The sequence below is a fragment of the Candidatus Nitrosocosmicus agrestis genome (assembly GCF_008389435.1).
Lineage (GTDB): Archaea > Thermoproteota > Nitrososphaeria > Nitrososphaerales > Nitrososphaeraceae > Nitrosocosmicus > Nitrosocosmicus agrestis.
In genome coordinates this window covers 1-57,671 of record NZ_VUYS01000002.1, presented here as the reverse complement: position 1 = coordinate 57,671, position 57,671 = coordinate 1, and the positions used below count along the sequence as shown (strand labels likewise).

General features: G+C 33.8%; 59 protein-coding genes and 1 pseudogene (1 of these 60 running past the window's edge). 31 read left to right on the top strand and 29 right to left on the bottom strand.

The genetic code is table 11. The features are described 5' to 3' along the window. On the top strand, positions 1-824 hold the 3' portion of the coding sequence (locus tag F1Z66_RS15145; RefSeq protein ID WP_195907443.1) for a procyclic acidic repetitive family protein. The gene continues 721 nt to the left of window position 1, outside the view; only the last 824 of its 1,545 coding nucleotides appear in the window; its start codon lies off the left edge, out of view; it ends in the stop codon at positions 822-824. A 674-nt stretch (positions 825-1,498) separates the two neighbouring features. Here the strand turns inward: F1Z66_RS15145 and F1Z66_RS01210 are convergent. Next, on the bottom strand, positions 1,499-2,386 hold the full coding sequence (locus F1Z66_RS01210) for a hypothetical protein (protein ID WP_149861785.1): 888 nt from the start codon (positions 2,384-2,386) through the stop codon (positions 1,499-1,501). Between the two features lie 197 nt (positions 2,387-2,583). Between F1Z66_RS01210 and F1Z66_RS01205 the strand changes: the two genes are divergently transcribed. After that, positions 2,584-3,552 (top strand): hypothetical protein, encoded by a 969-nt coding sequence (locus F1Z66_RS01205; protein WP_149861784.1) that lies wholly within the window; start codon positions 2,584-2,586, stop codon positions 3,550-3,552. A gap of 298 nt (positions 3,553-3,850) precedes the next feature. Here the strand turns inward: F1Z66_RS01205 and F1Z66_RS01200 are convergent, their stop codons facing one another. Beyond that, a complete protein-coding gene (locus F1Z66_RS01200) occupies positions 3,851-4,741 on the bottom strand; it encodes an SDR family oxidoreductase (protein WP_159357384.1) in 891 nt (296 codons plus the stop codon). 176 nt (positions 4,742-4,917) lie between these two features. On the opposite strand from F1Z66_RS01200, the gene F1Z66_RS01195 reads away from it, so the two are divergent. From F1Z66_RS01195 to F1Z66_RS01175, 6 genes and pseudogenes are all read left to right on the top strand, one after another. Next, complete coding sequence (locus F1Z66_RS01195) at positions 4,918-5,376, top strand: Lrp/AsnC family transcriptional regulator (protein WP_149861782.1); 459 nt, start codon at positions 4,918-4,920, stop codon at positions 5,374-5,376. A 19-nt stretch (positions 5,377-5,395) separates the two neighbouring features. Beyond that, a pseudogene (locus F1Z66_RS16355) lies at positions 5,396-5,560 on the top strand (winged helix-turn-helix domain-containing protein); the annotation flags it as partial. Between the two features lie 3 nt (positions 5,561-5,563). Further along, on the top strand, positions 5,564-5,968 hold the full coding sequence (locus F1Z66_RS01190; protein ID WP_230207397.1) for a hypothetical protein: 405 nt from the start codon (positions 5,564-5,566) through the stop codon (positions 5,966-5,968). A 475-nt stretch (positions 5,969-6,443) separates the two neighbouring features. Further along, positions 6,444-6,626 (top strand): hypothetical protein, encoded by a 183-nt coding sequence (locus tag F1Z66_RS01185; protein WP_149861780.1) that lies wholly within the window; start codon positions 6,444-6,446, stop codon positions 6,624-6,626. Between the two features lie 336 nt (positions 6,627-6,962). Next, positions 6,963-8,366: a multicopper oxidase family protein gene (locus F1Z66_RS01180; protein ID WP_195907442.1), complete on the top strand. Its 1,404-nt coding sequence runs from the start codon at positions 6,963-6,965 to the stop codon at positions 8,364-8,366. A 398-nt stretch (positions 8,367-8,764) separates the two neighbouring features. Continuing rightward, entirely contained in the window at positions 8,765-9,988 is a 1,224-nt protein-coding gene (locus tag F1Z66_RS01175; protein ID WP_159357382.1) for a PQQ-dependent sugar dehydrogenase, read from the top strand. 507 nt (positions 9,989-10,495) lie between these two features. On the opposite strand, the gene F1Z66_RS01170 is transcribed toward F1Z66_RS01175, so the two are convergent. From F1Z66_RS01170 to F1Z66_RS15960, 3 genes are all read right to left on the bottom strand, one after another. Continuing rightward, complete coding sequence (locus tag F1Z66_RS01170) at positions 10,496-10,789, bottom strand: nickel-binding protein (RefSeq protein ID WP_201448540.1); 294 nt, start codon at positions 10,787-10,789, stop codon at positions 10,496-10,498. A gap of 478 nt (positions 10,790-11,267) precedes the next feature. Further along, positions 11,268-11,489: a hypothetical protein gene (locus F1Z66_RS15965; protein WP_230207396.1), complete on the bottom strand. Its 222-nt coding sequence runs from the start codon at positions 11,487-11,489 to the stop codon at positions 11,268-11,270. Positions 11,490-11,501: 12 nt separating this feature from the next. Continuing rightward, complete coding sequence (locus F1Z66_RS15960; RefSeq protein WP_230207395.1) at positions 11,502-11,651, bottom strand: hypothetical protein; 150 nt, start codon at positions 11,649-11,651, stop codon at positions 11,502-11,504. Here F1Z66_RS15960 and F1Z66_RS15950 point away from each other — a divergent pair. The 5 genes from F1Z66_RS15950 to F1Z66_RS01145 all read left to right on the top strand — a co-directional run bounded on the left by F1Z66_RS15950 (position 11,638) and on the right by F1Z66_RS01145 (position 14,981). Then, positions 11,638-12,222 (top strand): thrombospondin type 3 repeat-containing protein, encoded by a 585-nt coding sequence (locus F1Z66_RS15950; RefSeq protein ID WP_438502935.1) that lies wholly within the window; start codon positions 11,638-11,640, stop codon positions 12,220-12,222. The two genes, F1Z66_RS15960 and F1Z66_RS15950, sit on opposite strands and share 14 nt — an antisense overlap. A gap of 746 nt (positions 12,223-12,968) precedes the next feature. Then, positions 12,969-13,418 (top strand): hypothetical protein, encoded by a 450-nt coding sequence (locus F1Z66_RS01160; protein WP_149861776.1) that lies wholly within the window; start codon positions 12,969-12,971, stop codon positions 13,416-13,418. 139 nt (positions 13,419-13,557) lie between these two features. Further along, a complete protein-coding gene (locus F1Z66_RS01155) occupies positions 13,558-13,803 on the top strand; it encodes a hypothetical protein (protein ID WP_149861775.1) in 246 nt (81 codons plus the stop codon). Positions 13,804-13,807: 4 nt separating this feature from the next. Beyond that, positions 13,808-14,188, top strand: a complete 381-nt coding sequence (locus tag F1Z66_RS01150; protein WP_149861774.1) for a hypothetical protein — start codon at positions 13,808-13,810, stop codon at positions 14,186-14,188. A 535-nt stretch (positions 14,189-14,723) separates the two neighbouring features. Further along, a complete protein-coding gene (locus tag F1Z66_RS01145) occupies positions 14,724-14,981 on the top strand; it encodes a hypothetical protein (protein WP_149861773.1) in 258 nt (85 codons plus the stop codon). Positions 14,982-15,248: 267 nt separating this feature from the next. On the opposite strand, the gene F1Z66_RS15745 is transcribed toward F1Z66_RS01145, so the two are convergent. Further along, a complete protein-coding gene (locus F1Z66_RS15745) occupies positions 15,249-15,461 on the bottom strand; it encodes a hypothetical protein (protein ID WP_159357381.1) in 213 nt (70 codons plus the stop codon). Between the two features lie 260 nt (positions 15,462-15,721). On the opposite strand from F1Z66_RS15745, the gene F1Z66_RS15140 reads away from it, so the two are divergent. After that, positions 15,722-15,868, top strand: a complete 147-nt coding sequence (locus F1Z66_RS15140; RefSeq protein ID WP_154670461.1) for a hypothetical protein — start codon at positions 15,722-15,724, stop codon at positions 15,866-15,868. 159 nt (positions 15,869-16,027) lie between these two features. Next, positions 16,028-16,291, top strand: coding sequence for a CBS domain-containing protein (locus F1Z66_RS01140; protein WP_149861772.1), 264 nt, complete (start codon positions 16,028-16,030; stop codon positions 16,289-16,291). Between the two features lie 43 nt (positions 16,292-16,334). Here the strand turns inward: F1Z66_RS01140 and F1Z66_RS01135 are convergent, their stop codons facing one another. Beyond that, positions 16,335-16,544 carry a hypothetical protein gene (locus F1Z66_RS01135; RefSeq protein ID WP_149861771.1) on the bottom strand — a complete coding sequence of 70 codons (210 nt, stop codon included), beginning with the start codon at positions 16,542-16,544 and terminating at the stop codon, positions 16,335-16,337. Positions 16,545-16,865: 321 nt separating this feature from the next. Continuing rightward, positions 16,866-17,210, bottom strand: a complete 345-nt coding sequence (locus F1Z66_RS01130; protein ID WP_149861770.1) for a hypothetical protein — start codon at positions 17,208-17,210, stop codon at positions 16,866-16,868. An 840-nt stretch (positions 17,211-18,050) separates the two neighbouring features. Between F1Z66_RS01130 and F1Z66_RS01125 the strand changes: the two genes are divergently transcribed. Next, complete coding sequence (locus F1Z66_RS01125; RefSeq protein WP_201448538.1) at positions 18,051-19,016, top strand: radical SAM protein; 966 nt, start codon at positions 18,051-18,053, stop codon at positions 19,014-19,016. A 99-nt stretch (positions 19,017-19,115) separates the two neighbouring features. Here F1Z66_RS01125 and F1Z66_RS01120 read toward each other — a convergent pair whose 3' ends face one another. Together F1Z66_RS01120 and F1Z66_RS01115 are read right to left on the bottom strand one after the other, a co-directional pair. Next, positions 19,116-19,355 (bottom strand): hypothetical protein, encoded by a 240-nt coding sequence (locus tag F1Z66_RS01120; protein ID WP_149861769.1) that lies wholly within the window; start codon positions 19,353-19,355, stop codon positions 19,116-19,118. A gap of 1,198 nt (positions 19,356-20,553) precedes the next feature. Continuing rightward, positions 20,554-20,766, bottom strand: a complete 213-nt coding sequence (locus F1Z66_RS01115) for a hypothetical protein (protein ID WP_149861768.1) — start codon at positions 20,764-20,766, stop codon at positions 20,554-20,556. A 1,054-nt stretch (positions 20,767-21,820) separates the two neighbouring features. Here F1Z66_RS01115 and F1Z66_RS01110 point away from each other — a divergent pair. Both F1Z66_RS01110 and F1Z66_RS15135 read left to right on the top strand, forming a co-directional pair. Beyond that, on the top strand, positions 21,821-22,021 hold the full coding sequence (locus F1Z66_RS01110; RefSeq protein WP_149861767.1) for a TMEM175 family protein: 201 nt from the start codon (positions 21,821-21,823) through the stop codon (positions 22,019-22,021). Between the two features lie 110 nt (positions 22,022-22,131). Then, complete coding sequence (locus F1Z66_RS15135) at positions 22,132-22,293, top strand: hypothetical protein (protein ID WP_154670460.1); 162 nt, start codon at positions 22,132-22,134, stop codon at positions 22,291-22,293. 117 nt (positions 22,294-22,410) lie between these two features. On the opposite strand, the gene F1Z66_RS01105 is transcribed toward F1Z66_RS15135, so the two are convergent. Further along, the gene (locus F1Z66_RS01105; protein ID WP_149861766.1) at positions 22,411-22,875 is read right to left on the bottom strand and encodes a hypothetical protein; all 465 of its coding nucleotides are present in this window, start codon (positions 22,873-22,875) and stop codon (positions 22,411-22,413) included. 725 nt (positions 22,876-23,600) lie between these two features. Next, entirely contained in the window at positions 23,601-23,951 is a 351-nt protein-coding gene (locus F1Z66_RS01100; RefSeq protein ID WP_149861765.1) for a winged helix-turn-helix transcriptional regulator, read from the bottom strand. Between the two features lie 806 nt (positions 23,952-24,757). Between F1Z66_RS01100 and F1Z66_RS01095 the strand changes: the two genes are divergently transcribed. The 3 genes from F1Z66_RS01095 to F1Z66_RS01085 all read left to right on the top strand — a co-directional run bounded on the left by F1Z66_RS01095 (position 24,758) and on the right by F1Z66_RS01085 (position 28,654). Next, positions 24,758-25,390, top strand: coding sequence for a hypothetical protein (locus F1Z66_RS01095; RefSeq protein ID WP_149861764.1), 633 nt, complete (start codon positions 24,758-24,760; stop codon positions 25,388-25,390). 501 nt (positions 25,391-25,891) lie between these two features. Further along, entirely contained in the window at positions 25,892-26,932 is a 1,041-nt protein-coding gene (locus F1Z66_RS01090) for an MBL fold metallo-hydrolase (RefSeq protein ID WP_149861763.1), read from the top strand. A gap of 1,038 nt (positions 26,933-27,970) precedes the next feature. Then, on the top strand, positions 27,971-28,654 hold the full coding sequence (locus tag F1Z66_RS01085) for an adenylate/guanylate cyclase domain-containing protein (protein ID WP_149861762.1): 684 nt from the start codon (positions 27,971-27,973) through the stop codon (positions 28,652-28,654). 1,117 nt (positions 28,655-29,771) lie between these two features. Here F1Z66_RS01085 and F1Z66_RS01080 read toward each other — a convergent pair. Both F1Z66_RS01080 and F1Z66_RS01075 read right to left on the bottom strand, forming a co-directional pair. Next, on the bottom strand, positions 29,772-30,743 hold the full coding sequence (locus F1Z66_RS01080) for a universal stress protein (protein ID WP_149861761.1): 972 nt from the start codon (positions 30,741-30,743) through the stop codon (positions 29,772-29,774). 357 nt (positions 30,744-31,100) lie between these two features. Beyond that, entirely contained in the window at positions 31,101-31,310 is a 210-nt protein-coding gene (locus tag F1Z66_RS01075) for a hypothetical protein (RefSeq protein WP_149861760.1), read from the bottom strand. 591 nt (positions 31,311-31,901) lie between these two features. On the opposite strand from F1Z66_RS01075, the gene F1Z66_RS01070 reads away from it, so the two are divergent. Continuing rightward, positions 31,902-32,342 carry a universal stress protein gene (locus tag F1Z66_RS01070; protein ID WP_149861759.1) on the top strand — a complete coding sequence of 147 codons (441 nt, stop codon included), beginning with the start codon at positions 31,902-31,904 and terminating at the stop codon, positions 32,340-32,342. 138 nt (positions 32,343-32,480) lie between these two features. On the opposite strand, the gene F1Z66_RS01065 is transcribed toward F1Z66_RS01070, so the two are convergent. The 8 genes from F1Z66_RS01065 to F1Z66_RS01035 all read right to left on the bottom strand — a co-directional run bounded on the left by F1Z66_RS01065 (position 32,481) and on the right by F1Z66_RS01035 (position 38,392). Further along, entirely contained in the window at positions 32,481-32,804 is a 324-nt protein-coding gene (locus tag F1Z66_RS01065) for an anion permease (protein ID WP_255437876.1), read from the bottom strand. A 48-nt stretch (positions 32,805-32,852) separates the two neighbouring features. Next, the gene (locus F1Z66_RS01060) at positions 32,853-33,044 is read right to left on the bottom strand and encodes a hypothetical protein (protein WP_159357379.1); all 192 of its coding nucleotides are present in this window, start codon (positions 33,042-33,044) and stop codon (positions 32,853-32,855) included. 54 nt (positions 33,045-33,098) lie between these two features. After that, complete coding sequence (locus tag F1Z66_RS01055) at positions 33,099-33,272, bottom strand: anion permease (RefSeq protein ID WP_195907441.1); 174 nt, start codon at positions 33,270-33,272, stop codon at positions 33,099-33,101. 770 nt (positions 33,273-34,042) lie between these two features. Beyond that, positions 34,043-34,192, bottom strand: coding sequence for a hypothetical protein (locus tag F1Z66_RS15130; protein WP_154670459.1), 150 nt, complete (start codon positions 34,190-34,192; stop codon positions 34,043-34,045). A 111-nt stretch (positions 34,193-34,303) separates the two neighbouring features. Then, entirely contained in the window at positions 34,304-35,632 is a 1,329-nt protein-coding gene (locus tag F1Z66_RS01050; RefSeq protein ID WP_149861755.1) for a serine hydrolase domain-containing protein, read from the bottom strand. A 443-nt stretch (positions 35,633-36,075) separates the two neighbouring features. Further along, positions 36,076-37,191, bottom strand: coding sequence for a serine hydrolase domain-containing protein (locus F1Z66_RS01045; RefSeq protein WP_159357378.1), 1,116 nt, complete (start codon positions 37,189-37,191; stop codon positions 36,076-36,078). Between the two features lie 114 nt (positions 37,192-37,305). Further along, positions 37,306-37,611 carry a hypothetical protein gene (locus F1Z66_RS01040; RefSeq protein WP_149861753.1) on the bottom strand — a complete coding sequence of 102 codons (306 nt, stop codon included), beginning with the start codon at positions 37,609-37,611 and terminating at the stop codon, positions 37,306-37,308. Positions 37,612-38,155: 544 nt separating this feature from the next. Continuing rightward, positions 38,156-38,392, bottom strand: coding sequence for a nickel-binding protein (locus F1Z66_RS01035; protein ID WP_148685362.1), 237 nt, complete (start codon positions 38,390-38,392; stop codon positions 38,156-38,158). A gap of 1,115 nt (positions 38,393-39,507) precedes the next feature. Here F1Z66_RS01035 and F1Z66_RS01030 point away from each other — a divergent pair. Continuing rightward, positions 39,508-40,104, top strand: a complete 597-nt coding sequence (locus F1Z66_RS01030) for a hypothetical protein (RefSeq protein ID WP_149861752.1) — start codon at positions 39,508-39,510, stop codon at positions 40,102-40,104. A gap of 571 nt (positions 40,105-40,675) precedes the next feature. Here F1Z66_RS01030 and F1Z66_RS01025 read toward each other — a convergent pair. The 5 genes from F1Z66_RS01025 to F1Z66_RS16350 all read right to left on the bottom strand — a co-directional run bounded on the left by F1Z66_RS01025 (position 40,676) and on the right by F1Z66_RS16350 (position 45,289). Next, on the bottom strand, positions 40,676-41,314 hold the full coding sequence (locus F1Z66_RS01025) for a DUF1326 domain-containing protein (RefSeq protein ID WP_149861751.1): 639 nt from the start codon (positions 41,312-41,314) through the stop codon (positions 40,676-40,678). A 90-nt stretch (positions 41,315-41,404) separates the two neighbouring features. After that, complete coding sequence (locus tag F1Z66_RS01020; protein WP_149861750.1) at positions 41,405-42,475, bottom strand: DUF2182 domain-containing protein; 1,071 nt, start codon at positions 42,473-42,475, stop codon at positions 41,405-41,407. A gap of 56 nt (positions 42,476-42,531) precedes the next feature. Then, positions 42,532-43,167, bottom strand: a complete 636-nt coding sequence (locus F1Z66_RS01015; RefSeq protein WP_159357376.1) for a DUF1326 domain-containing protein — start codon at positions 43,165-43,167, stop codon at positions 42,532-42,534. 537 nt (positions 43,168-43,704) lie between these two features. After that, positions 43,705-44,556: a methyltransferase domain-containing protein gene (locus F1Z66_RS01010; protein ID WP_159357375.1), complete on the bottom strand. Its 852-nt coding sequence runs from the start codon at positions 44,554-44,556 to the stop codon at positions 43,705-43,707. Positions 44,557-44,749: 193 nt separating this feature from the next. Next, the gene (locus F1Z66_RS16350; RefSeq protein WP_438502934.1) at positions 44,750-45,289 is read right to left on the bottom strand and encodes a PsbP-related protein; all 540 of its coding nucleotides are present in this window, start codon (positions 45,287-45,289) and stop codon (positions 44,750-44,752) included. 435 nt (positions 45,290-45,724) lie between these two features. Between F1Z66_RS16350 and F1Z66_RS15125 the strand changes: the two genes are divergently transcribed. The 6 genes from F1Z66_RS15125 to F1Z66_RS00980 all read left to right on the top strand — a co-directional run bounded on the left by F1Z66_RS15125 (position 45,725) and on the right by F1Z66_RS00980 (position 52,661). Continuing rightward, entirely contained in the window at positions 45,725-45,883 is a 159-nt protein-coding gene (locus tag F1Z66_RS15125; RefSeq protein ID WP_154670458.1) for a hypothetical protein, read from the top strand. 73 nt (positions 45,884-45,956) lie between these two features. Then, positions 45,957-46,253, top strand: a complete 297-nt coding sequence (locus F1Z66_RS01005) for a hypothetical protein (RefSeq protein WP_149861747.1) — start codon at positions 45,957-45,959, stop codon at positions 46,251-46,253. A 530-nt stretch (positions 46,254-46,783) separates the two neighbouring features. Continuing rightward, the gene (locus tag F1Z66_RS01000) at positions 46,784-47,803 is read left to right on the top strand and encodes a polysaccharide deacetylase family protein (RefSeq protein WP_149861746.1); all 1,020 of its coding nucleotides are present in this window, start codon (positions 46,784-46,786) and stop codon (positions 47,801-47,803) included. Positions 47,804-47,892: 89 nt separating this feature from the next. Then, positions 47,893-48,159, top strand: coding sequence for a hypothetical protein (locus tag F1Z66_RS00995; protein WP_149861745.1), 267 nt, complete (start codon positions 47,893-47,895; stop codon positions 48,157-48,159). Positions 48,160-50,614: 2,455 nt separating this feature from the next. Next, a complete protein-coding gene (locus F1Z66_RS00985; RefSeq protein WP_149861744.1) occupies positions 50,615-52,144 on the top strand; it encodes a multicopper oxidase family protein in 1,530 nt (509 codons plus the stop codon). A gap of 10 nt (positions 52,145-52,154) precedes the next feature. Then, positions 52,155-52,661: a hypothetical protein gene (locus tag F1Z66_RS00980; RefSeq protein ID WP_149861743.1), complete on the top strand. Its 507-nt coding sequence runs from the start codon at positions 52,155-52,157 to the stop codon at positions 52,659-52,661. Between the two features lie 664 nt (positions 52,662-53,325). On the opposite strand, the gene F1Z66_RS00975 is transcribed toward F1Z66_RS00980, so the two are convergent. Together F1Z66_RS00975 and F1Z66_RS00970 are read right to left on the bottom strand one after the other, a co-directional pair. After that, positions 53,326-53,589 carry a hypothetical protein gene (locus tag F1Z66_RS00975; RefSeq protein WP_149861742.1) on the bottom strand — a complete coding sequence of 88 codons (264 nt, stop codon included), beginning with the start codon at positions 53,587-53,589 and terminating at the stop codon, positions 53,326-53,328. 282 nt (positions 53,590-53,871) lie between these two features. Beyond that, a complete protein-coding gene (locus F1Z66_RS00970) occupies positions 53,872-54,714 on the bottom strand; it encodes a hypothetical protein (protein ID WP_230207392.1) in 843 nt (280 codons plus the stop codon). 587 nt (positions 54,715-55,301) lie between these two features. Between F1Z66_RS00970 and F1Z66_RS00965 the strand changes: the two genes are divergently transcribed. Both F1Z66_RS00965 and F1Z66_RS00960 read left to right on the top strand, forming a co-directional pair. After that, the gene (locus tag F1Z66_RS00965) at positions 55,302-55,712 is read left to right on the top strand and encodes a hypothetical protein (protein ID WP_149861741.1); all 411 of its coding nucleotides are present in this window, start codon (positions 55,302-55,304) and stop codon (positions 55,710-55,712) included. A gap of 92 nt (positions 55,713-55,804) precedes the next feature. After that, positions 55,805-57,022, top strand: coding sequence for a cation:proton antiporter (locus tag F1Z66_RS00960; protein ID WP_149861740.1), 1,218 nt, complete (start codon positions 55,805-55,807; stop codon positions 57,020-57,022). Positions 57,023-57,671 lie beyond the last annotated feature (649 nt).

Below are 57,671 nucleotides of genomic sequence, written 5' to 3'. Positions count from 1 at the left end.
TCGTAGATCAACCTTTTGGTTCTGGTGCTCCGGTAGGATTGGTTCAGAAAGGAATTCCAGGAGGATCTGTTAAACACGATGGTGGTGAATGGATGTTTAACATAGGTGGTGATTTTCGTTCGGGTTATGCTACTGGTATTCAGATTCCTTTGTATGTGATCATATTTGGCATGATCGGTGGATATCTAAGATTTTTGTATGAAACATCAAATAGGATCAAAAAGATAAGAGATGAATTTGAAAATGGAAAAACTGAAACTATTAAAACCCGACTAAACAAAATCACCTTCCACAAGAAATCTCACGTCCAGTCCTTTTATCAGTCGTTAGAAGATTTATCATTGCTGTTTTTGGCCCCTGTCTTAGCAGTCGCGATGTATTTTCTGGTTACTATAATCGGACTTGGTAACTATAATGCCGTGTATACTATATCGGTAATCAGTTTAGCGGTTGGATTAATAACGGATGAGGTAATACGTGCATTGATTAAATTTGCAAATTCTAGGTTAGGTATAAAACCAGAGCCTGATGGGGAAGTAAAACCAGAGCCTGATGGGGAAGTAAAACCAGAGCCTGATGGGGAAGTAAAACCAGAGCCTGATGGGGAAGTAAAACCAGAGCCTGATGGGGAAGTAAAACCAGAGCCTGATGGGGAAGTAAAACCAGAGCCTGATGGGGAAGTAAAACCAGAGCCTGATGGGGAAGTAAAACCAGAGCCTGATGGGGAAGTAAAACCAGAGCCTGATGGGGAAGTAAAACCAGAGCCTGATGGGGAAGTAAAACCAGAGCCTGATGGAAGAAAAAAATCAAAAAAAAGTCCTTAAAGGCCAAGGGGGGTGAATTAATGAGTCGTTTTTATTTACAAGTAGGGAAACAGGGCGATAATTATGGATACTCCATTTCCTAAATTCCAATAATTGGAACATAATTTATTCATTGATTTAAATTTTTGACTTTGTCACTATATAATATTGGTTTGTATATTTCATCATAACCTCTGACTTATATTTTATCCTACTGAAAATCTCTTAGATTGGGGTAGCTTACACTATAGTTTTATTTCTTCATTATCATCACATATCTTAAGTTCAAGGGAGATAAAATAATGCAATTTAATCAGTTAGGCTTGCAAATTATCTAACATATATTTTAAAATGGGTTTCAGAATTACAAATTCAATAAATTCTATTTGAACAAGGATAATCGTTTTATGTTGAAAATGTTCCAAATGATATATATTAACAAGGTTTAATCAATTGTGGAAATGACATCATATTCGAATCCTTATACCGTGCGAAACTTTGTTTCACAGAATACCGTCTATACAATGTATTTACATAAAAGATAGTTGAACGTTCTGCCAGATTGCAAAAAGACTCATTCATTTAACCTGTAAACTAGATTCAAACTTTCCTATTTTATAGTAATTAAATAGGTTGCTTGTCTAATTTCAAACATCTTGCATATTAAGCATATTGTAATCATAAAAATTTTGAGATTAGGTCTCCTGTTTATCATAGTTGTAAATAAACTTAGTTTTTGTGGTTCCATTGAGGTTAACAATAGATTCACATTGGATTTTTTTATAAAGATCTTCAATTACTTCGATTGATGGCCCACTAAATGGATTTTCTGTATTATTATTGTTTATATCAGAGTTTTTCAAAGAGACTTCTATATCAAATTCCTCTATTATTGGTTTCATTTCTGCAATTTTTTTTAGATCACTTTCTAAATACCATATACTGAGTTCCATCTTAGCTTGTATGTTGTCTTCAAATAATATTTCCCCTAATTCATATGTAATTTCTTGTACTTTTAATCCATTTACATTAGTGAGAGTTTTATCTCCTAAAACATCCAGTTTTATGCTAGGAAATATGGATAGTACATCCTCACAGATTGCATCTTTGAATCTGGCCAGATATTTATCTTCCTTAAATTCTAGTTCAGTAGAAAGAGAAAACTGACTTCCATATTCAGAAATAATATCCTCTTCAAATATATTTTTCTCTTCTATTTTGAACTCCTCCTGAGGTGAGTTGGGTTGCAGATTATAACTTAATGTTTTGTCTTTATCTAATGTCCTTATCTTAAATGTTACATCATGCTCAAATTTTCCGTTATCTTTTTTCTTTTTCTTGACTCTTACTGTGAAACTATTGTTCTTGTAAAAGTCATGTTCTACTGTATCTAAGTACCACACAGTCCTTTCCTTTGGTTTTCCATAACTTGGTATAAATTTAAGCTTCAAATCATTGGTAGCTTTTTCTATAACCTTCGCTATAACCTCATTATGCGATTCACTTACAGGGAACCTGGTGGAATCTAGTATCAATTTATATTCCTTGGAGTCTAATTGTTTGATATTGGCATTTATTTGCATATTATAACAATACAATATATTTATTTAAATGTTTTGATATGGATAATAAAACCGATTTTGTTAGTTTCAGATCGATGAAATTCAAATATGGAGACTGTGGCCATTTGCCTTTTTAACATGCAATTTACATCTTACAAATACAAGGTATTGGGTTTTATTAACAATATATATAAATAACAGACTATTACAATAGATGTATGGAAATACTAACAGAACCAGTAAAACCCGCAAGTGGTCGCGATCAAAGAGATAAGGATCCTCGAATGGAACCTGATGCTTGGGTTATCATGCGAATGAATAATCCCTCTGACAAGTGGAAAATTACCGACGGAGAAACAAATATTGCTGATATGTTTGATTCAAAAGAAGATGCCTTACAATACAAGACTTGGCTTGAATGGGATTTAACAGTCCATCCTCCGGATGTCTCACGTTCATCAATTGCGCTAAAATATACTAAAAAACAAGGAGGTCAGGAGGCAACAAAATTTTCAGGTCCAAAATATTCAGAACATGGTGACGATAATAAGCCGAGAAATTCATTATACTCAAAACCTAAGGATGCCTTTAGTGCTACAAACGGACAGATAGCTGGATATGTACGCATGAAATTAAGGCGAAAAGATCAAATCTTGTACAAAGTCATGTCTGGGGGGCATGGTGATGATCACAGTATGGGAGGAAGATGTTATGGATGCGGGTTTGAAATAGATGGTGACGAGACAAAAATTCATGCAGTTAAAGAGATCAATCATCCAACTACACCAAGAATTACAAATAAGGTGGAAAAATTATTTACTGGTAATCTGCCACCGCTCAATAATAAAACAGTGGGTTATAGGATAAATCACTGGGTAAACAGTGAAGGTCATACCGTTGTAGAATTTGATGCAGACTTTTCAATATTGGATATCCCACCAAAAGACATTACTGTAGCTCCAAACAAATGGCAGCCTATATTTAGATTCATTGATAAAGGTAATTGGGATCTGTCCCGTGCAAATAATAGTAATCAAAAGAAGAACGAAAATGCAAATATCAAAGAGAACTCTGGTATAACCTACGGCGGTGGTGAACTTGGATACTATTTTAGGGCTGATGAAGTAAAAGAAGGAGACGGATCCGCAAGTCAAGAACAAGCTGTCGAAATAGTAGCTCCAAACTGAGCTCCTTTTTTTATACTTTAAATATTTGGAAGTCTATACTCTGAAAATAAAGTTTATTGTTAACTTGAATCTTCTAACGTATCTGTAATCTACCGAACCCTTATACCATACGGAACTTAATCCCACCGAATCAGCTACTTATATATGGTAACAATTTTATCTGGGTTGCAGAAAGAGGAGAACAATATATGTGTCAGATTGAATACAATGAATCAGTTTTATTGCTATGAAAATAATTGATAGGTTACAGACCAGCTGCATTATAACCACCAGTTTTTGTTACGCTTCTTTGGAATACTTAACTAAAAAATTTCGAATAATACTTGGCGAATTGACCAAATGAAATGGGCTTCCTTCCTATAATCTGTTCTACGGTTGCTGTAATCTGTGATCCATAGCCTCCTCTAATTTTTCTGAATAGTTCTAATACAATATTAACAAACCAGTCGTCTATCTTCATTAGTCTCATCCCTTTTCTTGCATCTTCTTCCGATACATTTTTGTAGGATATCCTTTTCCCTGCCTCCATAGAAAGTATTTCTGCCGCTTGACTATATGATAACATGTCGCCACCGGTTATCTCGTATGCTTTATTTACGTGCTGCGATCCTATTGTCCCACTGTAACTCATAAGGGTCTTTACTGCGATGGTCGCGACATCTCGAGCGTCTACAAAACCTAACTTTGAATCGGCTGCAGGAGCATAGAATGAGCCTTGAGTTCTTATTGTATGACCAAACTGGGTTATGAAATTCTGCATGAATGCATTAGGACGCAAAAAAGTATAGGGGATTCCTGATTCTTCAATTATTTTTTCCTCTTCTTTATGTAATCGTAAGATCGTAGATTCGGGATCAGATTCAGCACCCATGGTCGATAATTTTACTATATGTTTTATGTCATTTCTCTTTGCTTCTTTTATTAAATCAGAGGTCAGGTCAGTCATGTTAGGAATAAGTAACGTTTGCAAGAACAATTTGTCTACCTTATCTAATGCATTTGATATAGTTTCCTTCTTAGTATAATCCATATTAGTTATCTCGACCATCCCATTTCTAAATTCAATATTACCAGATTTATTTCTTGAATGAACAGCTGCCCTGATGTGGTGATTTGAATATTCCAGTGATTCTCTTGAAATAAACTGCTTTACCACTTCGCTGCCAACAGTTCCAGTTGCACCAGTCACTAAAATAATTGTCCTTTTTTTTTGTATTGTTATTATTGCTCATGTATGTGTTATACAATGAAGTTAATTAGACTTGGTGGGAGAGCCACTGCCATATTCGGACACTGACTTGAGTATGTAATATGTAATGTAGTGTTATTGCTAAAAGAATTAACCATGAGTATAGATTAGATAAAATGGATTTAAAAATAATAGGCTTATTGGCAACAGATTGCCGTTTATCTTATGAAAGAATTGGTTCTACTGTTAACTTAACGAGAAATAGTGTAAAAACACGAATCAAAAAAATGGTATCTGAGGGTGTAATCCAGGAGTTTATAGCCGACATCAATTTTACAATGATAGGTTATAGAATTTGTTATATAATAACGAAGCAAAGTCGAGAAGATGAATATCCAAATCACAATAACAGTATTAAAAGCAACAATGACCGTAGTACCAGAAAAATAGTCATTGATAAGATTGTTCAGATTGGTGATATTCTCGCTGAAATTGAGATATTAGGAGGGGTTTCTATATTTTGTGTATCTATTAGAGAAGTAAACGGGGCCAAAGAAAATGTGCTGGATGACCAGATTGTGAATTCATTATTTACCATAGACTTTATAGAAAAGGTAATTCGGATAAAAAAATAACAAAAGTGTTGAATCAAAAATATATGATCTAAAGGATCCACAGAAGCCTTACCTAACATCAACAGATTTAAAAGTATTAAGATACCTAATTTCAAATCTACAGCTTAGACTTGCAGATATAAGTAATATCATATCTGTTTCCACAAAGACTGTTAACAGAACTCTCAGTAAATTAAAAGATGATGGAATGATAAGATTTTCTGTAATCTGTGATCCTAAATCTATGAAGGGATTTGTTGCATTTGGGTTGTTAATTTATCTTGGCCAAGAGGATGATGAAATAGGGATAGGAGAACAAAAAAAGAATACGAAACCTACTTCTACTAAAATTCTAGAATTGCTTTATAGCGAGTTTTCTGACTATTCATTTTTGCGATCTCCTATTATTAGTCATGATGATATTATCCTTCTATCTGTATATGGCAATGATGTATTTGCAATTGATTTAATGCATAAGAGAGTTATATCATTCAAAAACGTTACGAGGGCAGAGATATACATGTTTACTGCTATCAAATATTATAAAGAATGGATAATGGGGGATATTGATTACAAACTAAAATTGAATTCCAATTCCAAATTTCTGTCATGATTATACCATATCCTTCGCAAACAGCTTATGTTATGTGAATTATCTTTTGCAAAATTCCTTTGGTCTATGCATAATGTGGAAATATATATGTGAAAGTTTAAGTATCGATATGGTTTATGTAAAATGTTTCAGAAAATGACTCAAATCTAAATGCAATTACATCTTGCTTTAAATTTGAAAATAGGTTATTATTTTATTTTATGCACTCGTGTAACTTTTCACATGATTTCCACCGAACACGCTACTAACATTTGGTAATTATAATATATAATTGTAAGAAATAACTTTCATGAAATTAAAGTTTTAATTTATATATTCGTCTGACATGGGCCTACCCAGTTAAAGGATATATGCTTACTAGATCTGTCCTCTCTAGTCCACTTAAAACTCATTGTATTTGCTTTATCTTTTACAGATGTTCCTCATGCCACAACACCACCATCTAAACCAACTATCTATCCTATGGATTATTTGTTTGGAAATTGTACTCTATTCAGGTTATTATACCTATGAGGACGGTGGTCAGAAATCTCCAAGGAAAGAAACATTTTTAATGCTGAGTGGATTCCGTTATGCGTTGTTAGAGACTATGAGAAGCATGTTGTATCCACCGATGGCGGTGGTGCATAGTATCAATCACAAGACTGCGAATTTCTAAAAATGGAACATTGCAATCAATCCCTTTTTTTGGCAAACAATAAAAAAGATTGATTGTAAAAAAAGATACAATATATCAAAGGTAGAACGGAAGATATCGATGCCTACCCTTCCATGTAAAATAAAGAACTGCAAACTAATGCACATAAAGAATTGGGTGAATCTATTATGTATCAACATAACAGGGATATAATTAACGCTTAAGTTAACAGCACCATCAAATCTTCCGAATGTTCAAATATGTCTAAATTCAACAATAGCTAAACTTATGAAATTTGGTGGCAATCTAATACACTATCACTCCATGTATCTTTTTGTTGTTATGTTTGTGTTTTTGTTGACATTTACAATTATTGCTAGTCAAGTTGCTCATGGTAAGCAAGAGTCTTCATTTAATGGGATAAATTTCTCAAAGCCTGTCGATGTATATAGTAATAAGGAAGGGATATTGGATACTTCCCTAATTGTTGAAGCGAAGCAAGGTACGATTGGAAACCAACCAATCACAGCGTTGGTGTATAACGGATCACTCATGGCACCAACGTTACACATTAAACCCGGAGAACGACTGGTGGTAAATCTTGTTAACAAGATAGATGAAACTAACATACATTATCACGGTTTCCATGTGTCGCCGATGGGTAGCTCCGACAACGTCTTTCGTGTAGTTGAAACTGGACAAACCGGGAGGTACGTGCTAGATATACCTATCGATCATCCATCAGGAACTTTCTGGTACCATCCACACATCCATGGTCTCGCTACAACTCAAGTAGGCAGCGGGATGTCAGGTCTGATCGAAATCGAAGGTTTGAAAGACTTGTTACCTACTTCCTTACACAATATAACTGAGCAAACTGTGGCTTTGAAGGCTTTTCCATGGAATCTGAACGGAACTTCAATGAATCCAATATATAAGTGGGCAGATTACCTTACTGTTAATGGTCAGATTAATCCTATTATAGATATTTCATCAGGGGAGACTCAACTTTGGAAACTTGCAAATATTGATCCTGCTACGTATTACAATATAACACTACCCGGTCACATCTTCGAGGTGATAGCAGAAGATGGTAACCCGGTCTGGGAAGTTTGGAAAGCAAAAAGCCTCTTACTTCCTGCTGGCAAGAGATTTGATGTGTTGGTTACTGGAGGAGAGAATGGAACTTATCCTCTACTGTCACTCCCATATAACCGCTCTGGATTTTCTCCGACCTCAGAGGTAAATCTGGCTACGGTAAATGTGCATGACAAAGAAGGGTCAGAGACGCCCGAAGTCGCTCCTTCGAGTTTAGCACTAAGACACGATCTTGAAGGCGCACAGATCACGGCTAATCGTACACTAGTCTTTGATGGCTCACCAAACAACAATACTGCTAACCGATTTGGTGACGTGGGAACTAACCAGATAAATGGTAAAGTCTTTGATCATAATCGAGTCGACTACACCGTCAAGCTAGGTGATGTAGAGGAGTGGACCCTCAAAAATACCGATGACGAAGATCATACATTTCACATCCATATCAATGACTTTCAGGTAATGTCAGTAAACGGTCAACCTTATAATGCACATAGTTTGCAGGACATGGTAGTCATTCCACAAGGTGGTGAAGTTGTGATTCGTATTCCATTTACAGATTTTGTTGGAAAATTTTTCTTTCACTGCCACATTCTCCCACATGAAGACACTGGTATGATGGGTGTAATTGAGGTGGTCGACCCATTCACACCACAGGATTAATTGAGCAGTTCGAAATTGTGTTAATGGTATTTAACAAGAATCATTATTTTTGACTATTACTTTTTTTCCTTTATCGCCGAAGAAATATTATCTGAACTAACATGAATAATCTCTGTGATCTGATAACAACTTTTTGTTAAATGATCTTTGATATTTTAGTTTACTGCTTTCTGATTCTCTTATACCGAGTTTGACTCACAAAATAAGCAAAATATGTGTTGTTACTCCATACTAATTAACCAAGGATCTGATGAGTTGAATATGAATTTCATTTAAATGAGCATACCACATAGAATGTCTAAACAATTCTTATTATGATATTTGTGAATAATCTTTTGATGCTGTTGATATTGCATGAAATTCGATTCATCATAATTGCTTTGCTTTGTGGTGGATTCTTGACCTCTTTTATTCCGTTTATTTTTGCTGAACCTTCCATTGTAGATCATTCATTAAAGATCGAACTGATTGCAGAGGGACTCTCATCACCAACTAGTATGGCTTTTGTTGATTCTCAAAATATACTAGTGTTGGAAAAAAATAGTGGAGATGTAAGATTGGTCTCTAGTGGTTACTTAAAAGAACAACCTGTTTTAGAACTAGATGTTGATTCTACAACCTTGACCTGCTGTAGAGGATTGCTCGGCATTGCAGTTAATAACCTAGGTTATACCGGCGGTAATAAACAAGTCTTTCTCTACTTTACTGCAGCAGCAGCCGGTAAAAATGATAACCCGATCTTGAACAAAGTTAACAAGTATGATTGGGATGGCAAAAACCTTCTAAATCCACTTAACATTTTGAATTTACCTGCAACACCCGGACCAAATCATCCCGGAGGTAAACTAACACTGGATAAAAAAGAAGGTAAGCTATATGCAGTGATCGGAGACCTTAACAACGTAGGTTTACTCCAAAATACAAAAAATAATAATAACAACAATAAGGATCTTACAGACAGCTCTGTTATCATAAGAATCAATTCAACGGATGGTTCGGCCCCACCCGATAACCCTTTTGCAAGCATCAAAGATGCTTTTCCTGCAAGTCAGGTTGAGAAATACTATGGATATGGGATAAGAAACAGCTTTGGATTAGCAATAGACCCAGTGACCAATAACTTGTGGGATACAGAAAACGGGGATAAGGATTTTGATGAAATAAACCTAGTGCAACCTGGGTTCAATAGCGGCTGGAAAAAATTAATGGGGCCAATCTCACAAAGCGATATCGCAGATGGTGATTTGGTCAAACTTGCCGGTTCGAAATATGCAGACCCGGTTTTCAGTTGGAAACCTTCTCTGGGTGTTACAGATATAGAATTTTTTGATTCTAAAAACTTTGGAGATACATATGAAAATAATGTATTTGTAGGTGACATAAACAATGGCAATGTATATTATTTTAAAGTAAATGGTAGTAGAACTGGTTTAGAGTTCAATAACTCAGATATCAAAACCGATCTAGTGGCAAACAATAAAGAAAAAGATGAACTGGTGTGGGGTAGTGGATTTAAAGGTATTACTGATTTAGAGACAGGACCAGACGGTAACCTATATGTTCTAACGTTTGATGAATCCAGGAATGGAGAAGGAAAAATTTATCGAATTTCAATGAACTGAGCCTGGGTCATTGATCATTTTGACACTGTGTTCATCAAACTTTTTTCAAAAATGCGTCAACAGTTTCTATCATATGTTTAATTGATTTTATGGGTTCTTCCTTTCGCGTCTTGCAGTTATGATGAATAAGCATCTCGTAAAGCATTATAGTAGATCTATTGAGTAATTAGCATCGATTGGAATTTACATGACACATTGATAGTTATTGACTTGAAATTAACTTTTAGCATTACAAATATTACAAATAAAAATGGATATTTTATGAAATTTCGATATTAGTTAATTCCGTAAGAGATCTAATATTATCTGATGTATTTTTTTGAATATGGTTATCTCCAATAGTATACTCAATATGTCAAAATAATGATGATAATTTGAAAATAATAGACATCTTGAGTAATTGAACGGATATCAAAATATCATAAAAAAAGACAACAAATTATTTGATTTTGAAATTGGTTTTAGTTTTTAATCATACATTCTTACAAGGACTCCTCATATCTCTGACTATTTCTTATTGACCAATCTGTTGGGCTTTGCGGCAGGAGGAAAACAAGACAAGAAATCACAGCCATATGATTGAGGATTTATTTTCTCTTTTGTAGTTCCTACTTCCATAATCCAATCGCAACTTATTCCAAGTTTATGATGATGCTTCTCTACGGCTTCTTTATCTGGTACATCAAGTAAACAGAATAATTTGTCTTCTTTATTGTAGATAAGATTCTCATGGGTTACCCCAAATTCATCTCTAGGTGAGTTTTGAACATGTTTAAGCTTCTCCCCATCTAATGATCCCATTATATGTGTATCTATAAATTTTGGGATATGATGAAGTAAAAATTCTGGTATTGATATCTATTTAGCAATTACAATAAGTTATTCAAACCTGTTAAAACCTAAAGAAGAATAACGGACTTTTTGCATAATTGATGAAAATAGTTTTATTTACTTTTATCATATGTGTAGATATCCTTTACTTTTGATATCCTAGGACAGCTTATCCAGAAAGCCAATATCTAAATATTTCACAAATACAGGTAAGGCTGTTTGTCTCCATCTGGTCATAGCTAACGTTGATCTGAATCCTAGACCCTGTGAAAATCCACTCGATTTCCACCGAACTAGATACTAATTATAGTAACAGTATAATTAACTTAGGAACGCAAATTTTAATCAAAATTCATTCAGAAAATTGACTCTCTGAGATTCATTAGTTATGTTAATTTTGATCATTCTAGATGGTTGCAGATATTTTACATTTTGGTAAGACATTCTACTAATTACCTCTGCCGATGTTGTTGTAATGATAAAAGGCGACTTTAACCGGACTTGAGGTTACTTTTCCCTCAGGTTGAAATGGCTTTGAGAATATTGACAGTGACAATGTAAAAACAGTATCGGTATCAATACCGCCCCAATCGTCGACTTCATCTTCTTCATCCTCGCCTTCAGTTTCAGTCACGGTAAACAATCCGAATAATTCTCCTTCTAAATCCAATAATCCGCCAACTCAAAACCCTGCCGGCAATGGACCCGCTGGAGGAGGAACAGGAAATAACCCTGCCGGCAATGGACCCGCTGGAGGAAATAACCACAACCCCAACCCTAATGCTAAACTTCTCAAACCAGACAACGACAAAGATGGTATTGCCGATGACATTGATAATTGTCCAAAAACATCAAATCCGAATCAACAAGATACCAACAAGGATGGTATAGGAGATGCTTGTCAGTCAGTAGACGTAGATGGCGATGGAATAAGTAATAATGTCGACAACTGCAAATTTGTTTCTAATGGAGACCAAAAAGACTCTGACGGCGATGGCATAGGCGACGCTTGCGAGAAGGACAATACTGACTTTGATAAAGACGGTATAGTAGATTCGAAGGACAATTGCGAATTTCAACCTAACCCCGACCAAAAAGATTCTGATAATGATAAGAGAGGCGATGCATGCGATACGGTGGTTGGTAGCCAGTTTGCTGGACCAGGATTAACTGATTCCGATAAAGACGGAAAACTTGACAATGAGGACAACTTTCCTTCCACTGTGAACCCCGACCAAAAAGATTCTGATGGCGATGGCATAGGCGACGCATGTGAAATTGTTGATTCTACTTCTGATAGTACCACACCACCACCACCATCATCATTCATCATCGACAACAGGATCAACAACTTCAACAACTTCAACAGAAACCGTAGACAAAGACGCCGATGGTGTAGATGACTCTAAAGACAACTGCTTCCAACCTAACCCCGACCAAAAAGATAGTGATTCTGATGGCATAGGCGACGAATGTGACCTTACACCAAATGGTCCTGTAGCTGGAGGAACAACTTCTTCTTCTACTACTACACCCCCGACCACAGAGACTACACCGCCAACATCGACAGATAACACCAATGTTCTCTGGGGTGACTATTTCTATGTTAATCCTTGCAAAACAAATCCTAATGATCCAGCATGTACAGCACTACCACCATCATCTCCAAGTACTACAACAGAAATACCCTCAGCAACTCTTCTAACTCCACAAGAACAATCTGCAGATTCAGACTCTGATGGGGTCATAGATAGTGAGGATAACTGTCCGTCATTATCCAATTCAGATCAATCAGATTCTGATGGCGACGGTCTTGGCGACGTCTGCGATATTGAAGATAATACTATTTCAGATACTGGACAAGCAATATCAGAGGGAGATGGTCAAACTGAAAACGCTGATACAAGTGAGCAAACAAACAATGATGGGGCAGATAGTGATAGTGACAGTGGTAACAATGATAATAGTCAAAATGGCAATGGAGAAGACAACGATGGTGGTGGTGCTGGAGATGAAGATAATGGCGGAGATGATGGTGGTGGCGGTGGTGAAAACAGCGATAACAGTGATGGAGAAGGTGACAATAATGAAGGCTAATAGATGAATCTTTATTTGGTTAAAAAGAATGATGAGATTTAAAGTATCGTAAGTGAGTAAATCGAGTCAAATTTGTTTCACATATCGCCGAACCCGCAATGATATATACACTAACATATCAAATTTGGACTACAAATGTCGAAAGGCAATTGTTAGTTTCCGACTTATCTCCAATCATTTTCCGGAGAAACGAGATGTATTTCATATTACAGATGAACAATTTGATGAGAATTCTGGATTATACAATAAGATGGAGTCTAATCTTTGTATACCTAGTTATCAGGGCAGAGAACTTGATGTCAATATAACTCGAACTATTGGATTACCCCATAATTATACAGTCAGAGAAGAGTTTATCCGATGCGGTAAATGTCCGCCTGGAAAATGTAAATCGTGTTCCCATAGGCCCCACTATTACTCATATTGGAGGGAAAATCAACAAGATGAGAGAAAACCTAAAGTTAGAAAGAATTTTTTAGGGACTTTTGATCCGAGACTATAGAAAGTTTATTTCAATCAGATTGAATTATGTTATAACTATTATGGTCATTTTAAACTAAAATTAATCATTCTTTGAGAAGATATTTATCAAAGATTCAAAAAGATACTCTATTTTTATTGGGTGTTAAATAAATAGAGATATGGCTCATAGCCAGAACATACATTGGGAAAATGTAGTTAAGAATGAGACAAAGAGGTTTAACGACACTGATATAGATGATGTCCAAGAAATAAAGGAAGACAATGTAATTACAAAAGCGCGTATGGTTGTCAAAGATGTTTTTTCTATACCCGGGTATTTCTTGGAGGAAAATAATGACAGTCACAAATTATTGATCAAGGTAACAAAGGACGAAACTGAAACACTCAACAACATAAAGGCGTAATTCCGTGAATAATCCAGAGGAAAACAAAATCGATGAATCAATAGAACTAAACAAAATAGACAAAAAATCAAAAACCCCTCCTACCGAATCCTCATCGATTAAATATGATGAATGGCTCAAGTTGGGTGAATCCATAGGAGACGTAATTACATCGAAATGGAATTCACAGAAAAAACCTGGTAAGGTATATGTAAAAAATAGGCGTTTTCATCACGGAGAAGTTGGAACAGCAATGGGAATAGCTGACGCTTTTAAAGATTCCAATCCAGGGATTACTGGTTTAAAATCCGGTATAGGAAAAAGTCTCGTTAAAGACGATATAGCAGATAAGGATAAGTGGTTTACGTTTAGAAAAAAAGAAGAGGATAAGGATGAGGAAAAATAAGGTAACCTGAATTAACTAAGATTATGTTAGATATTCTATGTGATTTAGATAATGCTAATTTTTATATTCTGTTTTAGATGTATTACTTTTATTCACATTATTGATTATGAGATAAGTGTCGATGTTAAATGTCCTGAATGTCATTGAGATGATTGTTTAGTTCCTGATGCTGACAATCTTGATAGAACATACCGTAGATAGATGAGTATCCATTAATCGTTACCAACCACTCCATTAGTTATACTCAATTTGTTACCTTAGTATACTATTATTACCTTAGTACAATGAAGCAGAATAGAAAATAAAAGGAAATAAAACCTTACAGGCAAACTTGGCCTCGCGCGTTCTGAAGTCTTCACTCTCTTCACCGTCTTCATTCTTGCTAACCAATAGTTGATTAGAATTTAGAAAACTAAAAAACTATTGACTCGCTGTTGGGTGATAGAAAAGAAATATCTTTTTTAGTATTAAGATTATATAATACTTTTAGCGTCGCTTAATAAGTTTGAATCGCTAATCTATATTGATACTCTTAATGTCCCTATCACACCCGCGTAATGCGAGCCCAATTCGTATTACCAAGTCTATTGAATATAATGTGGATGAAGATGAGTATCTTGTAACTTCATTTAAAACTGGAGAAAAGTATCAGGTTTTTAGACTAAATAAGATATGGGTTTGCAGTTGCAAATCATTTTTATATAATAAAGAAAGGATGGCAGAAGGATGTAAACATACTCGAAGAATTCAAATAGTTGATTTTGCTCGAAAAATTGGATATGATTTAAAATAAAACCTTTGACGAAAAAGATAGGGATGTCACACAATTTCAAGTATTTTCAAAATATTCTGATATGATTCACACAAGTTGTAATCCATATCAGCGACGTTAGAGGATTATTTTGATAACAAAATAGAGATATAACCATAGGGTAATAATTCTTAATTCTCATCTTTTAAAAAAATCTATTTCGTTTTCATCCTCACAATCGAGACTGCAGAAATAATCACCATTGTCTATTTTGAAAGTAACAGTCAGATAAAGATCTTTAGAAATCTATTATGAGAAATTATTTTTTGAACATGAATCACAGTATTTTTCTATAATGGTAGCTCCATCTACAGTGAAAACCGCTTCTTGAGTAGCCTTGTTACCGCAAATTACACAGGGTTTTATATTTCCGTTTTCTTCCACGAATGGCCTCATTGACGAGAATTTTTTATAAGAATATAAAGACCTAGTTTTAGGTTGAGTATTTTCTTCGCTTATCACATTATATGTATATATTTTGTCTCTATTAAGTAAGTCATGACGCATATCGATGATAAATGACTTTAATCGTTACTATGAACAATAATATAGAGCTTTCAGCTAGTTATAGTTGATAATACACAGATAGATAGGGATTTTGAATTTGACTATTACCACATAGTAGAAATGAATTTTCTAGTGTGGTATAGACCTAACACAGGGTCTGTTTGGATTATGTATGAACTTTATAGTAATTAGAATTCGAAGATGATTCAAGTTAATTGATAAATATTGACCCATGTGGATATCCTCATGATTTTTATGAACCCACATACCATACGGAACTTAATCCTGACAAAGACGCTACTAATTTTAGTGACGACATGCGATATGTTTATCATGTCAAATTAATGCAAAGTGAATGGTAGTTAAAAAAAATATTATACTACCTATAATTGAGTGGATAAATTAAGAATTTAAACCGCCTAGTTGATATATCATAAAATATCATTGTTTCTTAATAGCAGGCTGAACTAAAAGGTGCCCTTTTTTCATTATCGGATCTGAAAGTTCTTGTGAGAAAACTAATGAGCTATCCACTGACAACCTTATCACATGATGCATCCGTTTTAGACGCCATCAAACTCATGCATGAAAGCAAGATTAGAAGAGTAATTATCTTGGATGGAATTACACTTGCAGGTATCGTAACTGAACTTGACATGTTCAAACTACTCGTGAATAATAAAGAACTGATTACTACTATTATATCTGGTGATTTTCTAATACCTCATAAAGATTTATACCAAGATTTTTCACGCTTTTGGTTTAGCAATTCTTTTTACAAATAAAAGTAAAGAAGGAGGACAGATCATGTGAAATTCTTATAGTGCCCTACATAACTGTATGTTGTTGGCTGTTGATAGGTTCAAAGTTATTCATTATAAATTCCCATGCAAGTGAGAGAACTATCGGGCATTCAATAAAGTAATTTTCGGTCAAATTTTCCAACTGCAAGTATTTACCAACGGAAATATTGTTAAAATATTTTCCATTAAATTCTGCTGTAACTTTGAAATCCTTCTTTTTATAATTATCACTCAAGGATTCCCTAAATTGTTGCTTCATTAATTACTTTTTTTACTTGATGCTTCATTATCTATATTGTCAAGCCTCCAATGCCACCCAGTTTGCCAACAGTTTTGAATATTAGCGTTCTTCAAATAATCTTAAGATATTGAGATCGTTTTGTCATCATTAAAGAATATCCAAAGTTTATAATACCGATCCGGATGAAGTTTATCTTCTTCTCTATAAGACAAATCATGGGCTTCATCAAGCCATACCTTTATTTTATATATCGTAAATCGATAGTTAGAATCATCAAATGATACCTTTATCTGTGATTTTATTTAATTCCAACCTTTAGACGTCATTTACCCTATATGTGGCAAATTCATTCCACTCCATGTCTAATGAAATGCTGTTATCATCTTCATCTGCTTTTGATTTTGGAATATCATATCGTTGTTCGTAATCCCCAAAAACTATTATCTTTTTATCAGTCGTTTCCATCGCAAATCCCACAAAACTCTCGTCAGATAGCCTGACTTTTTTATTAAACAAGGAATTAGGAAATATATCTAAAGCGGTTTGATGAGTTCTGCCCCCAGATAAATCTATTTCAAAACCTGGATTGGAGGATATTAAAATATCATTTCTGTTTAGATAATACTTTATTAATTTACCATTGTCAAATAATGAAATCATAAATCATTACCTAAATTACTTCACAATAACATCAGAAGGTTTATTATCACAAAAAACAATTTTAGATTCGCCTTCTATTTTATGAGACGCAATAACTTTGTAAAGTAAAGGTATTGACATCATTAAACCATAAGCGTATTTTTTGTTTTGCACATATAATATATACATTTTGTACCTAATAAGGAAATCATTGCGTATCTCGCTTAAAGTCCGTGTTGTTCTTCAATTCAACACTAATTACAACCGGATTCCTTTGATTGTCTGCACATAGACAATATGTCATTTCACTATGGAGTAATATTTCAATAATGGATATCATCGATATAATTGATTAAACTACTTCGGTTTTGATTGATGTAATATATTCACAAAATATTGAATAGTTTTTGTCTATATTTTTGTAAAGTTAATAGCAACTTTGACGTAATAAGTATATGGAAGTAATGAAATAGTATGCCTATGCTCATGTTAAAATGTAAAACTTGCGGTATTATTTTTAGTGCTGTATACGTAGCGGACGTTGATAAATTTAAGGCCCAATCCGCCGATGAGCCAAATTTAATGCATGTTTGCTCCAGAGGTCACTCAAATCAGTATTTGCAAGAGAATTACATAGACTTGTCTTGAATATCCATATTCATATAATATTGCCTAGTTTGTTACGTAATTTAACATCTAATTCAGAATATATTACAATTATTCTGCAATAATAATTATAGACAATGTCCCTAAAGTAGATAATTTATAAAAGAAACATGTTATTTATTTGATTTTAAAGTAGTTCTCTAAATAATGGACTATCCTTAATATAATATAGAATCTAATGATATTTGATAGTTATTGGTAGATCTCATCTATGGAATGGGTATAACTGATATAATTAGAGATTTTCCGGCTCATTTTAATATGCTCTCTAAATACATGGCAATAAAACTTTTAAAATCAAAGCCTTTCATTTACGGTTCTGCAGATATTATTAATGTATGTAACCTTCATTGCTCTCATTGTTATTGGTGGAAAACACGAAGAAATGAAAAAAACGAACTAAGCGTGGAAGATTGGAGGAAGTTAATTAATGAAACATTCAAGAAGCATAATGTCTATGTGGTAACTTTAGTAGGAGGAGAACCATTAATGAGACAAGATGTTATCAAAACATTCTGTGATGAAATGCCTAGACGTGTTTGTGTAGTCACAAATGGTACTTATCCGCTCCCACGTTTTGATAAACTCTATTTTTACTGGGTCTCTTTAGACGGTACTGAACAAATACACGATAGCATAAGGGGAAAAGGATCCTATGAAAAAACAAAGAAGAATATCCTTGACTATATAAAAGGACCGTCAAGAAATGGCAAACCTGCGTGGAAAGATATATGGATCACAATGACTATTAATTCCCTAAACTACAAAACTATAGAGGATTTGATAGCAGAATGGAAAGGGACTATAAATAAGATTGGATTCCAGTTCCATACTCCATTTGCTGATAATGATCCTCTATGGCTTCCCTTTGGTGAGATTAGGAATAAAGTAATTGATACAATAATCCAATTACACAAAAAATATCCTGAATTCATAATGAATACCGAAAAACAACTTCAACTAATGAAAGGAACATGGGGCGGTGTCAGCACTACTCCAGTTGACTGCCCGTCTTGGGCCATTCTCTCTGTAGATCATAAAGGAAAGACAAAACATCCTTGTTGCATAGGGAGTTCTGATTCTAAGGCACTAAAGCCAATATGTGAAAAATGTGGTGTAGGATGCTATTCCATACTAGTAGCACAAGGACTAAAGAACTAATAACAAAAAGATTATTATTGTTAATGAGTATAATGTGCTTTTCCGCATCTACAAAGCTTTAATAATTAGAATTTTAAGTATTGTAAATGTGATTTTTGGCTAATTTCTTGGTTCAGATTCCATGTGTCTGCCATCACATTTAGAAAAATCTATCCCTTCCTTATCCTCAAATTGGATCTCCAATAACTCTTTACTTGACAACAATTCCTGCAAAAATAATTTGGAATTCTTGTAATACCTAGCATTGGAATCAGATCCAAATTCTGTTTCTTTTGTCGCTATTATTATCCTCGATTGTCCCAAAATTCTCAAATTGTATTTACATATTTTTCTTTCCACAATCCCATCTGAGTACTTTTAAGATAAAATGTAGGAAATCTATCCTCTAATATTCTGACAATCTCTAAGGATTTATCTGGATCTATCTGCAATAATGTTGACACCCCATTCCTTATGCCACCTAAAAAAATAATTACATAGATTACATTGGTTCCGTGTCACGATATAGAGTTGACACTCAAGATGGAAAGGTTGCTGAAAATCTGACAAGCTGAATATTTGTTGTAAAAAAAACATAATATTCCATAGCATAACAAAGGACACTATGCTTAATTCTTGCCATATAAGAAAATAAATGGCTAATCTCCAACTATGATATGAATAATATTTTCGATCGAATTAACCGTTCTCTCTATAAGCGAAAGATGCATTGATTTGATGAATAAACACATTAGTCACTGAGATTTGTTGATCTCAATATAAAGAATAGAATAACAAATGCGTGATAAAACTCATTTAATACCTTTTTATTGCTAATTCTCTATATCTTTTTTTCATTTACCAACCACGGAATGATCTTGTCCTTAATTTGAATTTACAATATGGGCAGTACACTTTTTCGTTCCGCCTGATGAAAATGTCAAAGTTGTACATCTCTTCTGCCCTTCCATATACCTAGAGCGAATATTGTGATCCCTTTTTGCTTTATATCTTCCACAAATACCATTACAGCTCATTTCTATTAGAACTTACTTTCATTGTAGTTTCAGAAGCGATAAAAACGTTGCAATAGACAAGCCACTTCGTTAATTTCTCGACATCTAACTAATGGGATATTCATAAATTACTATTCTCCAGATTTGAATCAATTTGCTACTCCTATATAAACAATAAAGAATAATAGAGACGATTAACGGAAATTGAGAAGTAAGGGAAATTGATTAAATAACAGTCTTAGAACCTTTCAATCAATTGCTATAGTAAGTCCCTTACTTCTTCTTGAAGAGAGGACCGTGCTGGGAATTCCTCGTCTATGAATTCTTATTTTTATTACAAGAATATCATAGGTATTTACATTCAGTGGTAATATTATAAAAGAACAGCTGGTAACAAAGCATGTCAAAATAGGAGGAAAAGGATAGATTAGACAATAGTAATGATATATTAAATATAATAGGTAAAGATCATTTTACATTGATTAAACCATTTGTCTCTATATTTTTGGTGTACTGCATTTTTGAGTGATGATTTAATAAGATTATTTCTTTCTTTTTTCAAAATCAAATTCATAGCCGGGCATAGGATGTTCGTACATACCTACAATAGGTTTGTCGCAATGAGGACAAGTTTGATAGTAAATTTCATAAGCTGATTTAATACCTTTAGTAAAGCCTGTTATACGTTGAAAGGTGAGCTCAAATTCACTATTACAATGTGGACAATTCATATGTATTAGTAGTAATATATCCATTCTTGGTAATAAACAATTATAAAATTTTCTTAAATATGAGTTGTTTTATCACTTGATCTTTTTTTCTTTATCTGATCTTCAGAAATTTATGATCTTCCTTATCTATCAATATAGCACAGAAGGTTAGATGTTTTCATGCTTAATGAATTCTTATCTTCATTTCAAAGATATAGCAAGATAGTCAAATCATCTAACTTGAATTTGTTTTCCGTAGGAGAGACAATTCGTTATATTTTTGTAGTCTATATACATGCTTTATAGGTTCTAGGATTTGGGCCACTAGTCCTGTTATGTTGAAATTTTCAACCATAACCTGTATTTTTCGATCTCTCAATATCTTCTACTACCATTCGGTTCATGTCATCACAACAACGCTCATTATAAGATATATCAAAAGTACGCCATTTTGCCATAATGGATTTTTGAAATCTATGGTGGTATCAATTACATCTATCTAATTGTTCGTTGTTATAATGGTATACAAACTGATTTGGCTTTTTAAACGTGTTTCAGGGAAAGGCCGTCTAAGCAGGTTCCAATTTTAGAATTACCGATCCGAAATGTGACATACTTATCGACTATGTATTCATTTAGGTAAATTGTCGACATTTACAAACAAGACACCGATGATCATAAAATTTTGGACCATGTGGTTCATTTCTGTGCTCAGTCTTGGTATGAATGCAATTCTTGCATACAATTATTTGAAGGCTATTTAATTCACTCACACTATCGATGTACATGATACATTATTAATGATTAGGTAAATCTAATACTGTCATAAGTCGATAATTATATTAGGTACCATAATCCAAAAGCATTTTAACTTTATTTAATATTATCGAATACCACCGCGGAGGTAGGATTTCACTGTTGTCAATTCTTTTCTAACTATTGGACTAGAAATGAAGTAAAATATTTTCAATTTGATTGTTACTGCTATGTTGGATACCATATTACTTGTTATGCTCACTTTTTCTTCATTGCAAATTGCTCAAAATCTTTTCGATTGCAGTTCACCTTCATATACTAATTATATGTTTAGAAATGGTAGTTGTCAGAATCTGGAGTACGGTTTAGCAAAGCTCGTTTGAAAAGATTCCCGGATAGAGTATTTGCTATAGTAATGACCAAATTGGTATTTGAGATTACTATTCCCCGTATTTCTCCAGCTGATGTATCATCTGAGTTGCCAAAAGAGTGGATGAGTCTGCTGCCTGCACTTTTAAGTTACGAAATTATTTTATCATTTTAGGTTTCTTCAGGATAAGCCGTGATGATAAGTTCCATTATATTGGGCGTTTTGAAGGGAATGTTAAAATCAAAAATGATAGGTTTATCAACATTTGTGTCTAATCAAAATATATGAGTAATGAAAATATTTCTGAAAGTGGTTCAACACAAAATGACAAATTAAAGAAAGAGATGTTAAAACCGGTAACTGAATCAGATTCCGAGGTAGAGGATGAATTGAAAGAGTTGGAAGTGGAGAATTCTGGAGGTGGCAAGGATGGTGGAGGCGGATGAAGTAGTCAGTAAAATTTGTTTCCCTTTCCACCCAATATGATACTAGTTGTAGTAATGAGATAGTTGAAAATAAAGGTATGGGAAAATTAAATTAATATTTTTGAAAAGATAATAGTTCTACTTACTTCCATGATTAATTAGATCCACCTTGAATTCGTTAATCAGTTTTTCTATTCTGTTAAATCTCCTTTCATACAGGTTATCAAAGTAGATCCGTCTCTGATCCTCAGACTGTCCACTAGTTGTTAGAAAATTAAGTTTCAATGCATCTTTTACCTGTTTTAGCTCGATTGAATCCTTTCCATATGTTTTTTCGATATCTCTTACAATCCTTCCCTGCCATCCATCATATTGTTCGGAAATGTTAGATTTTCGAATCTTATGGATATAATTCAATAAATTATCTAATACCTTAGAACGGTCATTCCCACTAATTTTCTCACCTCGCAACGTCGTAATTTTATTATCATTTGACCCTGTTTGATTCTTAACATCCGACGTTTCTATATTATTTATTATTGGAAAACTAAAATTTGTTGATAAATTGGAAGAAGGGGCTTTATTGTTTTTTACGATTGACATATTTATATAAATACTTTATTCCTATTAACTATGTTATAACGAATACCGTTTTCTAATCGAACTAAACATTGTAGAAACCATAATTGTGAGTGATTCCTTCATCAAGTAAAATTAATTTTCTCATGGGAATTAAAATAGGTAGTAGGCTATTATGGTGGGTTAGAGACACTCCTAATTGTACCCTTAACATAATTATAAATTGATTTGCCACGAATTGTGATATTTCAATCAAATATCATATCGAATACGAAAATGATCCCTCAATGTAGTCAAAATTGTATTAATTCTTCTCTGTATAAACAAATTGCCATGTTTTATAGTAATTAACAGTAGCGTGAACGGAATGGCGATATTATCCTTTTTGCGGTTTGTTTAAAACCGATAGGAGGTTTAGATTATAATACTATGGTAAATTAAATGGAGTTAGCTCATCTTAGGAAACGGAAGAAATTCTGTAGTCAAATGGTCCTGACTCGAGAAAACAGATTTTCTGCTAACCCTTCTCTATCTGTTGTTACTTCTTTAAGTATTTCAGACTATTGTATAGATTCCAGGTGTTCAATTGTATTGAATATGCGCATAATTTCATATATTTTGTCATTGTCCTTGTATGCAAGTCTAATCACCAAATTAATATCTGGCTGGCCCAAACGCACTGTAATTTCAAGAATACTTTTGGAATGTTGCTTGACTATTTCGCTTACAATGGTCTCGATATCTCCTTTTTAAATCTTTATCAAGAGATCTGCAACCCGCAATCCTACTCGATGAAAATCAATTACAAAACTTTTTTTCAATATGACTGAAGCCTCTATCTTACTTCTCCTTCTCCTTCTTCTTTGAATAGTGGATAGTGGAATACCTATTTTTTTTGATATTTCTAATGATTTAACCTCAGGATTCCTTATAATGTTTTTCAAGATTTCAATATTTATTTTATCCAAAAAAATAACTGGTTCTTCTGATTTATCAAATTCTAGTTTTTTCTCTCTTACTCTCTCGCTTTTGCTGACTTTGTTGCGAGGAGAATTTTGAGTAGTATTGTTGGTGGCGATTTTATGTGATCTTTTCGGCATATGTTGATGACTATTTTGATCTAATCATTTGATTTAAAAATCCTGAGGTGAATTATTAAAGTACAATGCATTTCTGCATAGTCAACAAAATTTCATCTTGAGATTTGGTAGATGGACTAGTGATAAATTTGGATCCATGAAAAATAAACTACTATAAATTTTATTTTATCACATAAGGCAGGAATGAAATCAAATGAATGTACCGGTATCTTACTATATTTCAATAATTTTAAGTAAATCAATCTATTATGCAGTGTAAATTATTGAATAAATTTATGTATGTTTATGCGCACTATCATTTTAAGTATTACTTTATCTTGAATCAGATAGAATATCCTGTATTCTAGCACTGCAAATAATTACTACTGACCACGATTCTGACTTTTACTAAACTTTCGTTCAACTAACTTTGCAAATAGCTCAGTTATCGTGTTAAAATCATTTTAGCGGTAACAATTTCATAAATCGGGAAATTGACAGGCAATTATATTACTATTAATCTATAATGGAATTTAGTATTGCAACTCGATTTAAATTTTTATGATTCAAACAATGTAAAAATAATAAAGTAATTTGAATTCCTCTGATCTGTGACTCTTTCTACCGAACCTGCATAGTATACTGAACTTACTCATACTGCATTTGATCCTACTCGAATAAAAAATCAAATAACCTTTGATAATAATTAGTTTCATCAACTTTTACCAAGAATCGTGCTATCATACCAAATGTAAATTATTGTCATTGTTTGGTATTAAAAACCGTTTGATACCCACACTTATATAGTATGTAAACTAACAGATGTTGTGTCAAAAAACAAACAAACAAACTCTAATTATTCAACTAATACCCATGAACAAAAAGACAGTATTAGCTTAAATCATAATAGTGATTATAAAGAATCAATTAACAAATCATTTGACGAAACCAAAGATAATATCAATAGATCAATAGATGAATCAAGAAATCAAATTCCACGAATCAATAGTGTAGTAAATAGTTATCAAGAACAATCACTGCAAACCGCAAGGGAGATTTCAGGTCAATATCTGGAATCTCAAAAACAAGTTATTAATTCACTCCAATCAGCATGGAGGCCATACAACGAGGCCTTTAATGGATATGCCATTAGCTTCTTTAGTCCTGATGCTGCAGTCAAAGCATATACAACATTTGTAAGTACAATTGCAGATAACACTGTATCGGCTATGAGACTTTCAAACAACGTTATCTTTTCAACCCTTGACGCCTGGAAGCCAGCACTACAACAAGCACAAGATCTTTCAGGATACATATCAAACACAGGTGTAAACGCAGCAAGAGTATTTGAACAAAACTTAAGACAAGTAGAGACAAACGTTAATGGTGTAGCAGCCAATTCAAACCTGAATTCATCTGCTAGTTCCACTTCAACAAGTAAGGATTCGACCACTTATTAGCAAAGATAAAGTAAAATCAAAAAACAAATAGATTCGTCTATTGGTTTTTCCCTTTGGATGGTAAACTCAAAGAATTATTAGTTTATTCACACAAGATTAAAATTAAATATATTTCTCTAACTTATTTTGTCAAGATTAGCAATTTATAGAAGTAATCCATTTCGTAGTTTGACTCGTGAAAATCCACACGATTTCCACCTTTTGGTATATTTGGTATGAAAGAATGGAATCACAAGAATGATTCAAATTTGTTTCACATATCACCGTACCAGATACCAATATATAGTAACTGAAGGATATACGATGGAAGACGAAATTGATGAAGTCGTCTTATCAATATTGTCCAAATATTTTTCCTATTATTTGAAATTCTACCCAATATTTCCTAATTTAATCACTTCAATACCCTAATCATTAATCTAACCATTGGTCAGAACAAGATTCTAATTATTCATCTGATGTAAAGAAAAGACTTTTTTTTATCCTGCTGGATCTAAATATATGGTATTACCTGAAATAGATAGTTTATCAATTACTTTATTAACAGATAATTATACTGACCGATTGTTACCTTCTGTATGCCCTTCTGCTCGCCCAGCCTTGGTAAAAAACGAGCAATTTCTTCCTCCACCACCACCTATTGCAGAACATGGATTTTCTGCATTTATAAGAGCCGTGTGTCATGATAAGGATAATGCCATTGATAATGAAAATATAGTTCTTTTTGATTGCGGGACCAGTGAAAATGGCGTCATCCATAATTCGGATATTTTGGGTATAGATTTTAACTCTATACATTCAATAGTGCTTAGTCATGGACATTTTGATCACTTTACTGGACTCTCACACATACTTGGAAGAATAGATAAACCCATGAGAATGATTTGTCATCCTGATGCTTTTCTAAAAAGATGGATAGTATTTCCTAATGGAAAGGATAAGGCAAGATTACCCTTCCTAAATATTGATGAACTAGAGCGACAAAAATTAAATATAATCTGCAAGAAAGGTCCTAGTCTTTTGTCTAAGGATGATATAGAGGATTACAAAGACACATTAAATCGCGAGACTGAAAATTCAATACCAACTTTAGTCATTACTGGTCAGATTCCACGACATACTACCTACGAAAAGGGATTTCCATTGCAATATAAAGAAGACCCTGCGAATGGTTGTCTCGTTCATGATCCATTAGTAAATGATGATCAAGCCATTATTGCTAATATCAAAGATAAAGGTTTGATAATTATAAGTGGTTGTGCACATGCTGGTATCATTAACACAATTAACTATGCGAAATCACTTACGGGTATTAACAGGGTTTTTGCAGTTGTAGGCGGTTTTCACCTAACAGGTGGAGGAATTTACGAAGATGCGATAGAGCCTACCATAAGAGAGTTAAAAACCATGAATGCAAATTATTTGGTTCCTTGTCATTGTACTGGTTGGAAGGCAACAAACAGAATTATTCAAGAATTCCCAGATAGATTCCTACAACCTTCTACTTGTACAACCTTTACATTCGATTCAACCACTAAATAATTAATATTTTTTTTAAAGTTTAGGAAACTCGATATTCTAATTTTCCGTGTTTAGTTGTCATGGATTAGAACAATTAATTTAGATCCTCATATAGTTTGGCAAAATGGCATAATACATTACTAATGGATCATATAGAAAATTTCTAATTAGTGTCGATATGACTTTATATAATGTAATTTATGATGTCAGATGTTTTGGTTTTAGATATGGATGGTTTTACTCATTTTATAAATATGAATCCTGATAAACTGATTATTATTATTTGAAGGATTTTTGAGATCAATCTAATATCTCGTATATAATTCGCTCATCTTATTGACATACCTGAAGTTCTAACGAGTAAACCTGATATGCCGGAACCATGTGTGATTACATTATTTCAGAACAGTATTCAACAATTATCATGTAATCAAGTAAAGAGACAAAAAATACATTGTATTTTGATTTAAAGTTTTTAATATCATTGTCAATATGCCAAGATGGAAAATCAAGTCAAATTTGTTTCACATACCACCGAACCCGCGTCAATTTAGTTCTTTTAGGGAATCTAAAAAAAAGAAAAATTTGTAAAATTTTAGAATTAGATCCCAAAGAAATGTAATAAAAACTATTATTGGTAGTAATTTAATTATAAACATGATATATTAAGAATGTTTGAATACTCCAAAATGTCCCCTCAAACTAGCGATAGTTATTTTTGTTGGTGGAGAATCTTCTTTGTCTTTTCAAATAACCCAATTTATGATTTATCTTGTTTCATTTGATTTTTCCCCTTTTTTACATCAAAATTATACAAAACAATATTTTATCAAATTATTTTGATTCGAATCAAACAAAGATATTGCTGCTAGTTGCAAGGTTACCTTTCTTAATGGATATAAATTATATCGTATACTTGAAATATCGATTTCATAATTTTTTGAAATACTAATACGAGTTTTGGAATAAGACGATAATGGGAATTTCGCTAAATTATAAGAAATGCCCTGGAATAATGCACAAACATTTAGATTCTCGTGAGAGAATATTTAGGAAGAAATGGGCAAAGATATTGAGATAGACAAATACGACCTAACGAAACATTTTGATTCAAAAATTCTCAATATCTTGATGGACCCACAGCAGCGAAAATTAAAAAATAAATATCTTGCAATTGCATTCTGGGATTTAAGTGGATTTACTGACTTGTGTAACAACCTAATTGATGAACCATTTGCAATAACTGAACTTTTAGAATTATATTTTCAAGAAGCAAATGATATTATTCATAAATATGAAGGAATAATTGACAAATTCATAGGAGACGGTGTTATGGCATATTTTGGTTATTCATCTAATGAAAAGGAGGAAATTGCCTCACAAGCGATTAACGCCGCACTTGATTTGAGAGAAAAATTTAAAGAAATTAAAGAAAGTTGGTCGGATAAACTTGTTACCAAATCCATAAATCTAGATGATGTTACCCTGATCTGTGGAATTCATATTGGAAATGTTTTGTTTGGCCTACTAGAGACAAAAAGTAGGAACCAGATAACTCTTGTTGGGTCTAACGTTAATTTTGCAAATAGACTCGAAGGAATAGCAGAAACAAATCAAATAATTGTTTCAAAGGAAATTATCGATCTTGTAGGAAATAAATATAATTTTGATGCGATTACACATGATATTTACTCTTATGGAAAAATAGAGGTATTTAATATTAAAGAAAAGAAATCAAATTAAACTAAGCGAATAGAATTCAATTACTAAAACCACCATTATGAACCGAATCAAGAAGAATTAAGGCTAGATGTGGTAAAGACCTAGTTTCTGCTTTCTTTTAAGAACGTCTCAGAGTATAGCACAATCTATAGAATAATCGACCGCCTCAGGGCACAAAGGTGGAATTGCTTTCCCATTCTTATCTTCCGTTTTTTCTATTGTTAAACTACCTATATTACAATTTGATATGACAAATTAAAAAGTGCTTTAAATCTTAAAGCGTTCCTTGTTGTTTTGACACATTTAAATGATAAGGGCTAGAAGGTAAACATAAAATATGATCCTAACCATCATTTTCTATAATATAAATAACTTTTCAATAAATCAATAGTATCGTTCTTCAACTTTTCAATTTCATATTCTTCATCAATAACTCTATAGAAGAATTATTCTTAAATTACATAAGCCATTTCTATATGTAAGATTTCATGCTACCCGATACATGTTATTTTTAATAATATTTTAAAGCTCATTAAAATTGGGCTTTACTCATATTCTCTATAATACTTGAAATTAACCGGATTGTTAGAGCGTATTCTGCTAAATTGTATATTTTTAATTTCCTTAGCCTGCATTAAACAATTTCTGTGTTTTCATTATCGCCCAACATCCAAAAAGATGTTCCCATATTCTATAGTATTACTCCGAGTGAACATTTGTTACCTAATTGCAAAGCAAAGTCTAAACTCACTGGAATATACTATTACTTTATCATTCTACTTATAAAAATTTCAAACAATCAGGTTCAAGCTTTTGCAAAAATAAAAAATAACTTTAGAAATAGAATTCGAGATATAATATGGTGTCTAGAACATTCTGCTCAATTAGAACCAGATAAAAATTTCGTAATTCGATTCATGTCGCATTGGGACCAGATAATTTATAGGCGTTAGTTATATGCAATTTGACATTCACTCCATATACTAAGTATTTCAAAACCTCGGAATTTTTATCTAGGATACAATAAAGGAGATAAGGATTATACAAAATGCAAAATAATTTGAACAAAATTCTGTATTCATAAAATTGATTATTCATTTAAATAAATATGCATACGAATGGAATTATATACACGATGTTAATGTACTAATAATATATTACATGCGCAATTTTCAGAAACCTTTCTAGCTACACTACCAATAACATGTAGTTTGGAAAGACCTCTCAATCCTACTGTACCCATTACCACTAGTGCAAACTTGTCATCCTCTATTTTCCTAATGATACTTCCAGGAGGATATCCTATAACTACTTCCACATTTATAGCTATATTTGGTTTATCCTTGTATTTTGCCTTTATTGTCTCCAAAGTTAATCGCATTTCGTTTTTGAGCATCTGATGTAGTTCCTTTAGATATACGTCCCGTGAAACCTCTTCGCCTGTAATCTCAGATCTGAATTTTAAGGTCTGCATCGTAGGAGGAAGCAATATTTCTTCTATTATATTAAAGAGCCAAATAGTTGAACCAGATGTTTCTGCTATTCTAACAGCATATTCTAGTGCTCTATCGGAGTATTCAGAACCATCATACGGAACTAATATGTTAGAATATGGCGGATTGTTTTCCTTAATTGTGTCCTGATGCACCAACATTACAGGCACTTGTGACAACTCCGAAACTTTTCTAGCTACACTACCTATAGCTTTTAGAGAACCAAATCCAGAGATTTGTTTTCTTCCCATGATAATTGCGTCTATATTCGTCTTTTTTGCAAATTCAAGTATTTCCTTACTTGGAGAACCTATACCAATTTGTACATCAAAAGAGATATTTTCTGAAACCAATTTTTCTGATCTATCCTTTAGGAGGGCTTCAGCTCCAGTTTTAAGAAGACTAATGATATTTTTCTTTGACTGTTCTACGTCAGAACCGCTCTTTATGAACGAAAGAAGTAAACTGGGTGGAACAATTTGCTCTTCTACCACAAACAACAAAGTTAATTTAGAATCAAACATCTTTGCAAATCTAATAGCCTCATCTAATGCAATATCAGATATTTCTGTTCCATCGTGTGGGACCAAAAGGTGAGAAAAATGTGATTTACTCAATTATAGTCTAAAATCATGTGTTAATAATATTTAAATTTACATTCACCGAATTTATGGGATAGTAATAATTTATAATTCATTATTTGACTAATAAAAAACAACGAATGATTCTGCCAGTAAAGGCAGAGAAAATTGGTGCGCTTCCATGGGCTTTTTTTTTGCAGCTATGATTTCTTTGTCAACTGCACTAGGTATTCCACAATCTGTCATATAATCATCAAAGTCTTGTTTTTGAAAATTTCTAACTGTGCTGAATTCTGGAAGCAGGCAGGTCTAATATATAATTTCTATTGACAAAAGCATTGATAATCAAAAGTGGTGTAGGATCAGATCTAACAGTATGTTTGTCATGTGTAGTTAGATTCGGATCTGATTTTTTTGCTTATCCATCTCTTCCTCATATCTTCCTAGACCATCATAATCGACATTGGGAGGCAAATCATAATGAAACAAAGGATATTTATTTTTAGAATGGATTTTGTGATGAGTCATGTATACTGTATCTCTTATAGGCTCGATAAACATATTATCCCAATAAACATTTACACTAGATATTTGTTGATACAATAGTCCTGTACCTATGACCTTTACAAGGTTAGAATATACTTCAATAAATTCTGAGAGAGAAATTACAAAAGTTTTTTCCCTAAAGATAGTATCAAATTTCTCATGTATTTTAGAAAGTATTATTTTTTCAGTCTTGTAAAAATCTTGTTGTTTTTAATAGTTAAGGAACAACAAGTTTCTGTCATTATCCATAACCTGCTTTTTGATTTCCTTTATCTCCTTTCTGGCATCCGTAGATGGTACGGATAGAGCGTCTATAAATGCACTATTTAATCTTGAAAAAACTCGATTGAAGAAACAAAAGTATCAACATAGGCTTCCAATAGTCCAAATTTATTATGATAATTATCAGTATTAGTAGAGATATCAGTTTTTATGGTTGCAACGTCAGTACTCTTGTTTGATTTAGTATTAGTGTTTATATTCGTATTCTATTTTGAAGAGTATGTTAAGAGAGTCGTAAAGTATATGTGTAATTGATTCATGCCGCAACATAGGTAATCTCAACTGTAAGGATTATTTTTGGGCAAGATACATTGTATCATAATGCAATTAGATGAATTTATTACTGTATGATTGCGATCTTATCTTGTGGCTGAAGAACTCTCTAAAATAATGGTTTGTATAGATGGATCTGAGGCTTCAATTAAGGCCGCTAGAAGGGTTTTAGAGATGGCAAAAAAATATGAAGCAAAGGTTGTGGCAATTTATATTTCATTTATTCCAAATTATTTGAGACGCCTACCTCAATATGCATGGGAAGAACTGCAAGTTTATGATGTTGAGCAGATGCAAGAGTGGTTAAAGGATATTGTTATACAGGCTAATGAACAAAATATTCAATTTAAGACTTTGGTAAGAGAGACTACATCATCAGTTGTTAAAGAAATAATCGATGTTGCCGACGAAGAAAGGGTCGACTTGATTGTTGTAGGTAGCACAGGAAAGTCAAGGCTCGATAGAATGTTGGTTGGAAGTGTGGCTCAGGGTGTGATGATAAATGCAAAATGTTCTGTTCTATTAGTAAGGTAAATGCGAATATACTAAAATTAGGTTGAATGTGAATAATACTATTATCTCATATTATCTCGATATTGGACCTAATGTACTAATACAATTAACGAAGACTTTTTTTATTCTTTGACTTTGCCTATACCTATACCAAAAGCCCTAATTGATTCCACATACGATGGGAACAAGAATGATAGATAATATTGTTATCATGACCATAGAAATAATATCTAAAGATATTCCAGCTTTTGCCATTTCTCTTGAAGTTACGTGTCTACTTGAATAGACAATTGCATTTGGAGGATTGCCTGCAGGCATGATAAACCCATAGCTTGAAGCTGCAGCAACAAGAGCTATAAACAAGATAAGACTTAGCCCAATGGAGATATTGAAAGAAGTAGAAGTAGATAACAACAATGCTGCTGAGGCCGTATTGTTTATCATTTCTGTTGGTAAAATTGCCCATATCACAAAAGCAAAGATGATAATTGTATAAGACGTATTCTTAAGAAGCTTGAGTTGAGAAACGATTCAATCATCAAGCCTCGTAGATGTAAATCCATATGCAAGAGCTAACCTTCCCCCTATCAATATCAAAACACCCCAAGGTATTGTCACTGCTGTATTCCAGTCTAGTAATGTCGTGACAGTTGAACTCCTGTTTTGAGTTCTTATTATGTTGTATATTGTCTTGACCTTTATCAATAAGTTTAGCAATGTCAAGACCTCTTTGAACGTTATTTTTTTCTACTCGATGACCTTTTTGTTACGATGGAATCATAAAAAGTAAATTTCTGAGGCTATTGCTATCGTAGAGTCATCTACTTTAGGGACGATATCCTTACAAAATACCCTATCTGTTATCCATGGGGTAGAGGTCATAAAGAACACCAGAGCTACTATCTTTTCATCCCGGTTCATTGGTCCAAGTTCCCTTATTTTTTTTTGCAATGGCGTCTTTTTTTAAGATATCTGATTTCATGCTACAAATTTTGGAACCATATCTAATCCTTATTTGGATGTAAGATCAAAGTTGCAAAGAGTGAATATCAGGGTGAAATTTAACTCAAACTAATAGTTATCGTCGTTACATTTTTTGATAGATTTTCTTCAATGTCTATAAATTAACTAAATGGTTCTTCGCATTCTTTGATACCTTAGATGCTAACGCAACTGGAAACCTAGAATTTCTAAAAAGATCAGTAGAAGTTTATCAATCTTGTGTAGATAATAGGAATGGACTAGGAATATTTGCCATGTGGAGCCTAAGAGGGGATTTTCTACTAAATGAGACCATCTGCACTACACTACCTTTTTTATTTTATTATGTAAAACCTATACTAGCGAATTAGATATTGAATTACTAACTTTGAGTGTTAAAATAGGTCAAATTTGTTTCACATAGCACCGGGTCCGGACTTGGTTTCGCATAGTGAATTACATAAAGCCTGACCATATTAGGACTATCAAAACAAGATGCTTTTTAGAATCTTCTTACCAAAGATTGATTATCAAACCCATGTGGATATCCTCATGATTGTCACCGAACCAGCTACTAATATTTGGTACCTATAGTATATAATAGTAAGAAATAACTTACATGAAATTAAAGTTTTAATTTATATATTCGTCTGACTATGGGCCTACCCAGTTAAAGGATATGTGCTTACTCGAACTGTTCTCTCTAGTCCACTTAAAACTCATTGCATCTACTTCGTCTTTTATCGCTGCTTCCCACATGTTGTGATAATGCTCGGACCAACCTCACTTCCAGGTGGATTAATAGTTTGAACCCTTTTTCCTAGTGGGTCATTGGACCTTCTAATGCTACTGCATTTGCGAAAACTTTTCTTGGTATCTCTGCACTCCAATAAGATAAATCCTTACAAACCTCAAATCTTGTGGGGCAAAAGCAATTCCTTTGATACCTTGTAATATATCTTTAATTAACCTGAACTGGAACTAAATTTGAATGGGTATTATTACTTGTTTTTTGGACTCGTCAATAAACTAGGCTCCGACAAACCCAGCAATACTATTCCTAGACTTTTTGTATTTACATCAGATTTATCGCAACTGCAAAGAATTACTATTCCCTTCTGTTCCGATGGAATAAACCCGATGAAGGAATTCCATCCTAAGAATGATCCCTGGTGGTTAAGAAGTTCAATACTCAAATTTGAAAGTATCCCCCATCCCAAGGCTACATATTCGTAATAATTCAAGGGATTTTGCATTTGCACAGAGTGACGAATAAGGTGCTGTAGATGTATGGAATCGTCTAGGCTAGTGTGTAAAAGACCCATGTTTGCTGCAAGATATTTCAGCATATCGTTAGTAGTCGAATGAAAGGCTCCTGCAGCTGCTATAGAATCGGGAATCTTTGGAGTTAAAACCGTGGAACCATTGAGATGACCATCTGGGAGTCTATTCAATAATTCGTCTTCTGATAGACTAATTTTGGTATCGTTCATTCCCAAAACATTCAAGATCCTATTTTTAACAAGCTGTTCATATGTAGTCCCTTCACCTTCTATATGAATTAGAATCTGTCCCAGTAATCCCATTCCGAAATCAGAATACAGAAATTTTGTACCTGGTTTTGAAAGAAGTGTGGTATTTGACAACCCTTCATATAGATCGGAGATACTATAAGCAGAATTAATTTCTCCAGCAGTTTCATTCACCCATATGTTTGAAGGCATATAAGGAAGGCCTGATGTATGTGTAGCTAAATCGGCCAACGTAATATCAAATCCATTGAATTGAGGAGCAGATACATTCGTAGGTAGGAATTTTTCTATCGGGTCGTCAAGATTCACTATTCCATCTTTGACCATGTTTGCCAACGCTAATGTAGTAAATGTCTTTGTGAGCGAATCAATATCGTAAATAGTATTTCCATCTACAGGTGCATTATTAGTGTCAGAGATATTACCGAAACTATAAACTTTTGTCCCATTAGGATCGATAAATCCTATCACCATTGAGCTTTTTGACTTGTTTAATACCTTATTAATAATGAACTCTTTAATAGCAGGTTCGAGTTTATCATCGACATTCGTAACTTTTATTGTATCGGTTTTACTAACGTCCAATAACTTTGAACCGTTAGTCTCGTTAGATATTGATTTGGCCATCGCCACACTAAAAGAGTTAGCAAAAAGTAGTATCGAAATAATCATGATTAATATATTTGGTCGAAAACTATCATTACGCATTTTAAATATCAAATATGACTCAGGACGAGTTATCTGGTATTTATTTATTGCTATGGTCAAAGTAAGATATATGTTCTCCATTAACGTCATACAATCGATATACCAAGTAATGATAACTTAGCGTGTAACATAATTTTTATGATAATATGAATTATTTTTAATAAACTAGGTAGTTATAAGATTCAGTCGGTCTTAATACTCTTTAATGACATCATGAAATCTGATGTGTATGAAATCATATTGCAGAGACCCAGTTATTGAAGGAAACAAAGAATATTCAAAATATGTTTTTACAATAAAATGGTATAATATCCACACTCTTCACTTCGGTTCTAAACTATAGAAGATGTTTTAATATGATATAGTTTTCAATAACTGAATGAATAGCCCCAAGACATGTCATTAAAATCTGAACGAATCCTGCATCTAAATGAATCTCTCATAATTTTCATCCTTTTGCATCCCTGTTATAATAGACCTGGGTGACAAAAATGCGTCAACTTTGTTTCACATACCACCTAACCAGCTGCTATTTATGGTAGCGATGTGGGGACTAGGTATGCAGCGAGTGCCTTGAAGATGTCGGTGGCGATGCTCGTGCCCTCCGTGGCGTTCGGGCCGTGCGTGTTGTCGATCACGATCGAGATCTGCTGCGACGGCAGGTACGCGGCAATCCCTTCGTACCCGTTGAAGATTGGGTTCTGCAACACCCACCCATTGACGACGGCGATCCCAAGTCCGTAGCCGATCTGCCCAGGCGCACCCGGCAGGCCCTTTGACAGATCCTCGAGCTGCTCGCTTGCTGACTCCTTAGAGAGCAGCTCGCCAGTGCCGACCGCCTTGATGAGTGTGGTCATATCGCGCAGCGTCGACGTCATGATGAGTCCGTCGCCGAGGCCCCACGACGGACTCCATCCCGTCGACTCCTCGTAGACACCGCGCTCCGACGTGTACGCGTGGAGTGCGGGTGAAGGGATGGCCGGGAGCTTCGTGATATTCGTTTCGGTGAGCCCGAGCGGACCGAGGAACTTCTGCTGCAAGAGCTCGGTGATCGACTTACCGGTGATCTTCTCGACAACGTCACCGAGGATGATGAAGTTGGTGTGCGCGTAGTGGAAGCACGCGCCCGGGTCGCAGACGATCGGCTGTGCGAACGCATACTGCAGCAACTCGTCGTCCGTCCAGTGGCGGAACGGCTCTGCGAGCAGCGCCGCCTGGAAGGGCGGGTTCTCCTGGATGTAGTCGGGGTAGCCGGAGGTGACGCTCGAGAGCATCCGCAGCGTCACATTGTCGGCGTTCGGGTACTGCGGGAACCAGTTCGACAGGTTATCGTCGAGGCTGAGCATGCCCTGCTCCTGCAGCTGCAGCACCAGAGTCGTGAGCATGGGGATCGCCATGGCGCCGGGACGGAACTTCATGTCGGGCGTCGCCGGCACTCCCTCCTGGGAAACTCCAAGACCCGCATTGACGATGGTGTCGTTGTCGACGTCAACGCGCAGAAGCACCCCCTTGGCGTTCTCCTTCTGCATGACGCCCTGCGTGATCGAGATGATCTGCTTCGACACCTCGGCCTTGCTCGTGCACGTGCTGCCTATGTCGATCTGGTTCGACGGGCACTTCGAGTTGGTCGTCGTTGTATTGGTACCCATAGTAGAATTCGCAAGCGTATTGTTTACTGCAGTCATATTCACAACTTGTCCCATTGCTGTAGTTGGAACGAGTATGAATGCTGCCAGCACAAAGCCTAAGCAAAAGGGTTTCATTTATTGATACTCCGGTTTCGTCACGAACATACCCACGGCTTCCATCGAACTAACACTAAATTGATTCACATCCAGTTCTTTAGGAATCCCACCAATTACAACAGATCGATCCGCGGGTTCAATGACCGTTCCATTATTATCTCTTGTAGAAATATTCCACACAAAATTACCTTCACCACCATCTCTTATGGAGATATGACCTTTTACAATAGCTGTCGCATATAATTTCAACGAATCTTGAATTATTTTTCTACTTATAACACGTAATTCACTTGTGCTATCTACTGTTATTGCGGACCCGATCATATTTTCAAATATGTCGATTGATATAAAAATTTTTGATGTTATTAGACAAAACCAAGAATTATCGGAAAATGTCTATCAATAACGGGTCTAGACTGCTAAAATAGTTAATTCCTGGAGCAATTTCTGCATTGAGTTTATATTAAAATATCCATTCAAGAACTTATCCATGCTTGGAAGATTCGAAAGTCACTGATGAATACCAGATATTAACTGGTGCATAAGATAGAAAGATTTGTGAATCATTTGTGGATATAGAAATGCACCTATGATCCAAACTTCTAAAATGTCGTGTTTTATGAGGATATATAATTTTTATAGAAAGTGGACATTCTTTCTTACAGTTATCGATCTATCAATCATATTTTGTTTGTATCCATACTAACTTTGCGTTAGGATTGGGCCATTTAAAGTCCAATTTGTTATTAGTCCCCATACGCCCAAACTAAATGTTACTAAAAATGGTAATAATATTGACTTGGATTCAGGTTAGCGCCATATTAGTAAAACTATCCATTCCAATATGGCTTTTATGTGGTTATGATCTTTAAGATGTAGTTTTTACTTCGGTTATCCAATCACAAGTAATACCAAGTTTCTCATGATGTTTTCTTACAGATTCCTTGTCTGGAGCATCCAACAAACAAAACAACTTATCTTCTTCTTTATTATACAGAATGTTCTCATGTACTATTCCAAACTCGTCTTTTGGTTGATTTTGTGCTTGTTTGAGCAAATCTTCACTAACCTGTCCCATTTTATGAGCATCTAGAAATTTTGGCATGACAGTTATATATTGTGCCGATATTTAAGCATGTTTTTGAAGATAGTTATCTTTTCTGAGATAAACATCCTTGTCCTAAGACTTGATATATTACAGATTATATACTATCTCATGACTTATGCAACAAATGTCGCCGTTCCTTTTGGTACCGCATATAATGGGGTAATTATAGAGAAAATCCAAAGGTTTTTAATTAAACATTTGGAATGGTAAAACTTGAATGTCTTTTCCAAAAAGAAAAATTAGGAATCAGAATTCACTATATATAGAGTTTTTTAATATTTAGAACTTGTAACGATCGAGAGAAAAAGATTGAATTGAAGCATCAGATTAATACGTAAACTTAATCAAATACGTTGTTTGTTCTTTAGGATGGAAAATACATTCTGTCATGAGTGGTTTTAGGTTAAGGTAGACTAGGTTCAACCTTAAATCGTATCCAATCGTATCCCATTGAGCACGCATTAAAAGTTTGTTACTTCTTATTACAAATAGATTACAAACTGATTATGATATCAAAATAAAAAATTATTTTATTAAACCTATGTGGATATTTTCATGATTACCACCGAACTCGTATAGTATACATGATAATTAAAAACTGAAAATTCTAAATGATCTTTTGAAGCTTACCACTTATGGCAAAGATGCTAAGGGGACTACTATAACTGCGAATGTGATGTTTGACACGGCATACGAAATTAAGAAAGCAAATAGAGTAGTAATTACATACCTATGCTTTCAAACGACTCGTCTCATCATTCTAAATGAGGGAGTCAATATTGAGTAGTATCAATAAAGTATACTCGGTCTCGATTATCAAGCAACCTGAATATGAGGTGGCGAGTTACAAAGGCAGTTTTTACATCTTCATTCTTATTTTTCATCTTGTTGATAAATGAAATGTCAGATAGGGTATTACCTATCCAAGTTTCTTATTTTAGTTATTCATAATTTTATCATATTCAATCTAAAACCTTGGTTAAATCTTACAATCAATTTTAATAGATTCAATCACATAATTACAAATATGATTCACTATCTTATTAAATATGAAAAAATATATTGAAATCCTATTTGTTTAATATTATAAACTTTTATGTATTTAAATTCTTATGGAAAAATCCATAAAATTACTCAATTCTGCCATTTTGCTATTAGTGCCTTTACTTTTAGTTGGTTCTTCCATTGTGGCTACAAGTAGTCAGTTACAGTTAGTATCAGCTCAAACAAGCCAAGGAACAAATAGCTTTTCAGCAGCAGGATACACTGGGCAAATATTAACCCTCCCGCCAAGTATAACCCAAGTTCCAGTTTCACAAAATGAATCATCAGTTGGTCCTTCTATCGGATCAGTAATTGGTGGTAATTGGAGCTTTACAGTCTCAGATGGTAACTTGCAGAACTTTACATGGAATGCAGTTGCATATTCATTAGCTGGAAAACCAAATGGAACCGCTTCAATAACAGGATTTACTGATGCAAAACCATTAGGGTCGTCTTCTGATTCTATCGCATTAGATGGTAATAGTACATCATTTGCTGGTACTGCAAATCTGGAAATCAATGGTGAAACTGCATTTGAAAATGTGCCTGTAGCATTGTACCTATTAAATGGTAATATAGTTAGTTTGACTCTGAGTCAACAAGCAACTAATGGGCAGTTCTCAGTGCCTTTATATGGTATTGTTACCTCGTTGACTCAGCAATAGGATTAATAAATTTTAATCCTTTATAATATTTTTTTTAATACTTCATTCGCGATTATACGAAAAGTAGAATTTTTTTGAGATATTTTTATTTTTTATTAAGATGGAAATATGTATGAATTTAGTTTTCCTGTATATGAATTAAAATTGAAAAATGTCAAATTTTGCAAACTCGCATATTCAATCATGGGGTGTATCTTATCCAATATCTCTTAGGGGAAAGATTGATACCATACTCTATATAACATATAGTAAAAGTAATAATCAAATCATTTTATTCAATCATCGATTCGAGTAAACATGTGAAATGTTAATTCAACAGATACATAAAAAAGTCATTTCGGTGTTGTCAGCAGGGTTTCAAATGATAATGATTTCCATGTGAGTGTTCTTTTCATATTGATATGGGTTGAAAATCGAGTCAAATTTGTTCCACATACCGCAGAACCTTTATACTATACGGAACTTAATCCCAACGAACCAGCTACTAATATCTAGTAACGAAATTATATAATAGTAAGAAATAGTTTATAATAAGGCTGTAAATTTTTTTTTTGTTTGACTATTTCTCTAACTATGGACCTGCCCAGTCAAAGGGGATGTGCTTACTAGATCTACCTGTTCTTTTCCACTTAAAACTCATCGTATCTACTTCATCTTCTATAGATGTTCCCCATGTAGCAACAGCAGCTGGACCAACCTCACTTCCAGGTGGATTAATAGTTTGAACCCTTTTTCCTGGCGGAGTCATTGGACCTCCTAATGCTACTGCTTTTGCAAGAACCTTTCCCGGAATCTCTGCACTCCATTGGCTCAAATCCTCAGAAATTTCAAATTTTATGGGAGCAAAATCAATTCCCTTGATCTCTCCTATCAACTTGGCAAATTCTGCCATAAATCCGCCAGCCCTTCCGCTAAAAATCATCTGAAGAGCATCTCTCTGTTTTTGGTCCGCGCGTTCGTCAAAAAATAAACCTAGATTCACCTTTGTGTTACCTGCCCAAATATTTCCTTCAAAGGCTCCTACACCTAGTGCATTCAAACCATCCAATGATATATCACCATAATATCCTTTGTTAATATGATATGCTAATACCCCCTCGCAATCTCCAAAGGTGGGTTCTTGAGCAAATTCGCAAGGACATGGAATTTTACATTTACAAACATCAAACCAATCTCCAGAAGCCTTCCAAGAGGGAATGCTATCCGACATAAAATTAGTTAAATATACTAAAATATAAAATTATCTAATCTTATAGGAAATTTTATAATTTATGTGTAATATAGTGAAAATAATTACAATTCAACCCTTTTTTATCTGATTTCTTATATCCATATCCATATCCATATCCATATCCATATCCATATCCATATCCATATCCATATCCATATCCATATCCATATCCATATCCATATCCATATTATCTTCCATTTTCATACCATTATCATCATTATCTTGATTTGAACCTTCCATTATCATTGTATTCATTTTATTCTGTGAATTGTGCATTCCACCGTCTTCTGTTGCGATTGATAGCATTCCTGTTATTGATAACATGCCTATTATTACAAACACAATGCCAGTTACCCTTGCGATCCAAATTCCTCTGGACCAGACTTTCTCTGCAAAAATTATTAATGCAAACAATCCCATCCATAGTAAGTTCATCCATCCTAATGAGACCATAAGTAAAAAATAAGGCCAGCAACATCCAAGACAGTATATCCCGTGGTACAGACCCATCATTAACCCATCTTTCAACTGTTTTCCTTTCCATCTTTTCATAAAAAATGACAAAGGTGATTCGCAATAACCTAAACATCTCTTCTTCAATGGGCTAAATTGGTAAATTCCAGATACAATGAGCAAAAATCCCGACACAATCGCAAAATCATGTACACTATATCCTACTAACAGATTATTCATAATTATAGACCAAAACACAAGCAACATAACACCCGTTGATGCCCAGACCAACAGGTATGTTCCTACAAATCCTGATGTCTTAATAGCCATATTAGAAAGATGTGCAAATGATCTGACATTTTGTCCGTTTTCCTTTCTTTCTGGAATATCTGTATGCTGATTGAATTTACTAACCATCGACAAATTGTCATTTTTATTTTTATTTTTATTATTCTTATTATTGTGATCGTTAGAAATTACGCGATTATATAGTAACACCATTGGAATTATAGCTGGAAACATCATGGCTGCCATCCCGATAGTCCAACTTATTGTAAATATAGAAACTGCTATTGGGTTTAGAGTCATCATAGTCTCCATCATGTCTGGCTGTTTGATGGAAAAAAGCCATGTAATGGCAGATATAGAAATGAGAGAGGTGAATATTATTTTTTGAGATTTGTCCAAAGGTGTAACACTCTTAGAATAAGGATTTCGGATTTGTAGGGTAAAATAGGACTGCTTTAAGGTCCATTGTATTCTATGACTGAGTAAAGCGCATTCTTACCCGAATGGTCATAATTGAGTTGAGGTGTAGTAATTTTCATTCCTTTGGTTTTTGCCATTTCTGCAAGTTTCCAGACAAACCCTTTAGGCAATTGTATTCTTGTATCTTGTTCTTCACCAGTGACTGGATTAACAAAGCTTTCTGACTGCACATCTATGATGCCAGGAACAGAAAAACTACTTTTCTTACCGTCTATCTTGACTAACATATCTACAAACTGTGGTTCTAGGAAAAACTTTATTGTTCCTGCAAATAATGCGAAGGGACCTTCGCCTTTAGCCTGACCTGAAAAAATAGATATTATGGCATTTCTTCGTTCGTTGTTAGTATTATTTTTTGATATAAATAATTGAGCAGTACCGTTTCCTTCATGGATTGCTTTTGGCCATGAGATGGCGGAAATTACATCAATTCCATCAAGACTGGTATCACCATAGTTTCCTGAGCGAATGTGAAATAATACAAGAGTTCTACAGAATCCGTTGGACGGAAACCCGTCGAAATTACATGGACATCCATAATTACAATTACAGGTTTCAACATAATCTGCTTTAAATGTCCAAGCTGGGATTTGATTTAAAGTAGAAGTCATATTCATTTACTCTAATCGAAATATATTAATTTTACTATGTACTAGTACCACGATCGATTTAGATATTAAGATTGTTTGAACTTTTTTAAAGGAGAGTTATTATAACATCATCTATTGTTTTTGACATCGGATTCATGTGGAATTGCCCATGATTTCCACTGAACCAGCTACTAATTGATAGTAACCAAAAGAATAATTAATTTAGAATAATCACCACATCTATTCTTATTGTAAATAAAGTGAATTCAAATTTCGAACCAAATTTGTTCCACATACCGCAGAACCCTTATACCATACGGAAATTAATCCCGCAGAATAACCGATGAGTATAGAGAAGAGAAGGGTCTAGTTACAACCGGACCAAAATAACTAATTTATGGTAACAATATGATAGATTTGTTGGTATGATATATTTTGCCTCATCAATACCCTGAAGCATTATTTTTTAACACAAACATGCCAATGAATATCTCAACTTAAAGCTACGGCAGGCATCTGGAGATACAGGTGCATATCTTTGATACGAAATAGGCATTCTTATAAAATTCTGTAGGCAATAATATTTAGTCTTATAAAATCTAAGAACCAACGATTATTTGATTTATTATTACATTTTTCAACTTCATCTAAAAATAATTCCAAGAATAGATCCTTCAGCTTATCAAAGTCCTCTCCATTTTTTTCAGATAGACGATCTAGGTAAGATTTGAGTACGACTGTTTTTACGAATTTAGAATATATCTGGCGATTTGGAAGAAAAACACAATCGCTATTAGTATTTGTCCTTATATTTGTGTAACCTATTTCTCTAAGTAATTTATTCGTCTCATCAATCATTGGAAAATACCATGGCTGTTTCCAGTCGGCAAAGTACCTTTTAAATTGACCAAGTTGTGTAATTTGTTCCACTAAATGGATTATCTGTTGTAGATTTCCATAACCACCACATTGGATTAATAATTGACTATTGTTGTCATTATTACTGTTGGTACTCGTTGGTCTTAGGTTTTCCCAAAAACTTTGAAAGGCTTTTCTATGATCCGTTATCCAATGCAGTGCAGAATTAGAAAAAATGACATCAACCTTTTCTGGAATCGCTATTTCAGTAAAACTAGATTGTATTATTTCAACGTTATCAAAGGCTTGGAGATTGGTTTTTGCTTGTTTAATCATATTAGAATCAATATCAACAGCATAAACTTTTCCTTTTGAGACTTTTTTGGCTAATTCTTTAGTAAGCAAGCCTGATCCACAACCGGCGTCTATCACAATTTCATTTCCATGCCATATTCGACCACTAATTAACTGTTGACCCCATTTATATTGAACTAACCGCGATACTTCGTCATAGGTATATGCATCCCAAGAACCTATTTTATTATGTTCCAATGTTTTTACACTATAATTCTTGCCTAAATCATTATTAATAATTTTACAAACACTGGATGCTAAAAGATCGAATATAATGATCGGCCTCATTCTGATAAGTTGAAGATGAAAGTTTCAATCATTGAAAAATATTTGAATATTTATTATTAAGATATCTTGACACAATCTTTTATTTTGTATTAAAGTAGAAAAATTATGAGTTAAACTTAAAGCTCTTAATTATTTGTTGACCTGTAGGTAATGTTTCTGAAACATTTGAAATGGGTGTAGTGAAATGTAATAGATATTGTTTATCTCCATAAATCACAGTTGTTTCAGAATCAAATGTTCCTAATCCATGAATAAGATAGGTTAATTCTTTTGCAGGTAAACCATCTACCGTTGTTGCATTGTTTGTGAGTATTTCAACATCTAGGTTACCATAAAATGACTCTGGATCTTGTAAAAATGTAATCTGCTCCGAAACAATTTTGTCTAAACTATCACGTGATGCTGCTAGGGATGTATTGTCTAATGATGTACCTACTTGAAGGGGAGAAATATTAAGATAGGTAATATTTAGAGGGTTTGTTTCACCAATCGGCTTGAAAACAACTAAAGTATCAGATCCATAATAAGGAAAGGTTGAATTTGTTGGAGCAATTTCCCAGCTCGAAGGATAGTTTACTTTAAATTCTGCATTGTTAAATGTTTGTAATTCTGTCTCCTGAGATTCTACATTTGACGTTTCAATGAGCGAGGTAATTAATAGTGCTGATAGAATGAAAATACTTGATTCTTTTAATTGACTAATCGTGTTGATTATGATATCACATTATTGTCACACTATTTAAAATTAATTTGGGTCGCCGTTAGTTTATAGCGAATTTCTGATTTATTTGTTCTATAAAGTCTTGTCAGATGAATTAGTAATAGGATAGGAGGTAGGATTTTGCATATACATATGCTCACATCTACATCTTAACCCATAGCCTAAAAGATACTCATGAGGTGTTTAAACTAGGAAACAAATTCAATTATCTTGTAGCACCAACAACATGTCTTAACATTCTTGGGCTACTCAAAAGAGGCTGTGCTTAAAACATTTTGAGATTACAACAGAATGTGTACCCATACCTACAATCCGACTTCATAACCCGAGTAGACCTAAACCAAAGAGGTTAAGAGCATGCCAAGAAAAAACAAAATACATGCAGTTACAATGCTAGGCACTCAAACAGGCGTGTACTCTTGTGAAGATTTCAAATATAGGAAAAAAGTACGTAAACACATAGTAGAGGTAATGATTAAAGTAGTTGGGATAGTATCATCATCATCATCATCATGAGCGACCTCGACCCCAACAAACAACCCGAGAAACTTGAATTACAAGCTAGACAAATTGCTATGATACTAGAAAGATGACCATAACCAAAAACCAACAAATAGAGCTAACCAGAAAAATTTTTAAAATACTTGGGGGTGAGAAGAACGTATATAATTTACACTTTTACTGGAATAAGGGAGACGGGTTAGAGTTTTACACTGGTAGTATATCAAAGGTTCAAAAGAAACAAATCAAAAAATTGTTTGATAGAAATAGATTCTACATATTGGTAGAGAATTCAAAACCTAACCCACTAGAAACATATCATCCTAACAATGGTTTACACTTTTGGATATACGAAAAGCCCACGTATAAAAACCCGACAACATAATGAGCCTTACCATACAAGCGCTCCATTTTTTAACACCTCATTATATTTTAGACTCCCCTCTCTGTCTTTTATCTTTTCTAAGAAAAAAGAATCTGCATAAATCAATTTCTAACCTAAATAATGTGGATTTATCAACAAATAATAATTTTGTTACGTACACTCATTCTCTAATAAAAACTAAAATGTACTTTACCTGATGTTGCATTAATTCTTATTCGACTTAAACTTATACCTAGAGATTTTGGATTTATCTGAATCATTATTGGTTTGAATAATATTGGCGAAAGATTTTAATTTTAAATCTCAATCGAACCCGAAACTATTAATTTCAACCATATAAGAATAATTGAACTAAAATAAACATCTCACATCTATTCTTATTGTAAATAAAGTGAATTCAAATTTCGGACCAAATTTGTTTCACATATTTTCGATCCTTTTAGTTTATCCAAAAGTCTTTTTTAATAATCTAATTATTACTTGAGATAAGTGTGTTGTATTTGTATTTCAATCAAAAGGGATTTCAAAAAATGAATATTCTAAATTTAATAATCATAATTTCATGCTGTATGATTATTGCTAGTTTTAATTCCCAATCGTCATCAGCAGTTAGCAATATAGAAGAAGAAGAAGGAGGAGGAGGAGGCGACCAAAACAACTCACAACATAATCCTGAAATTAACAATAGTTCTTTGAGCAAACCACAACAAGATAAATTTGCAATATTGAACTTTGACGATGGTTGGAAAAATCATTATAAAATAGTCAAACCCATTCTAGACAAATACAATTTCAAGGCTACATTCTACAATGTTTGTAACTATGTGGAAGCAGGGGAAAATGTGGATGAGGACAAAGAAGACAATGCTCGCATGAATTGGAACGAAATAAGAGAATTGAAAAATGATGGAATCGATATAGGTTCTCATACTATGAACCATGAGGATCTAGAAGGCTTATCATATACTGAAATTGAATACGAAATCGGAGAATCAAAGAAATGCTTGATAGATCAGGGGATTAACGCTACGACATTTGCTTATCCTTTTAGTAGCGGGACTTATAACGAATTTGTTATCAACACCATTTCAAAATACTATGATCTAGGAAGAAGCGGAGGGAGTACTTTGATGTTTTTACATTGCGATGAGTGGCCCAATAAATCAGATCAGAAAAACTGCAGAACTTTCAATGAAAATGGAGAATTAAATCAAGTTTCAAGATATTCTCTTCTAAGATGGGCCCATCAAAATGATAGAGGCAACAACGATCAGGAATTGTATGACAACTTTATTGAATTTGTCAACAGTCAAATCCAGTATAATACGCCTAAAGATAACAGTGACCAAAATAGTAGTCCTCTTTCTGTTTTAGCGATTCCAATCATTGTATATCATAATGTTGCTGACGAATCAGAGGGCAAACTAACAATTAGTTCTAATCTTTTGGAAAAAGAGATAAAGTATCTTTATGACAATCACTTTAAGATAAAAACAATGTCAGATTTAAAATATAACTCTACAAAAGATTTTCTATACATAAGGGATTAATTCCATTCCTCTTTGATTTATGCCAAGTCATTGATAATTGTAGATTCATTAGAAAAATATTTTGATAAAACGATTGAGGATTGAATGTTATGTCTTTATTGAAGGCTAATGAGGATTTGGTATATTATGCAGAAGGAACATTAAAAAAGAAAGGAATTTCCTCTCTAGGCGATTCTGGTGCTTTTCTTTTTAAAAATCAAATTCAAAGTCTTTTAGATTATGAGGCTTCCTTACCACGCCAATTTAATATCAATCTTAAAGGAATATGCCTTTATCATCTCAATGATTATGATAGATTATCTATGGATCAAAAAGAAGAAATAATAAAACATCATGGTATTGCAGTTGAAATCTAAAACAATTGGATTATAAAAGTTTCAATTTCTTTGTTTGCAAAAGTAGTGCTGATTGTTATGATTATTAATTTTCTAATACAATGTTTATCATTTTGCGTAACTCAGAAAATGAGATAGGCTTTTGAAGTAACCTATCAACATTTACAGCTTGAAAATCAGGTTTATTTTGCAAATCTCTAATGTCAAATGCAGTCTTAGAAAATATCTTGACCTTTTAGTAAATCCTTTGATCTTTTTTTGCTAATTCTATTTCACACATTTGGGCATGCTCATATCGGTAATTAGCAGCAAAAATTTTTTATGGTTATTTTCAGTGTTCCAAGGCTTGCAGAGGGTTAGAAAAAGAATGGAATCATACCTATTGCTTTAATAAAATCCTCAAACAGTTTACCTAGTTTCCTCTTCATCCTCTTCATCATCTACTATCATTACGGCGAGACCAGAAGCCAATGACGAAACCATAGATCACAATTGCCATAATCTTCTTATTTATGATTGTTGATTGCTAAACCAAGAATATCTAATCTACCAAGAAATAATCTACTTATGCAAAATTTTTGGTCTCATAAGCAGGTCCTTTTAATTGTCCAGTTTTAAATAATTTATGATTTTGACGCTATTTGATTAAGAATGTATCTAATTAAATTTAATGATAATAATAATTGTACAATAATTGCGCATTCTGATGATTCTTAGTTATCACCAATACTAGATTAAGCTGTGAAAAGCGAAAGAGAAATTCAAGCCAAACTATGAACTTGAAGGATTTCATAAGAAAACGGTTCATGTGATAGAGGAAATGCAAGGAGGAATCCAGGCTCTACAATGGGTGCTAGATAAATTTGATAGATTTATGACGAACCCACAGACCCATTTTTTAATTCATGATTCAACAATCAACTCATCTAACACGACCGATTTCTTCTATCAAATAATATCTGAGATATTCTAATTATTTGTATTTATGGCATTTAGCAAAGAAATATGACGTTGTAATTATATAGATGCGGAAAGAGAATGACAAAATACTAACATAACCAATTAAGTAAAGGTGAGTTAAAAAATGAACATATTCAGTTACACAGAATATACATCCACTCCAAGTAGTTTGTCATTTATTCCAAAACATCGGACGAGGGTAAGTATTAATCTATGAGAAAATATTGTGCTTAATCGAGTAGTCAATCATGTCTGCCAAAAAAAACTTTTTCTTATACTATTTAGATTTTGATGGCCACAAAGGAGATTTGTAACACGTTTATTCTAATGTGCCATGAACATCTATGTAAATATTTTATAAGACCACTAATAGGAATATAATTTTTATAATCCATAAGAATTTTATAAATAATATTGTGCATCCAATTTATGCAAACATATATAATATGAAGATTGAAATTGTGTATAATTGACAAGGAAAACAAAACTCGAAGTCATTATCCCAGTGTATCAAAAGGGCAAAAGAGTTAGGCGTCCCTTGTAAGGTGATTTCAATCAGTTGCTATTTGAATTTGGTTAAATAAAGACAAAGGAGATAAATTTGCTATTTTCGACTTTAGAATGTTATTATATTGTCGTTTCAGTCTTGCATTTTTAGGTTTCAGTCTTAATTTTCTTTTACAGCATGGACAATTATTATAATCGCAAATCAAGAATATCTCACATGTTGGACATCGTTTTTGTCCATTCGCATACCTTGCGCTTTTTGAATTTTTATCAATGGCTTTATAGTGTTTACAAATGTTTTTACATGCCATTACCTTCGATTATTTGCCAAATAATAGAAAAACATGATGTTTAAAAATTGTTTGTTAATCTAAATAGAACTATAATTAAAAGAAGTTAATGTGTTGATTTAAGTTTTGCTAAAAGAAGCAACTAGAGATTAATAGTGATAAGCGTTTCTAGTCAAAATTACTAATCGTCTTGTCAGGCCGATTTTGCTTTCGATTAGTATTCTATAAAGGGTTGATTTTGATGTCAAGGTCTAACCCTCATACCCTTACGGGACTTAATCCCACAGGAGCGATATTTGAGCAGTATAGTAATTAATTGTTGATGCATTTATATTAAGAAAAATATCTGAATATTTCATCGACTCTAAAACGATGTTGTTATGTTATGATCTTCTGATACATTGAGACCTTGATTGCCTGAAACGTTGGGGTGGGATTATTATTTGGTTTTTCAAACTAATAATTCTAACAATTATGTCTCCAATTCGAAATATTTCTTAAATCGACTATTAACAAAATATTCTACACAATTAGATATGCTAAAAGATTATTATATTACCCACTTTAGTAACATAAACCTTAAATAGCAATTACTATAAGGTTGCGTTACTCATGTACTTTAGCACTATAATAGTTTTTTACAACTACAGAGACTGTAATGTAGAATTTAAACTAAGGGGAATTGTTAGAAATGGTCAATCAATTGGGGTATACATCCTGTGATCCACAAAATAGAACCATTAAATAACGGAGACATAATCTTCATTTTCACTTTCTTTTCACTTTGTATGATCGCGATGATTCCAATCGCACCTCAAAGCTCAACCTTCAACTCTCTATGGAATGGATTCTTGAATCCACAAATCGAAGCACTTGCACAACCTTTGCTTCGGGACCAACCTTCATCTCTGGACGGTATGAACTATTCAAAGCCTCAAGATGTATACAGCAAAGACGGAGTTTTGAAAACTGCCATTTCAGTTGACTATCTGATAGGAAACCTTGACAACAAGTCAATTGTTTCTATGGCTTATAATGGTTCTATTCCTGGACCTAGCTTGCATGTTTATCCAGGAGATAGAGTTGAAATTGAGTTGATAAATAATCTTAATGAGTCCACCAACCTTCATTTTCATGGATTGCATGTGTCTCCTACAAATAATTCTGATGGAAGTGCATCGGATAACATATTCCTTAATGTTGAACCTGGTAAGACACAACTTTATGTTCTCAATATTCCAAAGGATCACCTTCCAGGATCGAATTGGTATCATTCACATTTTCATCAACTTTCATATGGACAAGTCTCGGCAGGTCTGTCTGGCATGTTCATTGTTGAAGGGTTAGAAAAGTTATTACCAGAGCCATTACAGAATATCACAAAACAAACCTTTGCCATGAGAGATATTCCATTCGACCAAGCATTCATTACTACACACCACAGTATAAGCAATACAAATACAGGCACTGAAAGAAATACCGTTAATGGAGAAATCAATCCTGTCTTTAATATTTCGTCGGGAGAGACTCAGTTATGGCGTCTTGCAAACATAGGTCCTGAGAATGAACTCGCGGTCGAACTCCCGGGTAATACGTTTTATGTTATAGCAGAAGATGGAAGTCCTGTTTGGGAGGTATGGAAAAATGATACTCTTTTTCTTCCTTCTGGAAAGCGGTTTGATGTGCTAGTGACTGCGACAGGTAACGGGTCTATTCCACTTAATAACACATTTGGTGAACCGTACGGCACTTGGAACCATAATATCATTGCAACCATAAATATACAAGGCAATCAGAAGGATGCAGAGAATTCAACTATCATTCCAACGAGTTTAAGGGCTAAGGATGACCTGAATCTTGCAAACATTACTAATAGTCGAGTCCTTAATTTCTCGTCAGACGACATCAAATGGACATACAAGATTAATAACGCAACGTTTGATCATAACAGGGTAGATCAAACAGTAAAGGTCGGAACTGTGGAGGAGTGGAAGTTAGTAAACCTTGACGGAGTAAATACCACAAATATTCATCCATTTCATATTCATGTGAATGATTTTCAAGTAATTTCAGTAAATGGAAAACCATATGAAGCTCGGGGATTACAAGACACCGTCATTATTCCAACTGGCGGTGAAGTGGTTATTAGGATACCTTTTAATGATTTTGTGGGAAAGACTGTGTATCACTGCCATCTGATGTTTCATGGTGACTACGGGATGATGGGTATTGTGGAAATGGTCAAATAGGTGATGAAAGATGAGGATTAGCAAGTTGAAGACAAACACTTCCAAAAAAATCGCAGTTGTAACTTTGTTTTCAGTAATGACCTTTATCTTAGCCGGGCTTATAGAGGTGACTTTGCTATCCGAGTCATCTGCTGTAGCACAAGAGAGAGACCGAGAGCGAATTGACCCAATTTCGGAATGTTTCAAGGAAGTCGGCGAAACGGAAGTAGCCCCTAACGGTATTCGGAATTGGACCGAAAGCACCAGGGACTTTGTCTCATTAATACCAACTGACGACACGCTGACGTTAATAAATAATAATGTAGTCGGAGATAGCAGCCCAGTAACTGATATGACTGGGATATGGTATGTGCTAATAAATGGAAACAATACAGCTCATGACAGGCAGATGGTATTGGACGAGGTTAATAGTCTTTTGGCAACCTCCAAACCAGGGTTTACCAAAATACAACAAGACTTGCTAAGTAGATGCATAACTAACGAAACAAACTCTTTAGGTCCTACACCAAACTATTAGGACCGCACCTCTTAAAGTAATATAATCGCCTAATAGTTGCTAAAACAAAAATATAAACGGAGTAAACTAGAGGAAAGGAAAATATTATATTTGAAAGATATTTTGAGTTTAACTGCCTATTTATGATCTATTCCTGATCATAAATTTTTTAGAAAAATTAAGTTAACCATTTCAACAATTTAATTGAAAATAAGGGATCAATTACACGGTAAATCATCAACCCTGTTACCTTAGGTAGTTTTTTAATCGAGTTCCGATGTTCTTATTATTTTAAAAACTCTAGAATCTGTCTGTGTCTAGAATAAAATACATTTTATTAAGGTTAGATGAGCTAAATCAAGAATTTGATATTTGTTCTAGTTGCACATTGCTCAAGTTAACATGACCTTAATAATATGAGAACATTTATGTGAATTTGATACGCGTGATTCAAAGTAGACAACCATTACTTAGTATGATCCAGCGGTTAAAAATTAAGGTCAAATTTGTTTCACATGCTGCCGAACCCTGTATCATAAAGGATTTAATCCCGCCGAACCAGCTACTAATAAATAGTAGCTTTATAAGAATAATCATTAAATGTATTTGAAAATAAAATAAAGTTGATTATATCCACAATATTGGGTATTTGTCAACTTATATTGTTCGTAACCCATTCCTGTCTTTAAAACTCTACGCTGTTATCCTGCTCTGTGGACTGATGTTGAAGAGTCGAAGTCTGAATACATTTGATCATTTCCAAATGTCCATCCAAGTTATTTTCTCTATTTTCTTGAGCTTGGATATTTGTGTTGCCACCAAATCCCAATATTCTTTCAAATAGTAGGGGTAGTGGCTTAGATGGAGTATTGGCAGGATTTACAGTTATAGTAACACTATCAGGTTCGCTTTCAATACCTTGCTCATTTGTTACTACGATCTCAATCATTATAGATTCCTGAGGTTCTATATCTGGTGTAGTAAAGGTTGGGTTAACTGCTGAAGGATCATTTACGGATATAGAAGGTCCACTCGTTTGAGTTCATTGATATGTTGGTGTTTTTTTGTCTATTCACTTGCACTATGTATATATATTTTTGTCGATGCTGTATAGTATTAGTAAATTAGTGGTAAAAAATAGGAGGTCCGTTTTATTGCTTTAATTACAAAGAACTATTGCAAAGAGGATAGTCAAACTAACCGAAATAACTTTTCTAAAAAGAGTTAAAAATTATGGAGTTAGGTCCATACAATATGCGAACGCTTGTGCTCTCACGGTTTGCGGATTAGTGGTATCTCCAACAACAGTAACTTGGATAGTGTCCTCATCTATAGGTATCACATTGTCAGCAACTAATCTGAATGCTGGACTAAAGCCGTCTGCCCTTGATGATCCACCAGTTAACATGTCTCCAGGTTCACAGCTGACTTCAATAATGACAAAATTTGATCCATCTGGATTAGTTTCTATCTCGCTTTGAACAATATACATACGAGGCTCAAATGCGGGTCCTGGTGGTCCTTCAGGTCCAGCGGGTCCTGGTGGTCCTTCAGGTCCAGTCATACCTATGGGTCCCTGTGGTCCAGTATCACCTTCAGGTCCTTGCATACCTGTTTCACCTGGAGGTCCCTGAGGACCGGGCTCTCCTTGCAGTCCCTGTGGTCCTGGTGGTCCTTCAGGTCCCATTGGTCCAGTATCACCTGTATCGCCCTTATCTCCTTTTGGCCCAGGTAGGCCAGTCTCACCCTGTGGTCCTTCAGGTCCAGCGGGTCCTGGAGGTCCCCTTTCACCTTGTTTTCCAAGTCCTATACTATTTGAAGATAAATTGTTACAGCTTGCAAGATTATCGTCTCCAGACACACATTGTGTCCCTTGACTACTTTCTTGACTACTCTCATCACTCTGAGAGGCGTCATTACCATCGCCATCCTGACCTATGACATTGTCGTTATCGCCGTTTGATTGAGCAAACGTAAAACTGTTTAATTTTGTCATTAATTCAGTTTCAGGAATTATTAGAACACCCAATGCTAATAATACAATGGTTACGGAGCTAATACCTTTATTTTTCACAAACAGTTACATTTCAAATAATTTTTATATATTCTGTAGAATTTGTAGTATCAAATTAAATTTGTAAAAGTTATTTGAATTCTTAACAGCTGTATTTCTTGTATAAATTAGTGTATAACCTGAAACAGTGAAAACTTCTAGCTATGATATTTCGTTTATTATTTCGTTCATTCAAGAACCTAATCTAGATAACATACATATGTATTCTCCTTCATAATTTCATCATCATTATTTTAGTTTTGTGGTTACTTTGCTAATTTTTATGGTAAATGCCAACTAAATAACATCAAATATACTGACACATTTTACAAACAATCTGTGCGATACTTTATTACCTAAGTTAATCGATGGTTATGTGTGTCTATGACTGACCATCACAAATTCCAAACCTTTAGCCCATCCTGGCGTGAATGAAGTGTCTAGATGATTGTGAGATGGTGATAAAATGAGTCAAATTTGTTTCACATACTGCCAAAAGCGAAGTGATATTAGTTCTCATAATACAAAAAATTTGATTCAAATATGGAATCGACCTGTTAAACCTAAATAATTAATATGATATATTTCTCTATATCATAATAAAGATAGTGAAAGACAGTTCAAGCTATGAAAAATATGATAATCTAAAACATCTTGTAGAAGTGAACGACGATATTTTGGCTGTTTTTTCAATTGTATCATCCGATATGAAGGAATTATATGTTGCCAAAAACGCTAATATCGATAAAAGCTATATTGAGTCTCTAATTCGCATTTTAAACTTAACACAGGTGACCTCTGATGAAAAGGAAAACAAAACAGAAAAGGATTTTGATATCATTTTAGGTGACTTAAAATGGATTGTAATAGAATATGAAAAGATGAGAATACTAAAAATATTGGAAAAAGACAAAACAATTTATGTTTTAATAAACAGTAACATACAACTAGAGGATACTGTGGATAATATTTTAGGATATTATTATGAATTAGATGAGATACCTAAAAGTCTATTCTAATTTAAATTAAGGAAAAAAATTGATACTAATGATGTTATTTATGGTGTTATACTATTACATTAAAAACAATGTCATAAAAAAAGGTCTACAACATGGCAGCTGAATCGGTTTTTATTCATATCATAATATCGCTTTCTATTCTTCTTTTTACTGCAAAAATATTTGCAGAAATATTTCAGCGGATCAAACAACCAGTTGTTTTAGGCGAGCTATTGGCTGGAATTATTGTTGGCCCATATGCATTGGGGGGTATTCCGTTATTTGATGGTCAACCTCTTGTCGTTCTTGATGAAACTGTAAAACACATTGGAGAATTAGCTGCAATCATTATCTTATTCATTGCAGGACTCGAAATTACACCTAGAGAATTTCTTAGAGGTGGCGTAGCATCATTTACGGTTGGAGCATTAGGGGTGATTGTTCCATTCTTTGTAGGCTTTATTGTTCTTTCATTCTATGGGCTAAATACATTTGAAATATTGCTTATAGCTACTGCATTAACAGCTACAAGTATAGCAATCTCTATTCAAGTCTTGACTGAATTAGGAAAAATGCAGTCTAAAGAAGCTAGGCTGATCTTAGGAGCAGCGATAGTAGATGATATTTTAGCTATAGCAATATTATCTGTAGTCGTGACAATGGTGCAATCGGGTGATGGTATACCACAAATAATGGATATCGCGTTTCTAATACTAAAAATCCTTGGTTTATTTGCCGTTTTACTGATTAGCGCTGTCCTTATAATCCCAAGGATATTGCACAGAGAAAGATTATGGAGATCAAAAGGAAGTATTGAAGGAATAACTACAGCTATCTTCTTTGGTATTGCTGGTCTTGCAGCTTATGTTGGCCTATCGCCGATTGTTGGTGCATTTGCTGCTGGAATGGCTGTTGCTAGTACGAAGTTAATCAAACAAGTTGAAGAATATGCGCATAAGTTACAGTTTATTTTTGCACCTTTGTTTTTTGCGATTATAGGAGCTCAAGTTGATCTTAGAGGTATTAATATTGAAGTATTAATTATAGCCGGAATAATTATTACAATAGCAGTCCTTTCAAAACTTGTAGGATGTGGATTACCGTCCCTGTTATTTCTTAAGGATAAAACAAAATCAATGAGGGTAGGAGTAGGAATGATATCTAGAGGGGAAGTCGGATTAATTGTTGCTGGTGTCGGCGTTTCATCTGGAGTTTTATCTACAGACGTATATACTTCAATAATATTGATGGTAGCTGTTACTACGATAATTACACCAATCTGGTTGAAAAAGACCTATAAAAACAAATCTACTTCGGATATAGTTAAATAATCAGCTCGAAGTAGATACCTCCACTGGTACAAAGATATATGAAGTGAGTAACCCTATTCTAATTAGGTTCATTTACAGAACGATATCATTATTAGAACCGTCTAACCCGATACTAATTAAACGAAAATAATGTGACAACAAAATATACCTACAAGAGTTTATCTGATAATATGGTTTTAGTAATATATATCTGGCTGACTGTGGACCTTCCCAGATAAGGTGTATTGGATTACTAAACCTAAGATTTAACTATTTGTTTACTTTAGCAATCTGTCTGAAAAGGCGTTCAATGTCAAATAACCATTAATTTATTATTTCCAATTATGATCTTGTTCTTATTTTAAAAGTTGCCATAAATTGAATCTCAAAAGGTCTAAGAATATGGAGTATGATCACTCATTCGATATATGTCTGAAATATAACGTAATATTCTTATAAATTGCAAAATATATTTGAATATTTATGATTTTTTTTGTAATTCAAATAAAAATTGCATTATATAACTTTTTTATATGAATAATCGGCTCTGTTCATTTAAGGAATTCTTATAGATTGAAGATGCTTTATCTCCTTTATGTTTACCAGAAATAAAACACCTTCAAAGTATGTTTACTATGGGTTGCATTTGTACTTTTCAGGCCTATCCTTA

Bases quoted from the DNA above. Each gene is read 5' to 3' on its own strand.
- F1Z66_RS01210 (WP_149861785.1), bottom strand. From the start codon at position 2,386: ATGCAAATAAATGCCAATATCAAACAATTAGACTCCAAGGAATATAAA.
- F1Z66_RS01205 (WP_149861784.1), top strand. From the start codon at position 2,584: ATGGAAATACTAACAGAACCAGTAAAACCCGCAAGTGGTCGCGATCAA.
- F1Z66_RS01195 (WP_149861782.1), top strand. From the start codon at position 4,918: ATGGATTTAAAAATAATAGGCTTATTGGCAACAGATTGCCGTTTATCT.
- F1Z66_RS01190 (WP_230207397.1), top strand. From the start codon at position 5,564: ATGATAAGATTTTCTGTAATCTGTGATCCTAAATCTATGAAGGGATTT.
- F1Z66_RS01170 (WP_201448540.1), bottom strand. From the start codon at position 10,789: ATGGGATCATTAGATGGGGAGAAGCTTAAACATGTTCAAAACTCACCT.
- F1Z66_RS15960 (WP_230207395.1), bottom strand. From the start codon at position 11,651: ATGTCATCGGCAATACCATCTTTGTCGTTGTCTGGTTTGAGAAGTTTA.
- F1Z66_RS01155 (WP_149861775.1), top strand. From the start codon at position 13,558: ATGGCTCATAGCCAGAACATACATTGGGAAAATGTAGTTAAGAATGAG.
- F1Z66_RS01145 (WP_149861773.1), top strand. From the start codon at position 14,724: ATGTCCCTATCACACCCGCGTAATGCGAGCCCAATTCGTATTACCAAG.
- F1Z66_RS01140 (WP_149861772.1), top strand. From the start codon at position 16,028: ATGAGCTATCCACTGACAACCTTATCACATGATGCATCCGTTTTAGAC.
- F1Z66_RS01130 (WP_149861770.1), bottom strand. From the start codon at position 17,210: ATGATTTCATTATTTGACAATGGTAAATTAATAAAGTATTATCTAAAC.
- F1Z66_RS01115 (WP_149861768.1), bottom strand. From the start codon at position 20,766: ATGGATATATTACTACTAATACATATGAATTGTCCACATTGTAATAGT.
- F1Z66_RS15135 (WP_154670460.1), top strand. From the start codon at position 22,132: ATGAGTAATGAAAATATTTCTGAAAGTGGTTCAACACAAAATGACAAA.
- F1Z66_RS01105 (WP_149861766.1), bottom strand. From the start codon at position 22,875: ATGTCAATCGTAAAAAACAATAAAGCCCCTTCTTCCAATTTATCAACA.
- F1Z66_RS01100 (WP_149861765.1), bottom strand. From the start codon at position 23,951: ATGCCGAAAAGATCACATAAAATCGCCACCAACAATACTACTCAAAAT.
- F1Z66_RS01090 (WP_149861763.1), top strand. From the start codon at position 25,892: ATGGTATTACCTGAAATAGATAGTTTATCAATTACTTTATTAACAGAT.
- F1Z66_RS01085 (WP_149861762.1), top strand. From the start codon at position 27,971: ATGGGCAAAGATATTGAGATAGACAAATACGACCTAACGAAACATTTT.
- F1Z66_RS01050 (WP_149861755.1), bottom strand. From the start codon at position 35,632: ATGACGTTAATGGAGAACATATATCTTACTTTGACCATAGCAATAAAT.
- F1Z66_RS01045 (WP_159357378.1), bottom strand. From the start codon at position 37,191: ATGGGTACCAATACAACGACGACCAACTCGAAGTGCCCGTCGAACCAG.
- F1Z66_RS01040 (WP_149861753.1), bottom strand. From the start codon at position 37,611: ATGATCGGGTCCGCAATAACAGTAGATAGCACAAGTGAATTACGTGTT.
- F1Z66_RS01035 (WP_148685362.1), bottom strand. From the start codon at position 38,392: ATGCCAAAATTTCTAGATGCTCATAAAATGGGACAGGTTAGTGAAGAT.
- F1Z66_RS01030 (WP_149861752.1), top strand. From the start codon at position 39,508: ATGGAAAAATCCATAAAATTACTCAATTCTGCCATTTTGCTATTAGTG.
- F1Z66_RS01025 (WP_149861751.1), bottom strand. From the start codon at position 41,314: ATGTCGGATAGCATTCCCTCTTGGAAGGCTTCTGGAGATTGGTTTGAT.
- F1Z66_RS01015 (WP_159357376.1), bottom strand. From the start codon at position 43,167: ATGACTTCTACTTTAAATCAAATCCCAGCTTGGACATTTAAAGCAGAT.
- F1Z66_RS15125 (WP_154670458.1), top strand. From the start codon at position 45,725: ATGCCAAGAAAAAACAAAATACATGCAGTTACAATGCTAGGCACTCAA.
- F1Z66_RS01005 (WP_149861747.1), top strand. From the start codon at position 45,957: ATGACCATAACCAAAAACCAACAAATAGAGCTAACCAGAAAAATTTTT.
- F1Z66_RS01000 (WP_149861746.1), top strand. From the start codon at position 46,784: ATGAATATTCTAAATTTAATAATCATAATTTCATGCTGTATGATTATT.
- F1Z66_RS00995 (WP_149861745.1), top strand. From the start codon at position 47,893: ATGTCTTTATTGAAGGCTAATGAGGATTTGGTATATTATGCAGAAGGA.
- F1Z66_RS00980 (WP_149861743.1), top strand. From the start codon at position 52,155: ATGAGGATTAGCAAGTTGAAGACAAACACTTCCAAAAAAATCGCAGTT.
- F1Z66_RS00975 (WP_149861742.1), bottom strand. From the start codon at position 53,589: ATGATTGAGATCGTAGTAACAAATGAGCAAGGTATTGAAAGCGAACCT.
- F1Z66_RS00960 (WP_149861740.1), top strand. From the start codon at position 55,805: ATGGCAGCTGAATCGGTTTTTATTCATATCATAATATCGCTTTCTATT.